We start from the raw sequence: 56,426 nt of genomic DNA, 5'->3' as shown, positions 1-56,426 counted from the left end.
GCTGATCACCGACCGCGGCGTCGGCAACGGCATGTCCGTCCTCATCTTCACCTCGATCGCCGCCCGGCTCCCCAGCGAGGGTTGGAAGATCAAGACCAACGAGGGCTGGGGCAAGTTCTCCCTCGTCCTGGTCCTGGTCCTGCTGGTCATCACCGCGGTCTGCTTCATCGAGCAGGCGCAGCGCCGGATCCCGGTGCAGTACGCCAAGCGGATGATCGGCCGGCGGATGTACGGCGGCACCTCGACCTACATCCCGCTGAAGGTCAACCAGGCGGGTGTCATCCCGGTCATCTTCGGCTCGTCGCTGCTCTACCTGCCGCAGCTGGCGCTGCAGTTCTTCGACCAGAACAACCCGGGCAAGACCCAGGCGTGGATCCAGAACAACCTGGTCGACCCGAGCAGCCCGATCTACATCGCGATCTACTTCCTGTTGATCATCTTCTTCACGTACTTCTACGTGTCGATCACGTTCAACCCGACCGAGGTCGCGGACAACATGAAGAAGTACGGCGGCTTCGTGCCGGGCATCCGCCCCGGCAAGCCGACCGCCGACTACCTGGACTTCATCCTCAGCCGGATCACCCTGCCGGGCGCGCTCTACCTGGGCATCGTCGCAATCCTGCCGAACTTCTTCTTCATCTGGCTGAACAGCCAGCAGTTCCAGAACTTCCCGTTCGGCGGTACCGCTGTGCTCATCATGGTCGGCGTCGGTCTCGAGACCGTGAAGCAGATCGAGAGCCAACTCATGCAGCGGAACTACGAAGGGTTCCTGCGGTAGATGCGACTCGTTCTGGTTGGCCCGCCGGGCGCGGGCAAGGGCACACAGGCGGAGTTCATCGCCGCGCACCTCTCGGTGCCGAAGATCTCGACCGGTGACATCTTCCGGGCGAACGTCTCGCAGGGCACGCCGCTGGGCGTCGAGGCCAAGCGGTACATGGACGCCGGCAAGCTGGTCCCGGACGAGGTGACCATCAACATGGTCCGGGACCGGCTCGCCGAGCCGGACGCCTCCGACGGCTTCCTGCTCGACGGCTTCCCGCGTACGACGCCGCAGGCCTCCGCGCTGGACAAGCTCCTCGCGGACCTCGGCACCGCGCTGGACCTGGTGCTGGAGCTGGTCGTCGACGACGACGAGGTGATCCGGCGGCTCTCCGGCCGGCGCACCTGCCGCGGCTGCGGCAAGATCTGGCACGTCGAGTTCGACGCCACGACGCGCGAGGGCATCTGCGACCGCTGCGGCGCCGAGCTGTTCCAGCGGGACGACGACAAGCCGGAGACGATCGCGGCCCGCCTGCGGGAGTACGCCGAGAAGACCGCGCCGCTGGTCGACTACTACGGCGCCCAGGGCAAGCTGGTCGGGATCGACGCCACCGGGCCGGTGGAGGACGTCACGGTCCGCGCCATCGACGCGCTGCGGTCGTACGGCGGCTGAGGTCCTGCCGGCATCCGGCGGATAGAGTGCGGGCAGCGGGGTACGCGAGACGTGCCCCGCTGTTCGCTGTCCGGCAACGAAAGGTAACCGCTCCATGCGCCGTCCCCAGCTGGACATCCAGCTGAAGACCCCCGACCAGATCGAGAAGATGCGGGCCGCCGGCCTGGTGGTCGCCGAGGCCCTGCGCCGGATGCGGGAGGCCGTCGCCCCCGGGGTCAGCACCGCCGATCTGGACGCGATCGCCGAGTCGACGATCCGCGAGGCCGGGGCCGTTCCCTCGTTCAAGGGCTACCACGGCTTCCCCGCCTCGATTTGCTCGTCGGTCAACGAGCAGGTGGTGCACGCCATCCCGTCGGCGCAGCAGGTGCTCCGCGACGGCGACCTGATCTCCATCGACTGCGGCGCGGTGCTGAACGGCTGGCACGGCGACGCCGCGATCACCGTGGGCGTGGGCGAGGTCGACCCGGCGCTGCTGAAGATGGCCGAGGTTGCCGAGGACGCGATGTGGGCCGGTATCGCCGCCGCCGCCCGGGGCGCCGCCAGCGGCAAGGGCCGGCTGACCGACATCTCGCACGCCGTGGAGAACGCGGTCCGCAAGGGCGGCCGGTACGGCATCGTCGACGGCTACGGCGGGCACGGCATCGGCACCGAGATGCACCAGGACCCGCACGTGCTCAACCACGGCCGGCCGGGCAAGGGCCCGCGCCTGGTGCCGGGCCTGGCGCTGGCGATCGAGCCGATGATCACCATGGGTTCGCCGCGCACCGCCGAACTGGCCGACGGCTGGACCGTCGTCACCCGGGACCGGTCGATGGCGGCGCACGTGGAGCACTCCATGGCGCTGCTGCCCGACGGGGTCTGGGTGCTGACCGCCTTCGACGGCGGGCGGGCCCGACTGGGTGACCTGGTCACCGCCCGGCAGCCGGCCGAGTCCGCCGCGTCCTGATCCGGGGCGGGGTCGATCGCGCCGACCCGGACAAAGGGTGCGGCGGGGCGGGTGAGGGCCTGTCTGGCGCGCTGTGGAGCTGATGACGCAAACGACTCAGGCCGAATGGTGGGCTGTGACCAGCACGGCCAGCCGGGCGGGGCGAGGTCTGCCAGTCGTGGAGCGCCGGGAGCCGGGTCGGCCGGGTAGCTGTCCAGGCCGGGATCGGGTCACCCGGTCGGTGGGGGGCCTTGATTCAGCTGCGACATCAGCTCGACAGCGTCTGGCGGGGTGAGTGCTCCGGGCGCACGCCGACCCGGCCACGCCGTCACCGGCGAACAGGGGGACGGGCGGAGCCGGCGGGGGACACGGCACTCGGTGTCCGTTTTCCTACCTCCGGGTGACGGCCGGGGTGGCCGGTTTGGCGACGGCCCGCACGCGGGCGTACACTTTCAGATCGGCGCACAGCGTCCACTCCGGCATGCCCACTACGCGCTTCGGTGGGAGTCGGAGCCGCGGCTGGCGCGGGCTTTTCGATCTTGGTCGGGTGCCCGTGTAAGACGTTGTGGGCCGTCCGGAGTAACCGACGTCAGGACAGCGGAGGACATGCCGAAAAAAGACGGAGCCATCGAGATCGAGGGTCGGGTCATCGAGCCCCTGCCGAACGCTATGTTCCGGGTGGAGCTCGCGAACGGCCACAAGGTGCTGGCTCACATCAGCGGCAAGATGCGGCAGCACTACATCCGCATCCTGCCGGAGGACCGGGTCGTCGTCGAACTTTCGCCGTACGACCTGACCCGCGGGCGCATCGTCTACCGCTACAAGTAATCCTGACGACGGCCGGGACGTCCCCGTGTCCGTCTTCGACGTCCGGCGTCGCGCACCGTCGCGCCACCGGGCCAGATGGGAAGTAAGGCAACCGTGAAGGTCAAGCCGAGCGTCAAGAGGATCTGCAACAAGTGCCGGGTGATCCGCCGGCACGGCCGGGTCATGGTCATCTGCACCGACCCGCGCCACAAGCAGCGCCAGGGCTGAACCAGTCCCACCGGTCGTGACACGGCCGGTCGGATCGGTCCGGGCCGCAGATCCAGACAGCACATCATCAGCTCGTCCCAGCCGCGAGCGGTACGCAGCGCGTACTCAATCGTGGTTGACCCCCGGTCGGAGGCCGGGGCCCGCTTGGGCACGACCGTTCCCGGTCGCCGGCGCTGACAGCGTCGGAAGGACGGGACGGCCGGTAGCGGGGTGGGACGGGTCCAGACCTCCGCCACAACATCACGAGGAGTACGCCCGCACATGGCACGTCTAGTCGGCGTCGACCTCCCCCGCGAGAAGCGGATGGAGATCGCGCTCACCTACATCTTCGGGGTCGGCCGTACCCGCGCCCTGGAGACGCTCACCGCTACCGGCATCTCGCCGGACAAGCGCGTTCGGGACCTCACGGATGAGGAGCTGGTCCAGCTCCGCAACCACATCGAGGGCAACTACAAGGTTGAAGGCGACCTGCGCCGCGAGGTCGCCGCTGACATCCGCCGCAAGGTCGAGATCGGCTGCTACGCCGGCATCCGGCACCGCCGGGGCCTGCCCGTGCGTGGCCAGCGGACCAAGACCAACGCGCGGACCCGCAAGGGCCCGAAGCGGACCGTCGCCGGCAAGAAGAAGCCCGGCAAGAAGTAACTAGGAGCGCACAGACTTATGCCACCGAAGGCTCGTGCCGGAGCCGCCGTCAAGAAGGTCCGGCGCAAGGAACGCAAGAACGTCGCCCACGGGCAGGCGCACATCAAGAGCACCTTCAACAACACCATCGTGTCCATCACGGACCCGACCGGTGCGGTCATCTCCTGGGCCTCTTCCGGCCAGGTGGGCTTCAAGGGCTCCCGCAAGTCGACCCCGTTCGCCGCGCAGCTCGCCGCCGAGGCCGCCGCGCGTCGGGCGATGGAGCACGGCATGCGCAAGGTCGACGTGTTCGTCAAGGGCCCCGGCTCCGGCCGGGAGACCGCCATCCGTTCGCTGCAGGCCGTGGGCCTCGAGGTCGGGCAGATCTCCGACGTCACCCCGCAGCCGCACAACGGGTGCCGTCCGCCGAAGCGTCGCCGGGTCTGAGAGGTTAGAGAGAGATGGCTCGTTACACCGGTGCTGACTGCCGCCGTTGCCGGCGGGAGAAGATGAAGCTGTTCCTCAAGGGCAGCAAGTGCGATGGTCCGAAGTGCCCGTTCGAGTCCCGGCCGTTCCCGCCCGGGCAGCACGGCCGCGGCCGCACGAAGGAGACGGAGTACCTGCTCCAGCTCCGTGAGAAGCAGAAGGCCCGTCGTGTCTACGGCGTGCTGGAGAAGCAGTTCCGCGGCTACTACGAAGAGGCCGTGAGCAAGAAGGCCAAGACCGGTGAGGTTCTCCTGCAGATCCTCGAGTCGCGGCTGGACAACGTGGTCTACCGGGCCGGCTACGCCAGCTCGCGTGACCAGGCCCGCCAGCTGGTCAAGCACGGCCACTTCACCGTGAACGGCAAGAAGGTCGACATCCCGTCGTACCGCGTCAAGGAGCACGACATCATCGAGGTCCGGGGCAAGAGCAAGGAGCTCACCCCGTTCCTGGTGGCGCAGGCTCAGGCCGGTTCGCGGTCGGTTCCGGCGTGGCTTGAGGCCATCCCGAGCCAGATGAAGATCCTCGTGCACTCGCTCCCGGCCCGCCAGGTGATCGACACCCAGGTCCAGGAGCAGCTGATCGTCGAGCTCTACTCCAAGTAAGGGCTCGTTGCGGTGGCCCGTCCTCCGGGGCGGGCCACCGGAACAGTTTGTGTCGTGGGCGTCAAATAGCGGGCGTCCCGGAAGAGAAGAGAAAAGATGCTCATCAGCCAGCGACCCTCCCTCTCCGAGGAGTCGATCAACGAGACCCGGTCCCGGTTCACCATCGAGCCGCTGGAGCCCGGTTTCGGCTACACCCTGGGCAACTCGCTGCGTCGTACGCTGCTGTCGTCCATCCCGGGTGCGGCGGTCACCTCGATCAAGATCGACGGTGTGCTGCACGAGTTCACCACGATCCCCGGGGTCAAGGAGGACGTGGTCGAGCTCGTCATGAACATCAAGGAGCTGAACGTCAGCTCCGAGCACGACGAGCCGGTCAGCATGTACCTGCGCAAGCAGGGCCCGGGCGACGTGACCGCGGGTGACATCCAGCCCCCGGCCGGCGTCTCGGTGCACAACCCGGACCTGAAGCTCGCCACCCTCAACGGCAAGGGCCGGCTCGACATGGAGCTGACCGTCGAGCGGGGTCGCGGCTACGTCACGGCGGCGCAGAACAAGCAGTCCGGCGCCGAGATCGGCCGGATCCCGGTCGACTCGATCTACTCGCCGGTGCTCAAGGTGACGTACCGCGTCGAGGCGACCCGCGTCGAGCAGCGGACCGACTTCGACCGGCTGATCATCGACGTCGAGACCAAGCCGTCGATGGGCCCGCGCACCGCGCTGGCCTCCGCCGGTTCGACGCTGGTGGAGCTCTTCGGCCTGGCCCGGGAGCTGGACGAGACCGCCGAGGGCATCGACATCGGGCCGTCCCCGCAGGACGCCCAGCTGGCGGCGGACCTGGCCCTGCCGATCGAGGAGCTGGACCTGACCGTCCGCTCCTACAACTGCCTCAAGCGCGAGGGCATCAACTCCGTTGGTGAGCTCATCGGGCGCACCGAGGCCGACCTCCTCGACATCCGGAATTTCGGTCAGAAGTCGATCGACGAGGTCAAGATGAAGCTCGCCGGGATGGGTCTCGGGCTGAAGGACTCGGCTCCGAACTTCGACCCGGCGCACGTCGTGGACGCCTTCGGCGAGGCCGACTACGACACCGACGACTACCGCGAGACCGAGCAGCTCTAGTCCGCGCTGCCGCCACACCTGAGGAGCACCAAGCATGCCCACGCCCACCAAGGGCCCCCGCCTCGGCGGCAGCCCCGCGCACGAGCGGCTGATGCTGGCCAACCTGGCCACCGCGCTGTTCCAGCACGGCAAGATCAAGACCACCGAGACGAAGGCCCGGCGGCTGCGTCCGCTGGCCGAGCAGCTCATCACCAAGGCCAAGCGCGGCGACCTGGCCGCGCGCCGGCGGGTGCTGGGCGTCGTCAAGGACAAGGACGTGGTCTACGCCCTGTTCGACCAGATCGCGCCCCGGTACGCCAACCGCCCCGGCGGCTACACCCGGATCGTGAAGACCGGTCCGCGCAAGGGTGACAACGCTCCGATGGTCGTCATCGAGCTGGTCGAGGAGCTGCAGGTCGCCGAGCCGAAGGCGAACAAGAAGACCGCCGCCCGCAAGGCCGCGCAGCAGGACAAGGTCGAGGCGCTCGCCCCGGCCGAGGAGACCCCGGAGTCGAACTCGGGCGACCAGGACTCCGAGCCGCCGGTGTCGGCGTCCGGTGACACCGACGCCGCCCGCGAGGACAGCGACGAGGCCAGCGAGAACAAGGCCTGAGCACAGGCGTCATCGTCGGGCCCGGCATCCCTTCCTGGGGTGCCGGGCCCGACGGCGTGAACGGGAGGTACGAGGTGGACGAGCGGACCCGGCTGCGGCTGGACGTCTCCTACGACGGCACCGGTTTCTCCGGCTGGGCGGCCCAGCCGACCCGGCGCACCGTCGCCGGGGTGCTGACCGAGACGCTGGACCTGGTCCTCGGCGCGGGCACGGCGACCTGGCTGACCGTCGCCGGCCGTACCGACGCCGGGGTGCACGCCACCGGCCAGGTCTGCCACCTCGACCTGCCCACCGCCGTGTGGCGGGAGCACGACGGCCGGTTGCTGCGCCGGCTGGCCCGGCTGCTCCCGACCGACGTGCGGGTCCGCGCGATGAGCGAGGTGCCCGCCGACTTCGACGCCCGCTTCTCGGCGACCTTCCGCCGCTACGAGTACCGGGTGACCGACGCCCCGTGGGGCGCCGAGCCGCTGCGCCGGCACGACACCCTCGCCTGGCCGAAGCCGCTGGACCTGGCCGCACTGAACGCCGCCGCGGCCGGGCTGGTGGGGGAGCACGACTTCGCCGCGTACTGCCGGCGCAAGGAGAACGCCACCACGCTGCGCGAGGTGACCCGGTTGGACTGGCGGCGCGACCCGGACGGCATCCTCGTGGCCACCGTGCAGGCCGACGCGTTCTGCCAGGCGATGGTGCGCAGCCTGGTCGGGGCGATGCTGGTCGCCGGGGACGGCCGGCGGCCGGTCGCGTGGCCGGCGAGCCTGCTGAGCCGCCGGGAACGTTCCAGCGAGGTGACCGTCGCGGCGGCGCACGGACTGACCCTGGTCGCGGTCGGTTACCCGGACGACCCGGCCGAGTACGCCCGCCGCGCCGACCTCACCCGCCGGCTGCGGGTCGCCAGCGAGGCCTGACCCCCCGGGACTCCGCCGCCCACCGGGTCGACGCCCGGGCACCGTCGCGCATCGGGCCGAGGCCCGAACTCTGCCGCACACCGGGCCGACGCCCGGGCTGTCCGGAGACGCGACGAGACCCGGTCCGCAGAACTCGGACCGGGCCTCGCGTCGCTCGCCGTCGACCGGCGGGGCTCAGTCGCCGGGCAGTTCCTCGGGAGTCGCGTCCCCGCGCTGCGTGCCGGTGCCCTCGGTCGCCTTCGCGGTGGGCTGGACGGCCGTGCCGCCGGCGGCCCGGCGTTCGAGCACGCCCTTGTCGAGGTGCAGCTCGATCATGTCGTAGATGATGTCGCGGACCGCCGTGTCACCGCCCGGCACGGGCCCGCCGTCGGCGCGGACGACCAGGCAGTAGGCGATGTAGTGGCCGCGTACCTGCCAGCCGACCCGGGCCGCGGCGGTGGTGATCGCCTCGGTGCCGTCGCCGGCGGCCAGGCCACGGAAGCGGCCCTGCCGCTCGTCGAGCAGCTGCCGGATCCGGTCCCGGACCCGTTGCGCGCTGGCCTTGTCGGTCAGGTTGAACAGCCCGGCGGTGAGCAGGTGATCGCCGTCGGGGGAGCGCAGCGTGCCCCGGACCACCTGGCTGCACCCGAGCCGGACCAGCAGGTCGGCGATCTCGCCGGTGACGGCGACCGCGCAGCTGCCGCCCGAGTGCGTCTTCAGCACGTCGTAGGCGGGTCGTCCGTCGGTCACCACCAGTTTCCTGCCGGGGAAGACCTCGCGGGCGGTCAGCGGCTGCTGGTCGGTGTCGCGGGAGTCGAGGTCGCCGGCGGCCGGTTCGGTGGCCGGGGCGGCGGTGGTGGGCTGCGGGGCGGAGGCCGTGCGGTCGGCGTCCGGCGAGCGCTCGGCGAGCAGGGCCGCCGCACCGAGGCCGCAGAGCGCGAGCAGCACCAGCACGGCCGCGCCGCCGACGATCACCTGCCAGAGCCGACCACCGCCGCGCCCGGAGTCGGACCGGCTGGACCGGGGCGGGTCCAGCGGCTCGGCCGGGGCGTACTCGCGGGGGAGCGGGGGTGGCGGTGGAGTCTGGACGGACGAGCGGACCGGGATCGGCTCGGCGGCCGGGAGGGCCGGCCGCGTGGTCCGCGGCAGCGACGGAGTGGGGAAGCGGGACGGAGACGGCCCGGCCGGCGCGGGCGGGCCGGGGGTGAACTCCGGCAGGTCCGACCCGGACCGCGGGTACTCCACGAAGGCGTCCTCATCGGACTCGTACCGATACACCATGTCGCCCAGAGTAGGATGCATTGCCCCTTTAGGGGGTAATATCGGGAAATTCCCGCGCGGGCGCGTCGGCGCTGCCCGCCGAGGCGACCGCGACCGGGCTGCGGGGCGATGGGAGAATGCCGGACGTGACCGGCGACCACTACTTCAGCACCGAACCCACCGCGGCGGCGCAGCCGCGGGAGGTCGAGTTCTCCGTCGCCGGGCGCGACTACACACTGGCCTCCGCCGGTGGGGTGTTCTCCGCCGACCGGCTCGACCCCGGCACCGCCGTCCTGCTGCGCAAGGCGGAGCTGCCGGCCGCCACCACCGACGGTGACCTGCTCGACATCGGCTCGGGCTTCGGGCCGATCAGCTGCGTGCTGGCCAGCACCGCGCCCGCCGCCACCGTCTGGGCGGTCGACGTCAACGCGCGGGCCCGCGCCCTCACCACCGAGAACGCCCGCCGGGTCGGCGCCGCCGACCGGGTCCGCGCGGTGGCACCCGACGAGGTGCCGGCCGACGTCACCTTCGCCCAGATCTGGTCCAACCCGCCGATCCGGATCGGCAAGGCGGAACTGCACGAGCTGCTGCGCCGCTGGCTGCCCCGGCTCGCCCCGGACGGCGTCGCCTGGCTGGTGGTGGCCCGCCACCTCGGCGGCGACTCGCTGCACCGCTGGCTGGTCGACTCCGGCTGGCAGGTCGAGCGGCACGCCAGCCAGAAGGGCTACCGGGTGCTGCGGCTCACCCGGTAATCGAGTGTCGCCCGCCCCGCCCGCTCCGGCAGGATGCCGGCGTGGGATACGTGGACGTGGCAGGGGTCGGGCACATCCTGCCCGACGGCCGGGAACTCTTCGCCGACGTGTCGTTCCGGGTCGGTGAGGGCGCCAAGGTCGCCCTGGTCGGCCCGAACGGCGCCGGCAAGACGACGCTGTTGCGGATGGTCGCCGGGGACCTGCCGGTGAAGACCGGCGGCGTCGCCCGGGCCGGCGGCCTCGGCGTGATGCGGCAGTTCATCGGCATGATCGGGGACGACACCACGCTCGCCGACCTGGCGCTCTCGCTCGCCCCGCCGGCGCTGCGCGACGCCGGCCGCCGGCTCGCCGAGACCGAGGCGGCCATGCGGGCGGCCGAGCTGCGCGGCAAGTACAGCACCGCCGCCGGCAGGGCCCAGCTGGCGTACGCGGACGCGCTCGCCGCCTGGGGCGAGACCGGCGGGTACGACGCCGAGGTGCTCTTCGACACCGTCGCCACCATCGTGCTCGACCTGCCCTGGGACGCCGCCCGGGACCGCCCGGTGCGGACCCTCTCCGGCGGCCAGCAGAAACGCTTCGCCCTGGAGCTGCTGCTGCGTGGCACCGACGAGGTGCTGCTCCTCGACGAACCGGACAACTTCCTCGACGTGCCGGGCAAGCGCTGGCTGGAGGCGCGGCTGCGCGAGTCCGGCAAGTCCGTGCTCTACGTCTCGCACGACCGGGAGCTGCTGGCGCAGACCGCCGACCGGGTGGTCGCCGTCGAGGGCGGCAGCGCCTGGGTGCACCCGGGCGGCTTCGCCAGCTGGCACAGCGCCCGGGTGGCCCGGCACGACCGCCTCGACGAGCTGCGCAAACGCTGGGACGAGGAACACGAGAAGCTGCGCGAGCTGATGCTGATGTACAAGCAGAAGGCCGCGTACAACTCGGGGATGGCGTCGCGGTACCAGGCCGCGCAGACCCGGCTGCGCAAGTTCGAGGAGGCCGGGCCGCCGCCCGTACCCCCGAAGGACCAGGACATCCGGATGCGCCTGGCCGGCGGGCGGACCGGCAAGCGCGCGGTCATCTGCGAGCAGCTGGAACTCGACGGCCTGACCTACCCCTTCGACCTGGAGCTCTGGTACGGCGACCGGGTCGCCGTGCTCGGCGCCAACGGGACGGGCAAGTCGCACTTCCTGCGGCTGCTGGCGCGGGGCGGCACCGACCCCGACCCGGCCAACGGCCCGGTCGACGGTGCGGCCGCGCTGGCCCCGGTGGCCCACGACGGCACCGTCCGGCTCGGCGCGCGGGTCCGGCCCGGCCACTTCTCCCAGACCCACGACCGGCCCGAACTGGTGGAGAAGGCGCTGGTCGACATCCTCTGGCGGGGCGACGAGCACCGGGCCGGGATGGACCGGCACGCCGCGATGGCGGCGCTCAGCCGGTACGAGTTGGCCGCGCAGGGCGACCAGCGGTTCGGCACCCTCTCCGGCGGGCAGCAGGCGCGCTTCCTGGTGCTGCTGCTGGAACTGTCCGGGGCGACCCTGCTGCTGCTCGACGAGCCGACGGACAACCTCGACCTCGCCTCCGCCGAGGCGCTGGAGGCCGGGCTGGCCGCGTTCTCCGGGACGGTGGTCGCGGTGACCCACGACCGCTGGTTCACCCGCTCGTTCGACCGGTTCGTGCTCTTCGGCGGCGACGGCGAGGTGGTGGAGACCCCCGAGCCGGTCTGGGACGTGCGCTGACCTTCCCCGCCCCGGGCCGGTGCTCGCCCGGGGCGGGGCGGTCGCCCGTCCGGCGGCTCCCGGTCGGCATAGGGTGGATCTCGTGACTGAGATGACGTACCGCCGGTTGGGCGACTCCGGGCTCGTGGTGTCCGTGGTCGGCATCGGCTGCAACAACTTCGGCCGCAAGCTCGACCTCGACGGCACCCGGGCGGTGGTCGACGCCGCGCTCGACGCCGGGATCAACTTCTTCGACACCGCCGACATCTACGGCGAGCCGCAGGGCGGCTCCGAGGAACTGCTCGGCCAGGCGCTCAAGGGGCGCCGGGACGACGTGGTGGTGGCCACCAAGTTCGGCATGGACATGCACGGCATGAACGGCCCCGACCACGGCGCCCGGGGTGCCCGCCGCTACATCGCCCGCGCGGTGGAGGCGTCGCTGCGCCGACTCGGCACCGACCACATCGACCTGTACCAGATGCACGAGCCCGACCCCGGCACCCCGATCGACGAGACCCTCGCCGCCCTGGACGACCTGGTACACGCCGGCAAGGTCCGCTACCTCGGCAACTCCAACTTCGCCGGCTGGCAGATCGCCGACGCCGACTGGGTCGCCTCCTCCAACGGCCGGGCCCGCTTCATCTCCGCGCAGAACCACTACAGCCTGCTGGAACGCTCCGTCGAGGCCGAGGTCATTCCCGCCTGCGAGCGGTTCGGCCTCGGCATGCTGCCGTTCTTCCCGCTCGCCAACGGCCTGCTCACCGGCAAGTACAAGCGCAACGAGGCGCCGCCCGCGGGCAGCCGGCTCTCCGGCGGCGGCCGGTACGCCCAGCGCCTCGCCGCCGCGGACTGGGACAGGATCGAGGCGATCGAGGCGTACGCCGCCGAGCGCGGACTGTCGATGCTCCAGGTGGCGATCGGCGGGCTGGCCGCCCGCCCGGCGGTGACCTCGGTGATCGCGGGCGCCACCACGCCGGAGCAGGTGCACGCGAACGCCGAGGCCGGCACCTGGCAGCCCACCGACGAGGACCTCGACGCCCTCGACGCCATCCTCTGACCGCCGGGGCACCCGCCGCCCCGCGCGGCCCGACCGCCGCCCAGGCCTCGTCGCCACCTGCAGACAACGCCGAGTGGAACACCATGTGTCTCCGCAGGCCGGTGACACCCATGGTGTTCCGCCGACCGACGGGCCGGGACGCCAGCGGCGTGGGGCGCGCCGTTGGCGTCCCGGCCTGGCCGAGCGCGGCGGTGGGCAGACGGCCTGCCGGAGCGCGCGGCGGTGGGTGGACGGCCTGCCCTAGCGCGGCGGCGGTGAGGGCAGCCGCCCCGCATGCCGGGGGCGACGGTGGTGGGTGGAGCGCCATGGGTGTCACCGTGGGTTGGTGACACCCATGGCGTTCCGCTGAGCCTGGCGTTCGCGTAGCGCCTGGGTGATCAGGGCGATGGTGCGGGTGGCGTGGCGCAGGACGTCGTCGGCGGTGAAGCGGAGGACGATCCAGCCCGCCGCTCGGAGCGCGTTCAGCCGGGCGACGTCCTGGCGGAAGTGCGCGCGCTCGCGGTGGTGGTCGCCGTCGTACTCGACCGCGACACGGAGGGCGGGCCAGGCCAGATCGACCCGGCCGACGAATCGGCCGCGCCCGTCGTGCACGTCGTGCTGGGCGGTGACCGGGCCGAGTCCCGAATCGAGCAGGAGCAGGCGGAGCCTCGTCTCCATCGGCGACTCCGCCAACGGCTCCGCCAGCGCCAGGACCTCCCGCAGCAGCGGCATCCCCCGCCAGCCTGCATGCGCGCCGGCGTACACCCGGAGGGCGGGCAGCTTGACCACCCGACGGTGCAGCAGCGCGTCGACGGCGACCACCGCGTCGGAGAGGCTGCCCTGTCGCCCGAGGTCGAGGGCGGTGCGCAACCCCGTGGTGACCGGCAGCCCGGCGAACCGCGTCCGGTCGGTCTCCGGCACCGCCGACCGGCTGATGTGGATGCGAGGATGTGCCCGCATCCGCGCCGTCCGGGGAAGCAGCACGGTGACCGGCGCGTCCCGGGCGAGGAGATCGGCTCCCCACAGGTAGGCGGCGCTGTGTCCGGCGATGGCCGCGTCCGGTGGCAGCAGCAGCGCGACCGCGTCGCGCCACATCCGATGGTCGTCCACGCGGTACCCGTCGCGGTGCACGTAGACGTCGGGCAGCAGTCGGTGCCACACCCGTCCCCGCAGCTAGGTCCAGCTGAGCAGACCCTCCGCGACGGCCCGGCTGCCCCGGAACGGCAGGAACGCGAGGCGGCGCGGAATCCGGGGCGGCGAGGGCATCAGGACAGCATGGCGTGAGCGGCCGGTCACGCGCTGCCCACACCGTCGAGTTGGGACGGTCCGTGGGAAAAGCGCACCCCCGCCCTTGGCGGATCGGCGGATCCGTCGTACGGTATGGCCGCAAGTGACCCACGGGAGCCCGGTGCACCGGGCTGAGAGGGGGGCTGAAGCCCCCGACCGTCGAACCTGATCCGGGTAATGCCGGCGCAGGGAGGAGTGTTGCCGTGCCGTCCCTGGGACGACTGCATCTGATCACCGACACCCGGCCGGGGCGCGATCCGCTCGCCGTGCTGCGCGCCGCCCTGCCGGTGGCCCGCGCCGAGCTGGTCGTACAGGTCCGGGTGGGCGACGACGCCACCGACCGGCAGGCGTACGACCTGGCCCGCCGGGTGCTCGCGCTCTGCACGCCGTACGGGGCGACGTGCCTGGTCAACGATCGGCTGCACGTGGCGCTCGCGGTCGGTGCCGCCGGCGGCCACGTCGGCGCGGACGACCTGCCGGTCGGGGCGGCCCGTGCGGTGCTCGGCCCGGCCGCCGTGCTCGGCGCCACTGCCCGGGAACCGGTCGCCGCCGCCGAGGCGGTCGCCGCCGGGGCCAGCTACCTGGGCGTGGGCCCCTGCCACGCCACCACCACCAAGATCGGCCTGCCGGCGCCGATCGGCCCCGACGGGGTACGCGCCGTCGCCGAGGCCGTCGCCGTGCCGGTGATCGCGATCGGCGGGGTCACCGCCGCGTCGGTGCCGGCGCTGCGGGCCGCCGGGGCGTACGGGGTGGCGGTGGTCGGAGCGCTGTCCGGGGCCGCCGATCCCGGGCGGGCGACGGCGGAACTGCTCGGGGCCCTGACGTGCTGACCCGACCGGACGTCGCCGTGGTGGGGGCGGGACCGGTCGGGCTGGCGATCGCCTGGCGCTGCGCCGCGCGCGGGCTGCGCGTCGTCGTGCACGATCGGGCCCCCGGCTCCGGCGCGTCCCACGTGGCCGCCGGGATGCTCTCGCCGGTCGCCGAGGCGTACTTCGGGGAGCAGGAGCTGACCGGGCTGCTGGCCGAGTCGGCGGCCCGCTGGCCGGGCTTCGCCGCCGAGCTGGCCGAGGCCGCCGGCACCGACTTCGGGTACCGCACCGACGGCACGCTGGTGGTCGGGCTGACCGCTGACGACCTGGCCGAGGCGCGGCGACTCTGGTCGTACCAGCAGGGGTTGGGACTGCCGATCACGCCGCTGCGCCCCTCGGAGCTGCGGGACCGCGAACCGGCGCTGGCCCCTCGGGTGCGCGGCGGCGCGGTCGCGCCGGGCGACCACCAGGTCGACCCGCGGCGGCTGGTGGCCGCGCTGCGCACGGCGGCCGAGCGGGCCGGTGCCCGGCTGGTGCCCGGTGCGGTGGCCCGCCTCGCCGACGTCGACGCCCGGGTCACCGTGGTCGCCGCCGGCTGCGGCGCCGCCGCGCTCACCGGCCTGCCGGTCCGGCCGGTCAAGGGACAGGTGCTCCGGCTGCGCGCGCCCGGTCGCGGCACGCCGGACTTCCGGCACGTGATCCGGGGGTACGCCGACGGCGAGTCGGTCTACCTGGTGCCCCGCACCGACGGCGAGGTGGTCCTCGGGGCGACCGTCGAGGAGCGCGCCGACACCGAGGTGACCGCCGGTGCGGTGCTGCGGCTGCTCCGCGCCGCCGTCGACCTCGTCCCCGACCTGGCCGAGTACGACCTGGTCGAGGCCGCCGCCGGGCTGCGCCCCGGTACGCCGGACAACGCGCCGATCCTCGGACCGCTGCCGGACCGGCCCGGTGTGCTGGCCGCCACCGGCCACCACCGGCACGGCATCGTGCTCACCCCGGTCACCGCCGACCTGATCACCGAACTGGTGGTCACCGGTGCGCCGGGCCCGCTGCTCGCCCCGTTCGCCCCGGACCGGTTCACCGCCGCCGCCCGGCCGCTCGTCCCGGACCGGACCATGCCTGCCACCGAGGAGGAGACGTGCAACTGATCGTCAACGGCGCCGGCCGCGACCTGCCCGGCGGGTCGACCGTGGCGGACCTGGTCCGCGCGGTCACCGAGCAGCGGCGCGGCCTCGCGGTCGCGGTCAACGGCGAGGTGGTGCCGCGCACCGGCTGGCCGGCGACCGTGCTGCGCGACGGCGACCGGGTCGAGGTTCTCAGCGCCGCCCAGGGCGGGTGAGCGGGATGACGTTCACCATCGGCGGGGTCACCCTCGGGTCCCGGCTCATCCTCGGCACCGGCGGCGCGGCCAACCTGCACGTGCTGGAGGAGGCGGTCCGGGCGTCCGGGACCGAAGTGGTCACCGTGGCGCTGCGCCGCGTGGACACCGCCCCCGGCGCCGCCGGCGGGCTGCTCGACGTGCTGGACCGGTGCGGGGTGCGGCTGCTGCCGAACACCGCCGGCTGCTACACCGCCGGCGAGGCGGTGAAGGTGGCCCACCTGGCCCGGGAGGCGTTCGACACCGACTGGGTGAAGCTGGAGGTGATCGGCGACGAGCGGACTCTGCTGCCCGACGGGGTGGAGCTGCTGCGCGCCGCCGAGGAACTGGTCGCCGACGGGTTCACCGTGCTGCCGTACACCTCCGACGACCCGATCCTGGCCCGCCGGCTGGCCGACGTGGGGTGCGCCGCGGTGATGCCGGCCGGCGCGCCGATCGGCTCCGGGCTGGGCGTGACCAACCCGCATCACATCCGGCTGATCCGGCAGAACGTGGACGTGCCGGTGATCCTCGACGCCGGCATCGGCACCGCCTCCGACGCGGCGCTCGCCATGGAACTGGGCTGCGACGCGGTGCTGCTGGCCAGTGCGGTGACCCGGGCCGCCGACCCGGTGGCGATGGCCACCGCGATGCGGCACGCGGTCGAGGCGGGCCGGCTCGCGTACGGCGCAGGGCGGATCGCCCGCCGCTTCCACGCTCTCGCCTCCACCCCGGACGAGGGAAGGCCCGACCTGTGACGGCGACCCGGGCGGGGCGGCTGACGGTCGACGGGCCGCCCGAGGCGGCCGGAGTGCGTGCGCCACGCCCCGGCGGGTCGCCCACGGACTCGCGGCGAGCCGGTTCGGGGCGGCTCGTCGCGCCGGTGGCGCGTGCGGTGGTGTCGGGTGCAGTGCCGCACGGCGCGGCGGTGCCCTCGGGGCTGGTGGTGCTCACCGATCGCTGGCAGGCCCGGCGGCCGCTGCCCGAGGTGGTGGCGGCGGCCGTGGCCGGGGGAGTGCGCTGGGTGGTGCTGCGGGAAAAGGATCTGCCCCGCGACGAACGCGCCGCCCTCGCCGCCGCGCTGCGCCCCCTCCTCGCCGAGGTGGGCGGCACCCTGATCGTCGCCGGCCCCGATCCCCTCGACGGCGACGCCGTCCACCTGCCGTCGGCCGGCCCCTACCCGCCGCCGGCCCTCGGCCTGGTCGGACGCTCCTGCCACGACCGGTCGGAACTGGCCCGACTCAGTACAGAGGACTACGCCACCCTCTCGCCCGTCTTCCCCAGCAGGACGAAACCCGGCTACGGCCCACCTCTGCACCGGGACGGGCTCGCCGAGCTGATCCAGGCCAGCCCCGTGCCGGTCCTCGCCCTGGGCGGCATCGACACCGCTGACCAGGTGCACGCCTGCGTCGAGGCGGGAGCCGTGGGCGTCGCCGTGCTCGGCGCGATCATGCGAGCCGAAGACCCGGCCGAGGCCGCCGCCCTCCTGACCGAGGCCGTCGAGACGGCGCAGCCCCCCACAGCGACCCCGGGAGATACGCCATGACCCCGACGACCGTCCTCACCATCGCCGGCTCGGACTCCGGTGCCGGTGCCGGCATCCAGGCCGACCTGAAGGTCTTCGCCGCCCTCGGCGCGTACGGGACCAGCGTGCTCACCGCCGTCACCGCGCAGAACACCCGGGGCGTCGACGCCGTCCTGCCACTGCCCCCGCGCACGGTCACCGAGCAGCTCGACAGCGTGCTCGGCGACTTCCGCGTCCGGGCGGTGAAGACCGGGATGCTCGGCACCCCGGCGGTCGCCGACGCCGTGGCCGAGGCGGCGAAGGCCGGACGGCTGCCGCACCTCGTCGTCGACCCGGTGCTGGTCGCCACCAGCGGACACCCGCTCGGCGTGGTGGAGGCGGTCGAGCGACTGCTGCCGTACGCGGAGGTGGCGACGCCGAACTGCGCGGAGGCCGCCGCCCTCACCGGACGTCCGGTGACCACGGTGGAGGAGATGGCGGTCGCCGCCGAGGCGATCGCCGCCGGCGGCCCGGCGCACGTGGTGGTGACCGGCGGTGACGTGGACGCCGGCGGCGAGTCGGTCGACGTGCTCTGCGGCGGCGGGACGACCATCCTGCTGCGCGCGCCCCGGGTGCGGACCCGGCACACCCACGGCACCGGCTGCTCATTCTCGGCGGCGATCGCCGTCCGGCTCGCGGCGGGCGACCCGGTGCCGGTCGCCGTCGCCGCAGCCAAGGAGTACGTCACCCGCGCGCTGACCGGCGGGCGGGACTGGGAACTGGGCGCGGGACGCGGCCCGCTGGACCACTTCGGCTGGTCCGGTTGACCATCAGGGAGGCTGTCATGCAGGCACGTCGCAAGGTCTACGTCGAGGGGTCACGGCCGGACGTCCGGGTGCCGTTCGCCGAGGTGGAGCTGACCGGGGACAACCCACCGCTGCGCCTCTACGACACCTCCGGCCCGGGCTCCGACCCGGAGGTGGGGCTGCCGCCGCTGCGCGGGGAGTGGATCGCCGAACGCGGCGACGTGGCGCCGGCGCGGGGCGCGGGTACGCCACTGGCCGGGACGCACGGCAAGCGGCCGACGCAGCTCGCGTACGCGCGGGCCGGGGTGGTCACGCCGGAGATGGAGTTCGTGGCGATCCGGGAGGGGGTGGCGCCCGAGTTCGTCCGGGACGAGATCGCCGCCGGTCGGGCGGTGCTGCCGCTCAACGTCAACCACCCCGAGTGCGAGCCGGCGATCATCGGCAAGGCGTTCCTGGTCAAGGTGAACGCCAACATCGGCACCTCGGCGGTCACCTCCTCGGTGGCCGAGGAGGTGGAGAAGCTGACCTGGGCGACCCGCTGGGGCGCGGACACCGTGATGGACCTGTCGACGGGCAAGCGGATCCACGAGACCCGCGAGGCGATCGTGCGCAACTCGCCGGTGCCGATCGGGACCGTGCCGATCTACCAGGCGCTGGAGAAGGTCGGCGGCGACCCGGTGAAGCTGAGCTGGGAGGTGTTCCGGGAGACCGTCGTCGAGCAGGCCGAGCAGGGCGTCGACTACATGACCGTGCACGCCGGGGTGCTGCTGCCGTACGTGCCGCTGGCCGTGGACCGGGTCACCGGGATCGTCTCCCGGGGCGGGTCGATCATGGCGGCCTGGTGCCTGGCGCACCACGAGGAGAACTTCCTCTACACCAACTTCCGGGAGCTGTGCGAGATCCTGGCCCGCTACGACGTCACGTTCTCCCTCGGCGACGGGCTGCGGCCCGGGTCGATCGCGGACGCCAACGACGAGGCGCAGTTCGCCGAGCTGCGTACCCTCGGCGAGCTGACGAAGATCGCCTGGGAGTACGACGTGCAGGTGATGATCGAGGGCCCGGGCCACGTGCCGATGCACAAGATCAAGGAGAACGTGGACCTCCAGCAGGAGTGGTGCCACGAGGCCCCGTTCTACACGCTCGGCCCGCTGACCACGGACATCGCCCCCGCGTACGACCACATCACCTCGGCCATCGGCGCGGCGATGATCGGCATGTTCGGCACCGCGATGCTCTGCTACGTCACGCCGAAGGAGCACCTCGGGCTGCCGGACCGGGACGACGTGAAGGCGGGCGTGATCGCGTACAAGATCGCGGCGCACGCGGCCGACCTGGCCAAGGGCCACCCCGGCGCGCAGGCCTGGGACGACGCGCTCTCCAAGGCCCGGTTCGAGTTCCGCTGGGAGGATCAGTTCAACCTCTCGCTGGACCCGGAGACCGCCCGGTCGTACCACGACGCGACGCTGCCCGCCGAGCCAGCGAAGACCGCGCACTTCTGCTCGATGTGCGGACCGAAGTTCTGCTCCATGAAGATCACGCAGGAGCTGAAGGAGTACGCCGCGCGCGGTATGCAGGACAAGTCGGCGGAGTTCGTCTCCTCCGGCGGTCGGGTCTACCTGCCGATGGCCTGACCGGAGAAACCACGCCGGTCGGGCGACGGCGGGCACCGTCGCCGGACCGCTGTGCTTCCTCAGTCCCGGTGGTGGCGACCGCTGGAGCGCAGCGAGCGGCGGCCGCTCTCCGTCTCCGGCTCGTTGTCGGCCAGCGGCCGGCTCAGGCCGGCGACCCAGTCGACGTACTCCTCGTCCTGCGCGGCGAGCGGCTCCGCCTCGGGCGCCTCGGCCGGCGGCTCGGCGGCGCGCGCCTTGTTGCGGCGGAACAGGCTCCGCTTCGGCCGGGACCGGTCTGCCGCCGGCTCCCGCTCGTTCTTCGGCTCCTGCTCGGCTCGTCGGGGCTCGGCCTCGCGGCGTTCGTCGGCGGGGACCTCGGCGGCGGGCAGGTCGGTCGATCGGCTCGCCGTACCGGGGGTGCCGGGCCGGGCGTCGTCCGCGTCCCACCGGAAGGTGACCGGCTTCGGTTCCTCTTCCGGACCGTGGTCCGGGAACGGCAGGTCGGCCCGGGGCGGTGCCGGCGCGGGGCGGGGAGCGGTGAAGGCGTTCCAGCTCACCGCGCTGTTCAGGTCGGGCAGTTGGTGCCGGGGGCGGGGCGCTGGCTCGGCGGCGGGTGTGGCAGCGGCGGTGGGCGGGGTGTGGCGCGCCGAGATGCGGTCCGCGCCCGACGCCCGCATGTCGGGCCGGGGATCCGGCGCGTAGCTGGCGTCGTCCTTCGTGGACGCGGTCGAGGGGTCCTCGGCGCGGGCCGGATCGGGCGTTGCCGGGTCGAACCGTGCCGGGTCGGGCGTGGCCGGTTCGGGTTCGGTGGTGTCATGGCCGGCTTCGCCGAGCCCGGCGGTGTCGAGTTCCGGCCGGTCGAGGCGGTTCCGGTCGAGCGCGCGCTGGGGGTCGGCGGCCGGGGTGCTGTCCGCGCCGGAGAGGGCGACGGGCGCCGGGGTGGGGGAGTCGGCCGGCTCGGGGGCGGCTGTCGGGTCCGTCGCGGGGCAGACTGCCCGCTTCGCCGAGCCCTTGCGGCCGGTGCCCGCAGCGGCGGAGTCGGTGGCAGCGGCAGGAACGGCGGAGCCGGTGGGGGCAGCGGCCGGATCGGCAGGGGCGGTGGTGGCAGCCGTGGGACCGGCGCCGGTGGTCGCCACCGGGTCGTCGGATCCGGCGTCGCTGGTGGTGGCGAAGGTGGCCGCCACCGGGTTGTCCGATCCGGCGTCGCTGCTGGTGGCGGAGGTGGCCGCCACCGGCTCGTCCGGTCCGGCGGAGTGGGACTTGCGGTTCCGCTTCGGCCGGGGCCGGGGGGCGACGGGGGTGGCCTCGGCCGGCTCGGCGGTCGTGGTGGTCGCCTCGGCCGGCTCGGCGGTCGCGGCGCGGTCTGCGGTCACTGCCGTCTGCTCGTGCGGCTGCTCGTCCGTCGCGGTGTGGTCAGTGGTGGCTGCCGGTTCCTCGGTGCGGTGCGGCGCGACCTGCGGTGTGACCGTGACCTTGCCGGCCGCTGCCGGCGCGTCGGCCGGATCGGCGGCCCGAGCAACCCGGACCGGATCGGCCGCACGCGGCCCGTCGGACGCATCGGCAGCCGGTGCGACCTGCACCGACCCGGCAGCCGGTGGAACCTGGACCGGGTCGGAGGTCGGTGGAACCTGGACCGGGCCGGCGGTTTCGGGAACCCGGACCGGGTCGACCGGTCGTGACCCGTCGGACGGGACCGGCGCGGAGGAGTCGCGCACCACCGGCTCTCCGGTTGGCGCCGTCGGCGTGATCCGGCCGGCCGGGCCGTCCCAGTCGGCTCCGTCCCCGACCTCGACCCCGCCGGCCGACTCCGCCGGCGCCTCCCGGTCCGCCGCGGCCTCCCACGCCGTCGGCTCCGCCCGGTGCCCGGCGAGGGACGTCGGCGCGGCCGGGTCAGCCGTCAGCCAGGGCTCCGGGGTACCGCGACGGTCCCGCGGCTGGGGTGCGGCCGGTGTGCTGACGGCGTCGGTCTCCGGCTCGGGGCGCCGGCTCGTCGGCAGGTCGCCGTACGACGGCTCGTCCGGGGTCAGGCCGGACGGCTCCGGCCAGGTCGGCGACACCGGTTCGACGGCCGGGGCGTCGAGGGCGGAACCGCTGTCCGGGCGGGTACCGGGCGGAGTGGGGGTGCCGGGGGTGACCGGCCAGTCCCAGTGCGCCGGGGTCGGCCCGCTCGTCCGGGTCGCGGCCCGGTCCGTGCCGGTCGGCGTGCCGGCGCCGGGCGAGGTGCCCGCGCCGGCGGCGCCGGCCAGGTCCACGGTGGCCATTTCGTCGCCGGAAGCGCTGCTCGGAGCCGGGCTGCCGGGCAGCGGGCGCAGGATGTCGGTCGGCTCGATGGCGCCGGCGGCTGTGGTGGCTCCGGCGGCGCTGTGGGCTCCGGCGGCGTGCTCGGCTCCGGCCGCCGGGAAGAGCGGCCAGCGCAGCAGCGTGGCGGCGGCCGAGCCCAGGGCGCCGGCCGCGACGGCGATCACCGCGCCGTAGTACGGGGCGAGCTGATAGCGGTCGACGGCGTCGCCCGGCCCGGCGGTCAGGTAGGCGAAGGCGAGCAGCACCGGGCCGGCGGCCCCGGCCGCCCCGCTGACCAGCGGGACGTGCCCGCGCCATCGGGCCAGCGCACCGGTCGTCGCGCCGGCCAGCAGCGCCACCGCGGGGAGGACCAGCATGGCCAGCCGCTGCGCCGCGCCCGCGTCCAGCCAGGACGGCTCCAGCACACCGAGCCGTACCGAGCGCAGCGCCCCGGTGGACAGCACCGCCGGCGCGGCGGACACCAGCGCGATCAGCCAGACCGCGCCGGTCAGCAGGGCGACGTTCCAGCCCAGCGGCGGCCGGAGCAGCACGGCCGAGGCCGCGCCCGCGCCGACCACTGCGCCGACGATCGCGCAGATCCCGACCGCCCAGACCGGGTCGATGGTGCTCAGCTCCGCGGCCCGGGCGGGTTGCATGCAGAGCGGCGCGACGACGGTCGCGCCGAGTGCGGCCGCGCCGGAGACGGCGAGCTGCACGCCAGTGCGGTCCGGCAGCCCGAGACGGCGGGCGAGCCGGACGGTGACCACAGCGCCGACCACGGCGGCGGTCACGGCGAACCAGCCGACCCAGGCGAGCTGGGCCGGCCACCTGTTCACATCCGTGAACGCGCCGTTGAGTCGTACGATCCCGAACCCGTACGCGATGCCGAGCTGACCGGCTCCGGCCAGCACGCTCACCCCGAATGCGGTGAGCAGCAGTCTGCCCCACGTCCGAAAGGCCATGTCGCGCACGTTACGGCCCGGTGCGCCCGATCGCCACTGTGGCGCGGCGGGGCGACTGCCTGGGGTTACTTCAACTCGACGAGGCGGGCCAGGTACGTGGTGTCACCGACGTTGGTGAGCATGTGGACCGCACCCGGGTCCCGGTAGACCACCCCGCCGGTGGGCTCGTCCGCGTCGATCCGGGTGCCGTCGATGGTCTGCACCACGTTCTTCGCGCCCTGGACGGCCACCACCAGGTACGGGTGGTCGTGCCGGTGCAGCGGCTGCCGCTCACCCGGCTCCAGGCGGATGTGCCACACCCGGACCCGGTCGTTCTCGAAGACGATCTCCTGGCCCACCGGGCCGAGTTCCGTACCGTCGACCACGTCGGTCATCGCGTTCCGTTCAGCTGGGGGAGCACCTCGCCGGCGATGAGCTCCAGGTGGTCCAGGTCGTCGAGTTCGATCAGGCGCAGGTGCACCCGGGTGGTGCCGATCGCGGCGAACTCGCCGAGCCGGTCGACCAGTTGGGCGGGGGAGCCGACCACCGGGTCCTCCGGCGGCAGGGCGCTCTTGACGTGCAGCGGCTCGGCCCGGCGGCGGGCCTCGGCGTCGGTACGCCCGATCGCCACCACCACCCCGGCGGAGAGCACCAGCGGGGCACGCCCGGAGTCGGCACGCCCGGTCCGGTCGCACGCCTCACGCACCCGCTCGTACGCGCCGGCGGTCTCCTCGACCGACTTGAAGGGCATGTTGAACTCGTCCGCGTACCGGGCGGCCAGCTCGGGGGTGCGCTTCGGGCCGCGTCCGCCGACGATCACGGGCGGGCCGGGCTGCTGCACGGGCTTGGGCAGCGCGGGCGCGTCCACCAGTCGGTAGTGGTCGCCGAGGTGGGTGTAGGTGTCGCCGACCGGGGTCCGCCAGAGACCGGTGATGATCTCCAGCTGCTCGGCCAGCCGGTCGAACCGTTCACCCACCGCGGGGAACGGGATGCCGTACGAGGTGTGCTCGCGCTCGTACCAGCCGGCGCCGATGCCCAGCTCGACCCGGCCGCCGCTCATCTGGTCCACCTGGGCGACCATCACGGCCAGCGGTCCGGGCAGCCGGAAGGTGGCCGAGGTGACCAGCGTGCCGAGCCGGATCCGGGTGGTCTCCCGGGCCAGCGCGGCGAGGGTCAGCCAGGCGTCGGTCGGGCCGGGCAGCCCCGGCTCGTCGCCCATCGCCTGGTAGTGGTCGGCCCGGAGGAAGCCGTCGAAGCCGCCCGCCTCCACCAGCCGCGCGAAGCGGAGCTGGTCGTCGTAGCTGGCGCCGCGGTGCGGCTCGGTGAAGACGGCCACCCGCATGCTCATCGTCCCTCCGCCGCCACGGCCGGCGTCTCGCGTTCCATCAGCAGTTCGTGCAGTTCGGCGCTGACCCGGGCGACGTCGGCCAGGTGGGCGTTGCGGCCGAGGGTGCGCGGTCGGGGGATGGCCACCTCGACGACCTTGCGGATCCGCCCCGGGCGCGGGCTGAGCACGACCACCCGGTCGGCCAGCAGCACCGCCTCGTCGATGGAGTGGGTGACGAAGACGACGGTGGCCCCGGTCTCCATGTGCACCCGTTGCAGCTCGCCGGAAAGTTCCTCGCGGGTGAGCGCGTCGAGGGCGGAGAAGGGCTCGTCCATCAGCATCACCCGGGGCTCGCCGATCAGCGACCGGCAGAGCGAGACCCGTTGCTGCATGCCGCCGGAGAGTTCGTGCGGCAGCCGCTTCTCGAAGCCTCCGAGGCCGGCCATCTCCAGCAGTTGGCGGGCCCGCTCGCGGTGCTTCGCCCGGCTCCAGCCGAAGATCTCCACCGGCAGCAGGACGTTGTCCAGCACCGTGCGCCAGGGGAGCAGGGCGGGCCGCTGGAAGAGCATCGCGATGTCCTGGCGCGGCCGGGTGACCGCCGTGCCGCCCACGGTGATCTCGCCGCTGGTCACCGGCAGCAGCCCGGCGACCATGCGCAGCAGGGTGGACTTCCCGCAACCGGAGCGGCCCAGCACCGCGACGAACTCGCCCTCGGCGACCGCGAGGTCGATGCCGCGCAGCGCCTCGACCTGGCCGGAGCGGCCGTCGAAGGTACGCGACACGTCGGCGAGTCGGATCATCTCCGGCGGGCCTCCCCTGAGTGGGCGGTCAGGAATCCGACAAAGGCTATCCGGCGTGTGGCGCTTGCCAACAGTCCGGGGTGGACTCTCAGTTGTTTCCGTTCCGCAACCCGGTGTGGCTGGTGTCGTGACGGTGGGTCTCTCGTACGCTGTGCCCGCGAAGAGTCCCTTCACGACGGTGGCGTCGGCGTCCCCCCTTCATGCCGGCACCGCTGGACCGACAACCCCTCCGGGTGGCATGACCCGGTCGGAAAGGACATGGTGCACTGATGAGAAGGCTGACCCGTACGGTCGCCGCCGCCGCCCTGGCCACCGCTCTCGCCCTGGTCTCGGCGTGCAGCAGCGGCTCGGACGACTCCGACGCCAAGGGCGGTGACGGCACGGCGCTGGAGAAGGTGACCTACCTCACCTCGTTCGGCAACTTCGGCCGTGACTCGTACGCCTGGGTGGCGAAGGAGAAGGGCTTCTTCAAGGAGGCCGGCTTCGACGTGGAGATCAAGCCGGGCCAGGGCACCGGGTCGGTCATCCAGACCATCGTCGGTGGCCAGGCCGACTTCGGCCCGATCGACCTGACCGGTGGCCTGCTCCAGCTCGGCAACGGCGCCGCCAAGGACTTCGTGGCGGTGGCGGCGATCCAGCAGCGCACGATGGCCGCCGTGGTCAGCGTGGAGGGCAAGAACATCGCTACGCCGAAGGACCTGGAGGGCAAGAAGCTCGCCGACACCCCCACCTCCGTGGTCCGCCAGCTCTTCCCGACGTACGCCCGGCTCGCCGGCGTGGACGCCAGCAAGGTGACCTGGGTCAACGGTGAGGCGCAGACCCTGATGGGCACGCTGGCCTCCGGCACGGTCGACGGCATCGGTCAGTTCGTGGTCGGTCAGCCCACCGTCGAGGCGGTGACCAAGAAGAAGCCGGTCATCCTGCCGTACAGCGAGGTCATGCAGGACCTCTACGGCAACGCCCTGATCACCTCGACCAAGCTGGCCAAGGAGAAGCCGGAGACGGTCAAGCGCTTCACCGCGGCGCTGCTCAAGGGCCTGGAGTACGCCCTGGCGAACCCGCAGGAGGCCGCGGAGCTGCTGAAGAAGAACGTCGACGCGACCAACCCGGCCGCGGCCGCCGCCGAGCTCCAGCTGATGGCCGGGTACGTCCGGTCCAGCAACTCCGGCACCGCCATCGGCACCCTGGACAACGAGCGGGTCGCCAAGAGCATCGCCCTGCTGCAGGGCGCGGGCGCGCTCAAGCAGAACATCACCCCGGACCAGATCATCGACTTCAGCCTGACGCCGAAGGCCTGATCGGCACCGACCGTGCCACGGGGGTGCGGTCACCGGGGAGACCGGTGGCCGCGCCCCCGTGGCCGTGCCGGCCCCTCGCCGGCAGGAGAGGATGGGACACGTGACGCAGATCCGTACCCGCTCGGGAGCGGGGGAGGCGGAGCGCGACGTCACCACGGGCGCCGCGGCCGACGCGCCCGGGGTGGCGACCCCGACCACGCCACCGGCCGCCGGGGCGTCGGGCCGCCCGGGGGTACGTCCGGGGACCGTCGGCCTGCCGCTGCTCGGCCTGCTGATCGCGGTGACCGTCTGGTGGCTGGTCACCTCGGGGTTGGAGCTGGTCCACCCGGCGTCCCTGCCGCCCCCGCAGGACGTGTGGGCGGCGCTCACCGCGGCGGCCGACGTGCTGTTGCCGGCGCTGGGGATCACCACGCTGATGACGCTGCTCGGCTTCGTGCTCTCCGCCGCCGCCGGGGTGCTGATCGGGATGGCCCTGGCCGCCTCCCGGCGGGCCGAGCGGATGTTCGCGCCGCTGCTGGTGGCGGTGAACGCGGTGCCGAAGATCGCCCTGGGGCCGCTGCTGGTGGTCTCGGTCGGCTGGGGCGAGAAGCCGATCCTGACGATGGTCTTCCTGCTCTGCTTCTTCCCGATCGTGCTCTCCACGGCGACCGGGCTCACCACCACCCCGGCGGACCTGGCCGAGCTGGCCCGGTCGCTGAACGCCTCGTGGTGGCAGTCGTTCCGCAAGGTGCGCTTCCCGGCCGCGCTGCCGCAGATCTTCGTCGGGTTGAAGGTGGCGATGCCGCTGGCCGCCATCGGCGCGGTGATCGGCGAGTTCTACTCCGACAAGCCGGGGCTCGGCTACCAGATCCTGCAGTACAACGGCATCGGGGACACCGCGACGGCCTGGGCGGCGATCGTGCTGATCGCCGCGATGAGCATCCTGCTCTACGCCGCCCTGTCCCTGGTCGAACGCCTCGCCCTGCCGTGGGTTCGCGCTACCACCAGCGCCCGCTGACCCGCGACGACGAGCTTCTCCACCAAACTGGCCGGCCCCCACCCGGGGAGCCGGCCAGTGCCGTTCGAGGCGTGGCCTGCCGAACTCAGCCCGCCAGCCGCCAGCGGCCGCCGCGCGCCACGAGGGTGGTCAGCGCCTGGGGCATCAGCCCGGAGTGGTTGTCCGGCGTCATCCGGATCGGCCCGGAGAGCCCGTCCATCTGCGAGGTCTCCAGCACGTCCCGGATGCCGTCCCGGTTGACCTGGTCGGTCGGGCCGCCGGCCCGCAGCGCGGCGTCGGCGATCAGCTGGACCGCGTCGGCGGCGAAGGAGGAGAAGCCGTTGTAGCCGCCGAACCGGGCGGTGTAGTCCTGGAACCACTGGCGGCGGGCCGCCTTCGCCGGGGTGGTGGCGATCACGTCGTCGATCACCATGGTCTGGGTGAAGACCAGCGTGGCCCGCTCGGTGGACCGGGCCGCGTTGCCCAGGAAGAGGTCGCCGGCGGCGGCCGCGTCGAGGAAGAGCGACCCGGAGAAGCGCGCCTCCTGCGCGCTGGTCGCGGCGAGGGAGGCCTGCTCCGGCGGGGTCCAGAGCAGCAGCGCCTGCGCCCCACCGGAGGTGAGCAGGCGGACCGGCTGGCTGACGTCGGTGTCGGTGGCGCGGACCGCCTCGTTGCGGACCAGCCGGATCTTGGCCTTGTTGAACTCGCCGCGCAGGGCGGTCAGGCCCTCCCGGCCGTAGTCGTCGTCGCTGTGCAGCACGGCGACCTTACGGATGCCCTTTCGGCGCAGTTCCGTGGTGAGCGACCCGGCGCTGTCGGCGGCGTTCGGGGCCAGTTTGAAGACGTACCGCCGCTCGGCGACCGGGTTGGAGATCGCGCTGGACGGGGCGAGCGCGATGGTGGGGATCTTCTTCTCGTTGATGGTGCGGACGGCACCGACCGCGCATTCGTTGCAACCGCCCATGATGATCGCGCTGACCTTGGAATTGCCGCTGAAGTCGGTGATGTTCCGCAGCGACTCACTGGCGTCGGAACGGTTGTCCTTCACCTCGAGCCGGATCTTCCGGCTGCCCAGGGCGCCGGAGTTGTTCAGCTGCTCGATCTTCAGTTCCAGCGCCCGCTGGTACGCCTTGCCGACTCCGGCCGCCGCGCCGGAGAGTTCGAGGTCCGCGGCGATGACGATGGGGCTGGTGTCCTCCTGCCCCGTTCCGAACGAACAGCCGGTGAGCGTGGTGGCCAGTACGGCCGATGCGAGCGCCACGATGGTCGCGGAGCGGATGGGGCTCAACTCAGTCCTCCAGGTGCGGCGCGGGCGCTGCCCGGTCACCGCCGCTAGTCCGTCCTCAGTGGAGAAACGGGGATCTCTGCCGTACGGTGTGCGCGAAGCCTGCAAAACCTTGCCAACGCTGGGCCTCGCGGTCAAGCGCGGGAGCCCGGAGTGGTTTCGGGACGGCTTTCCCACATGTTGGGGTCATCAGATATTTACCGATGCTCACTCCGGAGAGGCGATCCGCCACTCTGGAGTGACAATGCCTGTTCAGAGCGTGGGCGAGAATGAGGCCAAAAGGTGACGGGGTCGCCGGTTGACCGTTTCCTGCCTCACTGCGGCTTCCCAAACGCGATCATCTCTGATGAAATCGCGGCCGTGCCGCGCGTGGCGCTCTCCGCTGCACCAGGCACGGGTCGGCGGGTCAGGCGCGGAAGAAACGACGGAGGCGATGTCGTGAGCACCGGACCGACGACCCTGCCCGAAATCGGCGACGCCGCTCACCACGACCGCCGAGGACGGCTGCCCCGACTCCGGGACGCGCGGATCCGCTCCAAACTCGCCCTCATTCTGGTGGTCCCGGTCGCGGCCGTCATCGCTCTGGCAACTATCCGACTCATCTCCACCGGCGAGGGCGCGTACGACGCCACCCGGATCCGGTCGCTGACCGCGCTCTCCGTCGACGTCTCCGCGCTCACCCAGGATCTGCACAAGGAGCGGATGGCGGCGGCCGGTTACCTGGCCACGTCGCAGCAGCGCCCTGACGACTACAACCTGCGGGTCCGGGCCACCGACCAGCGGATCGCCGAGTACCGCGCCGAGCGGGGCAACATCGGCGAGGTCCCGGCGGCCGTCCGCGACCGGCTCAAGGTCATCGACGGCCACCTGGAGACGCTCAACGGCACCCGCCAGGAGGTGCTCGACCGCCGGCAGATGCCGGTGGCCGAGGCCACCCTGCGCTACGGCATCGTCCTGACCGACCTCGTCTCGTACGGCGACACCCTGGCCCAGCTCCCCGGCCAGGAGAGCCTGGCCGACGCCCGCCGCGCGGTGGCCGCGTTCGGCCGGGCCAAGGCGGCCGTCGCCGAGGAGGAGGCGGTCGCCTACACCGCGCTCAGCGCCGGCCGGATCGGCGAGGAGCAGTTCTCCGCCTTCGTGACCACGCTGACCGGCCAGCAGGAGGCGCTGGTCTCCTTCTCCCTGGCCGCCGACCCCGAGCAGCGGGGCCTGGTCGAGCGCACGGTCTCCGGCGACGCGGTCGGGCTCGCCGACCGGGTGTCCAACGACATCACCCGCTCGGTGGGGCAGCAGCCGCTGGTCAGCGCCGTCGACGCGAGCGCCTCGATCGGCGCGGTCAACGACCTGATGCGGTGGGCCGAGATCCAGCTCCAGGACCGCCTGCTGAGCCGGGCCGAGCAGGCCCGCAGCGACGTCATCCGGCAGGCCGTCATCGAGTCGGTGCTGGTGCTGCTCACCCTGATCATCGCCGTCTCGCTCGCCGTGGTGCTGGCCCGCTCGCTCAACCACTCGCTGCGGCGGCTGCGGGAGGGCGCACTCTCGGTGGCCAACCACGACCTGCCGGACGCGGTGCGGCGGCTGCAGAACATGGGCAGCGTCGGTGAGGGCGGCGTGGAGGAGATCGTCCGCCAGGTCCGCGACCCGATCCGGCTGCGCAGCCGCGACGAGGTCGGCCAGGTGGCCCTGGCCTTCAACGTCGTACACAAGGAGGCCGTGCGGGTCGCCGCCGAACAGGCCGCCCTGCGTACCAGCGTCTCGGCGATGTTCCTCAACCTGGCCCGGCGCAGCCAGACGCTGGTCGACCGGATGATCGGCGAGCTGGACGCGATCGAGCGCAGCGAGGAGGACCCGAAGCGCCTCGCCCAGCTCTTCGAGCTCGACCACCTGGCCACCCGGATGCGCCGCAACGACGAGAACCTGCTCGTCCTGGCCGGCGCGGACTCGGCGGTGCCGCGCCGTGACGACGCGCTCCTGGTCGACGTGCTGCGGGCCGCCCAGTCCGAGGTCGAGCTCTACAACCGCATCGAGTTCGGCACCGTCGACACCGACATCTCGGTCGCCGCCCACGCGGTCAACGACGTGGTCCGACTCGTCGCCGAGCTGCTCGACAACGCCACCCGCTTCTCGCCGCCGACCACCACGGTGGTGGCCGACGGCCGCCGGATCCGCGACTACGTGCTGATCCAGATCGAGGACCGGGGCCTGGGCCTCACCGAGGAGCAGCTCGACTCGCTCAACCGCCGGCTGGCCGCGCCGCCGAGCGTGGACGTGGCCGCGTTCCGGCTGATGGGCCTGGCCGTGGTGAGCCGCCTCGCCTCCCGGTACGGCATCCGGGTGGAGCTGCGGCGCAACGTCGAGGGCGGCACGGTCGCCCAGGTGACGCTGCCCAACTCGACCGTGATGCTGCCCGCCCACCGGGGTCGGGACCAGTCGCTGCCCCGGGCGCGCCAGCCGCTGGCGGTCGAGCAGACCCCGCTCGCCTCGGCCGGCCTCGGTGACCCGCTGACCAACGGGCGTACCGGCGCGGCGACGCTGACCGACCAGTGGCGGGCCGCCCCGCCGGCCCCGGCGCCCTGGCAGCCGCCGGTCGACGCGCGGGACACCGCCCCGGCGGTGACCCTCGGCGGCCAGGTGCCGCCGTCCGCGCCCACCTCCGCGGTGCCGGCCTCGTCCGTGCCGACGTCCGCCGTGCCCGCGTCCGCGGTGCCGGCCTCGGCGGCTCCGGCCGAGCCCGCGTACGGGGGCGGGTACTCCGCCGGCGGCCCGACGGCGGCCCAGCCGCTGCTCGACCCGCTGCCGAAGCGGACCCCGGCCGCCGACGCCACCCCGGGGCTGCCCTTCGGCCCGGTCGCGGGCGCGCCGTCGGCACCGGCCGCTGCGGCGCCCGCGCCGTTCAGTCCGTTCGCGGCGGCTCCGGCGGCGCCCTTCGCCCCGACGACCCCGGTCGCCCCGGCGATGCCGTACACCCCGCCGGCCGCTCCGGCGCCGCCCGCCCCGGCACCGGCCGCCCCCGTGGTGGCCCGCCCGGACCGGCCGGCCGACTCGCCGATATTCCGCGAGATGGAGGCGGTCTGGTTCCGGTCCCACGGCGACGACGCCACCGCCATCTTCACCCGGCCCAACTTCGACCAGCCGCCCGCCGACGGCGCCGGTAAGGCCAGCCCGCCGCCGCTGCCGACCCGGGTGCCCGGCTCCCCGAACGCCGCCGGCACCCCGTCCGCGGCGTCGGCCGCCGGGCAGCCGCCGGTCGCGCCGCCACCCCCGTCGTACGCCCCGCCGGCGGTGCCGTCCGCGCCGCCGGCCACCTCCACCGCCCCGCCCCAGGAGCCCGCCGCCCCGCCACCCGCGGAGCCGGGCGCCTGGCGGACGGCGGCCGACGAAGGCTGGACCCGGGCCATCCGGGCCGCCGAGCCGGCCACCGGCGGCACCACCCGCTCCGGCCTGCCGAAGCGGGTGCCCCAGGCCCAGCTCGTTCCCGGCGGCATCGAGCCGAAGGGCGGGCGGGACCGCAGCCGCCGTACCCCCGACGAGGTCCGCGGCCTGCTCTCCGCCTATCACCGCGGGGTGCAGCGCGGCCGCTCGGCCGGTACGGACCAGAACAGCACCTCGACCAAGGAGACGCGCCGATGAACAGGCCAGCTGCCATGCAGGACATGGGTTGGCTGCTCACCAACTTCGCCGACAGCGTGGCGGGCATCGCCCACGTGGTGGCGGTGTCCGCGGACGGGCTGCTGCTCGCCTCCTCGCGGGACCTGCCGGGAGACCGCGCGGACCAGCTCGCCGCCATCACCTCCGGCGTGGTGAGTCTGACCGAGGGGGCCGCCCGGATGTTCAGCGCGGGCGGCGTGCTCCAGACGGTGATCGAGATGGACAGCGGCTACCTGTTCCTGATGTCGATCAGCGACGGGTCGTCGATGGCGGTGCTCGCGGCGCGCAGCTGCGACGTCGGGCAGGTCGGCTACGAGATGGCGCTGCTCGTCGAGCGGGTGGGCGCCGCGCTGGTGCCGCTGCCCCGCGACGCGGTGCGCTCGTAGGCGGGACGTACGACGCCGGGCGCGCTCGCGCCCGGCCAGGGACAGGCGATCCGGTGCCGGTGGGCTCCGGGCGGGAGGAGGTGATGGCGGATGGAACCACGGCGGGACCCACGCGGGGCGTTGGTGCGCCCGTACGCGGTCACCCGGGGCCGTACCGAGCCGAGCCGGGACATCGCCCTGGAGGCGGTGCTCTCGGCCACGCCCACCCAGTGCGCGGAGGCCCGCTTCGCCGGGCACGACAAGTACCGCATCGCCACGGTCTGCGAGGGCCGGGCACAGTCGCTGGCGGAGATCGCCGCGTACACCCGGATGCCGTTGGGCGTCGCCCGGGTGCTGGTCGCCGATCTGGTGGCCGACGGCCTGCTGACGCTACACACTGCCGCTCCGGCCGAGGGCTACGAGGAGCGGATGAACCTGCTGGGAAGGGTGCTAAGTGGACTTCGCGAACTATGACCCCGCCGGGGCGCGCCGCAGCCGGGAGATCATCTCCGCGAAGATCGTGGTCGCGGGCGGCTTCGGCGTGGGCAAGACGACAATGGTCGGCGCCATCTCCGAGATCACGCCGCTGACCACGGAGGCGCTGATGACGGCGGCCGGCGTGGGCATCGACGACCCGTCGAAGGTGCCCGGCAAGGAGACCACCACGGTCGCCATGGACTTCGGCCGGATCACCATGGCGCAGGACCTGATCCTGTACCTCTTCGGCACTCCGGGCCAGACCCGCTTCTGGTTCATGTGGGACGAGATCATCCGGGGGGCGGTGGGTGCCGCCGTCCTGGTGGACACCCGCCGGATCACGGACGCCTTCGCGCCGCTGGACTACTTCGAGAACCGGAACCTGCCGTACGTGGTGGCGCTCAACCGGTTCGACGACGCGCCGCAGTACGAGCCGGAGGAGGTTCGCGAGGCGCTGGCCATCTCGCCGGACGTGCCGCTGGTGATGTGCGACGCCCGCCGGCGGGACTCGGTGAAGCAGGTGCTGGTGACCGTGGTCGAGCACGCCATGCTCCGGCTGGAGACCGAGCACGGCCGGGGCTACGCGCCGGTGGGCTGAACCGCCTCCGGGTCAGTCGACCCGGAGGCGGTAACCCCGCTTGACGACGGTCTGCACCACGCGGGGGGCCTGCAGCCCGACGCGCAGCCGGGCCACCGCCATCTCCACCGCGTGCTCGTCCGCGCCCCGGGGCAGGGTCCGCAGCAGCGCGGTGCGCGACAGCACCCGGCCGGGTGACGCGGCCAGTGCCCGCAGCACCGCCATCGGGGCGGGCGCGAGCGGCCGCAGTTCCCCGTCGACCACGGCCGCGTGCCCGCGCAGGGTCAACAGGTGCCCGGCGGCCTTGACGGTCACCGTACGGCGGGGCAGCTCGTCGACGATCTGCCGGACCAGGGCGCCGAGCCGGGCCCGGGCAGGCGCGCTGACCGGCACCCCCCGGCGGACCAGCGGCTCCGCGGTGACCGCGCCGACGCAGCTGGCCAGCACATCTGAGCGCAGCGCCTCCAGCACCGTGTCGGCCCGGTCACCGGCCGCCCGCAGCAGCGCCTCCGCCGCGGGTGCGGAGGTGAACGTGACGGCGTCGACGAGCCGGCCGGCGACCAGGTCGATGAGCCGGTGCAGGGGGGCCGGGTCGGTGGGCGGCGCCCAGCGGTAGACCGGCACCTCGATCACGGTGGCGCCGGCTGCTTCCAGCGCCTCGGTGCACTCCGGCTGCCGGTCGCCATGCAGCTGCATGGCGATGACCTGACCGGCCACCCCGCGTTCGCGCAGGTGGTCGATCACCTCGTCGCAGCTCTCCGACTCCGGTGACCACTGGTCGTGCAGCCCGGCGGCCCGGATCGCGCCGCGCGCCTTGGGCCCCCGGGCCACCACGTACGACTGGGAGAGCACCGAGCGCAGCGGCTCGGCGAGCCCCCAGCCCTCGGCCGCCTCCAGCCAGCCGCGCATTCCGATGCCGGTGTTCGCCATCAGGATGTCCGGCGGCCGGTCCAGGCAGAGGCGGGTGGCCTCGCGCAGGTCGCTGTCGTCGGCCAGCGGCACGATCCGCAGGGCCGGGGCGAGCACCACCCGCGCGCCGCGCCGTTGCAGCAGCGCGGCGAGCTCGTCGCGCCGCCGGTCGGCGGTGACCCCGATGGTGAAGCCGGCCAGTTCCTCCCGCATCACTGCACCTGTCGCAGCCGCACCTCGACCAGCCCGTCCCGGCAGCGGACCCCGTGCACGGGCAGCGCCACGCCGGGCAGGTCCAGGCAGCGCCCGGTACGCAGGTCGTAGACCTGTTTGTGCAGCGGGGAGGCGAGGGTCGGCACCCCGCCGCGGCTGCCCACGATGCCCCGGGACATCACGTACGCGCCGCCGACCGGGTCGAGGTTGTCGACCGCGAAGAGCTCGCCCGCGGTCCAGAAGAGCGCCACCTGCACGCCGTCGACCAGCGCGGCGACGCCCCGGTCGGGCTCCAGCCGGTCCAGTCGGCAGACGGTGGTCCAGCTCAGGGTCATGGTGTCGGTCATCGCCGTACCTCCGGAATTCCCAGTGCGACGGGCTGGCGGCGCCGGTCGCCGCCGGCCGGTGAATCGCCGCGCGGCGGCACCGGCTGGCCGCGCTCCACGGCGAAGCTGATGGACGGGTCGGGCACGTCCGGGGCGTTGACGAAGGAGGTGAACCGGCGCAGCCGATCCGGGTCCTCCAGGACGTCGCGCCACTCGTCCGAGTAGGACGCCACGTGCCGGGCCATCGCCGCGTCCAGCTCGGCGCAGAGCCCGAGCGAGTCGTCCACGATCACCGACCGCAGGTGGTCGAGGCCGCCCTCCATCGCCTCGATCCAGGCGGCGGTGCGTTGCAGCCGGTCGGCGGTGCGGATATAGAACATCAGGAACCGGTCGATCAGGGTGACCAGCTCGGCGGTGCCCAGGTCGGTGGCGAAGAGGTCGGCGTGCCGGGGCCGGAAGCCCCCGTTGCCGCCGAGGTAGAGGTTCCAGCCGGTGTCGGTGGCGATGATGCCGAAGTCCTTGCTGCGGGCCTCGGCGCACTCCCGGGCGCATCCGGAGACCGCTGACTTGATCTTGTGCGGGGCGCGCAGGCCCCGGTAGCGCAGTTCCAGCGCGATGGCCAGGCCGACCGAGTCCTGCACCCCGTACCGGCACCAGGTCTCGCCGACGCAGGACTTCACCGTCCGCAGCGCCTTGCCGTACGCGTGGCCGGACTCGAAGCCGGCGTCGACCAGCCGGCGCCAGATCTGCGGCAGCTGCTCCACCCGCGCGCCGAACAGGTCGATCCGCTGCCCACCCGTGATCTTCGTGTAGAGCCGGAAGTCGCGCGCCACCTCGCCGATCACGATGAGCTTCTCCGGGGTGATCTCCCCGCCGGGGATCCGGGGCACCACCGAGTAGCTGCCGTCGCGTTGCAGGTTGGCCAGGAAGTGGTCGTTGGTGTCCTGCAACGAGGCCTGCTCACCGTCGAGCACGTGCCCGGTGCCGAGCGAGGCCAGGATCGAGGCCACCACCGGCTTGCAGATGTCGCAGCCGCGCCCCCGCCCGTGCTCGGCGATGAGCGCGGAGAAGGTGCGGACGCCCCGGACCCGGACGATGTCGAACAGTTCCTGCCGGCTGGCGTCGAAGTGCTCGCAGAGCGCGGTGGACTGCTTCACCCCGGCCGCGTCGAGCAGCTGCTTCAGCATCGGCACGCACGACCCGCAGCTGGTGCCGGCCCGGGTGCACGCCTTCAGCGCCGGCACGTCCGTCGCGCCACCGGCGATCGCGGCGTCGATGTCGTCGCGGGTCACCGCGTTGCAGGAGCAGACCTGCGCCGCGCCGGGCAGCGCGGCGGCGCCGGCGCCCGCCCCGCCGGCCGGCGCCAGCAGCGCCAGCGGGGCGGCGGGCAACGGGCCGCCCACGCTGGCCCGCAGCGTGGGGTAGGCGCTCGCGTCCCCGACCAGCACGCCGCCGAGCAGCGTTTGCGCGTCGTCGGAGAGGACCAGCTTCGCGTACGACCGGGTGACCGGGTCGGTGAAGGTGACGTCCAGGCAGCCCGGCGTCGTGCCGTGCGCGTCGCCGAACGAGGCCACGTCCACGCCGAGCAGCTTGAGCTTGGTGGCGGTGTCCGCCCCGGGGAAGGTCGCCGAGCCGCCGAGCAGCCGGTCGGCCACCACCTCGGCCATCGCGTACCCGGGGGCGACCAGGCCGTGGCAGGTGCCGTCGACCGCCGCGCACTCGCCCACCGCCCAGATCCGCTCGTCCGCGCTGCGGCAGGTCGCGTCGACCAGCACCCCGCCGCGCGGGCCCAGCGGCAGCCCGGCGGCCCGGGCCAGCTCGTCGCGGGGGCGGATGCCGGCGGCCACCACGACCAGCTCCGCGTCGACCGTGCTGCCGTCGGAGAGCGCCAGCGCGGCGACGACGCCGTCCGGGCCGGGGCGCAGCGCGGTGGTCGCCACCCCGAGGTGGGTGGTGACCCCCAGCTCCTCGACGTAGCGGCGCAGCATCGCGCCACCGGCCTCGTCCACCTGCACCGGCATCAGCCGGGGCGCGAACTCCACCACGTGGGTGGCCAGGCCGAGCAGCCGCAGGGCGTTGGCCGCCTCCAGCCCGAGCAGGCCACCACCGATCACCGCGCCGGTACGCCTGCCGCGGGCGTGCGCCCGGATCGCCTCCAGGTCGTCCAGGGTGCGGTAGACGAAGACTCCGGGCAGCGCCGTGCCGTCGACCGGCGGCACGAACGGATACGACCCGGTGGCCAGCACCAGCGCGTCGTACGGGTGCTCGCCGGCCGTGGTGGTGACCACCCGCCGCTCCCGGTCGACGCCGGTGACCGCCTCGCCGAGGCGCAGCTCCACCCCGTCGTCGGGGGTGTGCAGGTTCAGCTCGTCGGCACCCACCCCGTCGAAGAACGCCGAGAGCCGCACCCGGTCGTACGCCGGCCGCTGCTCCTCGGCGAGCACCGTCACCCGCCACCGCCGGTCGTGGTCGCGGGCGCGCAGCGCCTCGACGAACCGTTGTCCGACCATGCCGTTGCCGACGACGACCAATCGTCCGCCGGTCATCGCGTCACCTCCTCGCGGTCCGTCGCGTCAGGTCCGTCCATCGCGCCCGGTCCGGGCGTCGTGGCCCGGGCGGGCGTCGCCGTGCGGGCGCTCATCGGGCCGCCCCCACCGAGTCCGCCTCGGAGAGCCAGTCGACGATGCCGGCGACCGCGTCCCGGCAGCCGCCGCAGCCGGTGGCGGCCCGGGTGGTCGCCACCACCTCGTCCACCGTCCGGGCCCCGGCCCGCCAGCAGGCGACCAGCGCGCCCTTGCGCACGTCGTTGCACTGGCAGACGGTGGCCGCGTCCGGCATCAGCGCCGGGGACTCCGCCGGCGCGGCCGCGGTCCCGCCGAGCGCACGGCCCAGCAGCAGCGCCCGCCGGTCGGCCGGCACCGGCGCGCCCCGGTCGAAGAGCTGCACCACCGTGCCGACCGACGGGTTGTCGCCGAGCAGGATGGCGGCGGTCAGCCGCTCCTCGTGGATGCGGAGCCGGGCGTACGTGCCCCGGGCCGGGTCGGCGAAGGTCAGCTCCTCGCCCGGGCCGCCGCCGGGGTCGCCCATCGCGGCGAGGTCGATGCCGGCCGCCTTGAGCCGGGTCACCACCGGCCGGGGCCGGTAGCGGGCGGCCGGGTCGTCGCCGGTGAGCACCTGGGCCAGCACCCGGGCCTGCGCCCAGGCCGGCGCGACCAGCCCGGTCAGCGTGCCGTCGTGCTGGGCGCAGTCACCGATCGCCGAGATCGCGGGATCGCTGGTGCGCAGCCGGTCGTCGACCACCACGCCCCGCTCCACGGCCAGCCCGGCCGCGGTGGCCAGCGCGGTGTCGGGGCGTACCCCGCAGGAGATCACCAGCAGGTCGGCGGTGAGCGACCGGCCGTCGGCCAGGTCGAGGCGCACCCCGTCGGCGTCCGCCGCCACGCCGGTGGCCGCGACGGCCAGGTGGGTGGTCACCCCGAGGTCGGCGAGGGTACCGGCCAGCACGGCGGCGCCGGTCGGGTCGAGCTGGCGTTCCATCAGGTACGGCACCGGGTGCACCACCCCGACGTCGAGCCCCCGGGCGGCCAGCCCGCGCGCCGCCTCCAGGCCGAGCAGCCCGCCGCCGAGCACCAGGGCGCTGCGGGCGCCCTCGGCGGCGGCGAGGATCCGCCGGCAGTCGTCCAGGGTGCGGAACGGCACCACCCGCTCCGGGAGGTCGGCCGGGTCCAGGCCGGGCAGGGGCGGCACCAGGGCCCGGCTGCCGGTGGCGAGCACCAGGTGGTCGTAGGGGATCCGGTCGCCGTCGTCGGTGTGGACCACCCGGGCGTCCCGGTCCAGCGCGGCGACCTGCACCCCGGTCCGCACGTCCACGCCCTGACCGGCGACCTCGGCCAGCTCCACGTCCGGCTCGGCGACCTTCCCCGCGAGCAGCGTGGAGAGCATGATCCGGTTGTACGCCCGGTGCGGCTCCGCCCCCAGCACGGTGACCTTCCGGTCCCCGTCCCGGGCGTGCAGCTCGGCGGCCAGCCGGGACCCGGCCATCCCGTATCCCACGATCACCACGTTCATGCCTTCTCCACCCGTACCGCGCAGATCTTGAATTCGGGCATCCCGGAGACCGGGTCCGTCGCGTCGTTGGTCACGGAGTTGGCCCGGGCCGCACCGCCCCAGTGGAACGGCGCGAAGACGGTGTCCGGCCGGATCGTCGGGCTGAGCCGGGCCGGCGCGCGCAGTTCACCCCGGCGGGAGGCGACCCGGACCTCGTCGCCCTCGGTCACCCCGAGCCGGGCGGCGAGGTCGGGGTGCAGCTCGATGAAGCCGTGCGGGGCCGCCCGGTGCAGCGCGGCGACCCGGCGGGTCTGGGCGCCGGACTGGTACTGGGCGAGCACCCGGCCGGTGGTGAAGTGCAGCGGGTAGTCGGCGCAGACCTGCTCGGCGGCGGGCCGGTGGTGCACCGGTTGGAACCGGGCGCGGCCGTCCGGGGTGGGGAACGAGTCGGCGAAGAGCCGGGGCGTGTCCGGCCCGTCCGGGTCGGGGCAGGGCCAGAAGACGCCCTCGTCGGCCTCGATCCGCTCCCAGCTCACCCCGGCGTAGTCCGCGACGCCGCCGGCCGAGGCACGGCGCAGCTCGGTGAAGACCTCCGCCGGGTCGGTCGGGAAGGACGCCGGGGTGTCCAGGCGGGCGGCCAGCTCGGCGAGGACCGCCAGGTCGGTCCGGACCCCGGCCGGCGGCTCGCGCAGCGCGCGGCGGCGCAGCACCCGGCCCTCCAGGTTGGTCATCGTGCCGTCCTCCTCGGCCCACTGGGCCACGGGCAGCACCACGTCGGCGAGGGCGGCCGTCTCGGAGAGCAGGAAGTCGGCCACCACCAGCAGGTCCAGCCCGCGCAGCCGGGACTCGATCCGGGCGGCCCGGGGCGCGGAGACCACCGGGTTGGAGCCGAAGACCAGCATCGCCCGGGGACCGCCGGGGGTGCCCAGCGACTCCAGCAGCCGGTACGCCGGCACGCCCGGCCCGGGCAGGTCGTCCGGGTCGACGCCCCAGACGCCCGCCACGTGTTCCCGGGCCGCCGGGTCGTCGATCTTCCGGTACCCGGGGAGCTGGTCGGCCTTCTGCCCGTGCTCCCGGCCGCCCTGGCCGTTGCCCTGGCCGGTCAGGCAGCCGTACCCGGAGCCGGGGCGGCCGGGCAGGCCGAGGGCGAGCGCCAGGTTGACGAAGGCGCTGACGGTGTCGACGCCCTTGGCGTGCTGTTCCGCGCCCCGGGCGGTGAGGATGATCGCGCTGCCGGCGGTGCCGAGCGCGTGGGCGGTCGCCTCCAGGTCGGCCACCGGCACCCCGGAGAGCCGTTCCACCTCGGCCGGCCAGTAGCCGGCCACGGTGCGGCGTACCTCGTCGAAGCCGGTGGTCCGGGCGGCCACGTAGTCCCGGTCGACGAGGCCCTCGGTGAGCGCGACGTGCAGCAGCGCGTTGGCCACCGCGAGGTCGGTGCCGGGCAGCGGTTGCAGGTGCAGGTCGGCCTGCCGGGCGGTGGCGGTGACCCGGGGGTCGACGACGATCAGGCGCCCGCCGCGCTCGCGCTGTTCGGCCAGGTGGCGCATCAGCGGCGGCATGGTCTCCGCCGGGTTGGCGCCGACCAGCAGCAGGGTCTCCGCCCGGGCGAGGTCGGCCAGCGGGAAGGGCAGTCCCCGGTCCACGCCGAAGGCGCGGATCCCGGCCGCGGCGGCCGAGGACATGCACCACCGGCCGTTGTAGTCGATGTGCCGGGTGCGCAGCGCCACCCGGGCGAACTTGCCCAGCGCGTACGCCTTCTCGTTGGTGAGCCCGCCGCCGCCGAAGACCGCGACCGCGTCCCGGCCGTGTCCGGCCTGGACGGTACGGATGCCGGCGGCGATCCGGTCGAGCGCCGCCGCCCAGGTCGCCGGGCGCAGCTCGCCGTCGGCCGGGTCGCGCACCAGCGGGGTGGTCAGCCGGTCGGGGTGGTCCAGCAGCTCGGCGGCGGTCCAGCCCTTCTGGCACAGCCCACCCCGGTTGGTGGGGAACTGGCGGGGGAGCACCTCCACCCGCTCGCCGGTCTGGCGCAGGATCATCCCGCACTGCAGGGCGCAGTACGGGCAGTGCGTCTCCGCCTGCCGGGGGTCGCCCCCCGACCCGGTCGCGGAGCGTGCACGGTCTGTCATGCCAGTGAAGCGTGCCGGGGGGCGGTTTCCGGTCCGGGTCCCGTCTGTTTCGGTCCTGTCAAGAGCGGCTCACACCGCACGGGGGCAGCGGGCCGGTCGGTGCGGCCTATGATATGGGACAACCGTCCTGAAATATGGGAGGCGACGATGAGCGTGACGGCGGCGTTCGACGCGGTGGCCGGCAGCTACGACCAGGCCCGGCGGCGCCTGGTGCCGCGCTTCGACGACTTCTACGGCACCGCGGTCGAGGTGGCGGCCGTGCCGCTGCGGGCCGCGCTGGCCGCGGGGCGTACCCCCGAGGTGCTGGACCTGGGCGCGGGCACCGGGCTGCTCTCCCTGCTGCTCACCGCGGCGCTGCCGGGGGTCCGAGTGACCCTGCTCGACGGCGCCCCGCGGATGCTCGCGGTCGCCGCCGACGCGCTGGCCGCCCGGGGCGTGCCGCACCGGACGGTGGTCGCCGACCTCACCGACCCGCTCCCCGCCGGCCGGTACGACGCGGTGGTCTCCGCGCTGGCCGTCCACCACCTCGACGACGACGGCAAGCGGGTCCTCTACCGGCGGGCCGCCGAGGCGCTGACGCCCGGCGGGGTGTTCGTCAACGCCGAGCAGGTGGCCGGCCCCACCCCCGCCCTGGACCGCCGCTACGACGAGGTCTGGGTCGCCCAGGCCACCGCGCTCGGTTCCGGCGACGCGGAGCTGGCCGCCGCCCGGGAGCGGATGCGGCACGACCGGCCGGCGCCGGTGGACGCGCAGTGCCGCTGGCTCGCCGAGGCCGGGCTGGTCGACGTCGACTGCTTCTTCAAGGCGTGGCGCTTCGCCGTCTTCGGCGGCACCCGCCCACCCGTCTGACCCCGCCGTGCCGCCGCCCGGGGTCCCGTTCGACCCTCGTTTGCGGCGTGTCGGGGTGTCCCGGCCGCCAGAGACCTCGACACGCCCCAAACGGGACGGGCGGGGAGACCGGGGCGGACCAGGGCGTTTTGGGTCGTTGGCCGACCGGCGCGAAGCGGGATGACTGCTGGTCATACCAGTGGGTAGTCTCAGCGGCATGACTGCCAAGGTGACACTGTCGTTCTCCGACGAGACGATCGAGGAGGCACGCCGGTTCGCCAAGCGCGAGGGGCTGTCGCTCTCCGCCTGGATGGACCAGGCGGCCCGGGAGAAGGCGCTGCGCGAGGTCTTCACCGCGCACGCCGCCGCGGTCGGCCGAGCCGGGCTCGACCTGGAGGCCGCGGCGCTCGCCGACGCCCGGGAGGTCGGCATGGTGGACGACGCGCTCTTCGGCGGACGTCCACGTGCTGCGTAGGGGCGAGATCTGGCGCATCGAGGGCGCCCGGGAGCGGCTCGGGCTGGTGATCAGCACCGACGTCTACAACTCCACCGACGTGCCGATCGTGATCGTGGTCGAGGTGGTCGAGACCGCGCTGCTGCGGGACTCCCCGCTCGCCGTCCCGATGGGCAGCTACGTGGTGATGCCCGACCGGCTCTCCTCACCGATGAAGAAGTGGTTCACCGAGTGCGTCGACGTCGCCGACACCGAGACCATGCAGCGGGTCGGGCGGGCGCTGCGCATCCTTCAGCAGCTCTGACCGCCTCACCACCGTCCGGTGGCCGACGTGCGATCTCCGTTTCCGGAACGACCCGCGACAGGCACCGCCGGGTAACCGGCCGTTCCTAGCGTCCTCCAGGTCACACCGACCAGGAGGAGCCGCCGTGAGCACGCTCGCCACCACGACAACAGTCCCCGACGACCCCCCGACCGCCGCCGGGCGCCGGCACCGGATCGACGACTGGCGCCCCGAGGACCCCACGTTCTGGCGTACGACGGGGGCGCCGATCGCCCGGCGCAACCTCTGGGTGTCGATCTTCGCCGAGCACGTCGGGTTCTCCGTGTGGAGCCTCTGGTCGGTCACCGTGCTCTTCCTCGGGCCCGCGTACGGCATCGACCCGGCCGGGAAGTTCCTGCTCACCGCCGTGCCGGCCGCGCTGGGGGCGGTGCTGCGGCTGCCCTACACCCTGGCCGTGGCCCGCTTCGGCGGCCGGAACTGGACCATCGTCAGCGCGCTGATGCTGCTGGTGCCGGCGGTGCCGATGACGGTGCTGCTGGAACCGGGGGTGTCGTACACCACGCTGATGGTGCTGGCCTGCCTCACCGGGGTCGGCGGCGGCAACTTCGCCTCCTCGATGGCGAACATCAACCTCTTCTTCCCGGACCGGCTCAAGGGGCGGGCGCTGGGGCTCAACGCCGGCGGCGGCAACCTCGGCGTACCGGCGGTGCAGCTGGTCGGGCTCGCCGTGCTGGCCACCGCCGGGGCGGCGTACCCCCGGCTGGTGCCGGCGGTCTACCTGCCGCTGATCGTGCTGGCCGCGCTGGCCTCGGCGCGCTGGCTGGGCAACCTCCCCGGGGCGCGCAACGAGCCGGGCGCGCTGCGCGAGGCGGCCCGCGAACCGCACACCTGGGTGATGTCGCTGCTCTACATCGGCACCTTCGGCTCCTTCATCGGCTTCGGCTTCGCCTTCGGGCAAGTGCTCCAGCTCCAGTTCGCCGAGCGCTTCCCGACGCCGGTCGACGCCGCCTGGCTGACATTCCTCGGCCCGCTGGTCGGGTCGCTGATCCGGCCCCTCGGCGGGCAGCTGGCCGACCGGCTCGGCGGGGCCCGGGTCACCTTCTGGAACTTCGTGGCCATGGCCGTCGGCGCCGCGCTGGTGCTGTACGCCGCCCGGGAACGGTCCTTCCCGCTCTACCTGACCGGGTTCCTGGCGCTCTTCGTCTTCTCCGGGATCGGCAACGGGTCGACGTACAAGATGATCCCGGCGATCTTCCGGGCCCGGGCGGCGGCGGAGGGGGAGCTGACCGGTGACGTCGAGGCGGCCGAGCGGCGTGCCCGGCGGCTCTCCGGGGCGCTGATCGGCATCGCGGGCGCGGTCGGCGCGTCCGGCGGGGTGCTGGTCAACATCGCCTTCCGGCAGTCGTTCCTGACCTCCGGCAACGCCGAGGCGGCCTACCTGGCCTTCATCGGCTGGTACGCGCTCTGCTTCGCGCTGACCTGGGCGGTCTACCTGCGCCCGGGGCCGCGCCGGCTGGCCGGGGTGTGACCTGTAGCATTGCCACAACGCAAGCCACGCTGGGTGACCCCCCGTTTTGACCTGCCGACGGGGCGGCGGGTATCGTTGCCTGCTGTTGTACGACATCCAGAGGCGTGCCGCATCAGGTACGCTTGGTCGTTCGTGCGCGCCTGGTCACCTCGGCGCGCGACCCCAGACCGACGACGAGACAAGGTAGACCTGTGCGTACGTACAGCCCGAAGCCGGGTGAGATCGAGCGTCAGTGGCACGTTATCGACGCCTCTGATGTCGTGCTGGGCCGCCTGGCCACCCACGCCGCCACGCTGCTGCGCGGCAAGCACAAGCCGACTTTCGCGCCGCACGTCGACACGGGCGACTTCGTCGTCATCGTGAACGCGGGCAAGGTTGCGCTGACCGGCAACAAGCGTCAGACCAAGATTGCCTACCGCCACTCCGGTTACCCGGGTGGTCTGAAGCAGGTCGGCTACGACGAGCTGCTGACCAAGCGTCCCGAGCGGGCCATCGAGCTGGCCGTCAAGGGGATGCTCCCGCACAACAAGCTCGGCCGTCAGCTCATCAAGAAGCTGAAGGTCTACGCCGGTGCCGAGCACCCGCACGGCGCGCAGCAGCCGGTGCCGTTCGAGATCAAGCAGATCGCGCAGTGAGCGCGGGCGAAGGAAACAGCATGACCGACATCACCGAGACCGAGGTCGCCCCCGAGGCCACCGAGGCGCCGGCGCCCGTCGCCCGCGCGCCGCGTGGTGACCGCCCGATCCAGACCGTGGGTCGGCGCAAGGAGGCCATCGTCCGGGTGCGCATCGTCCCCGGCAGCGGCAAGATCACCTGCAACGGCCGCGACCTCGAGGCCTACTTCCCGAGCAAGGTGCACCAGCAGCTCATCAAGGACCCGCTGGTCACCGCCGAGAAGCCCGAGGCGTTCGACGTCATCGCCAACCTGCGCGGCGGCGGCACCACCGGCCAGGCCGGTGCGCTGCGGCTGGCCATCGCCCGGGCGCTGATCGTCAGCGAGCCGGACGACCGCCCGGCCCTGAAGAAGGCCGGCTTCCTGACCCGGGACGCCCGGGTCAAGGAGAGCAAGAAGTACGGCCTCAAGAAGGCCCGTAAGGCTCCTCAGTACTCGAAGCGCTGATCATCAGCGGCACGTTGTACTTCTGACGGACGGCCGGGATCGCCTCCCCACACGGGAGGTGGCCCGGCCGTTCGGTTTTTCCCCTGGGACCGTTTCATCGGAGGTTGGCGGGTATGGGTCGGTTGTTCGGCACGGACGGCGTACGCGGGCGGGCGAACGCGGATCTCACCCCCGAGTTGGCGCTGGCGGTGGCGGTGGCCGCCGCGCACACGCTGGCCGAGTCGGACAAGACACATCCCCCACTGGCGGTGGTCGGGCGGGACACCCGGGCCAGCGGCGAGATGCTGGAGGCGGCCGTGGTCGCCGGCCTCACCAGCGCCGGGGCCAACGTGGTGCGGGTCGGCGTGCTGCCCACCCCGGCGGTCGCCTTCCTCACCGCCGAAGCCAAGGCAGACCTGGGCGTGATGCTCTCCGCATCGCACAACCCGATGCCGGACAACGGGATCAAGCTCTTCGCCGCCGGCGGGCACAAGCTGCCGGACGAAATCGAGATGCAGATCGAGGCGGCCGTCGAGGCGAACGCCACCACCGCGTGGGACCGGCCCGTCGGGGCCGGGGTCGGCCGGGTGCACGACCTGCTCGACGGCGCCGACCACTACGTGCAGCACCTGGTCGGCACTGTGCCGCACCGGCTGGACGGGATCAAGGTGGTGGTGGACTGCGCCAACGGCGCCGCCGCCGAGGTCGCCCCGGTGGCGTACCGGGAGGCGGGCGCCGAGGTGATCGCCATCCACGCCGAGCCGGACGGGCTCAACATCAACGACGACTGCGGCTCCAACCACATCGACGGGCTGCGCGCCGCCGTCGTCGAGCACGGCGCCCACCTGGGCATCGCGCACGACGGCGACGCCGACCGGTGCGTCGCGGTGACCGCCGACGGCGACGAGGTCGACGGGGACCAGGTGATGGCGATCCTCGCCCTCGCCATGCGGGAGGCCGGCACGCTCGCCCAGGACACCCTGGTCGCGACCGTGATGAGCAACCTTGGCCTGCGCCTGGCGATGTCCGCGGAGGGCATCCGGCTGATCGAGACCAAGGTCGGCGACCGGTACGTCCTGGAGGAGCTGCGCGCCTCCGGCCTCGCCCTCGGCGGGGAGCAGAGCGGTCACATCGTCATGCCGGCGTACGCCACCACGGGCGACGGCGTGCTCACCGGACTGCACCTGATGTCGCGGCTCGCTGCCACCGGCAAGTCGCTGGCCGAGCTGGCCTCGGTGGTCACCAAGCTGCCGCAGGTGCTGATCAACGTGCCGGTCGGTGACCGGACCGTCGGCGCCAGCGCGCCCGAGGTGCGGGCCGAGGTGGAGCGCGCCGAGGCCGAGCTGGGCGAGACCGGCCGGGTGCTGCTGCGCCCGTCCGGCACCGAGCCGCTGGTGCGGGTGATGGTGGAGGCCGCCACCGAGGCGACCGCCCGCTCCGTCGCCGAGCGGATCGCCGAGCACGTACGCGCCGCCAGCCCGGCCGCCTGACGGGTCGGCCCGGCCGCGCGCTCAGCGCTCGCAGCCGGGCCCCCACCGTTCAGAGGCGCAGGCGGGTGGCTCGGTCGAAGGTGTCGGCGGGGTCCTCGCCGTCGGTGAGATCGACGTCCTCCACGACCCGTCCGTCGTTGAGCCGGACCAGCCGGTCGCACCGGGCGGCGATGGACCGTTCGTGGGTGGCCAGCAGGATCGTCATGCCGTGCCGGTCGCGCAGGTCCAGCAGCAGGTCGAGGATCTGCGCGCCGGTGGTCGAGTCGAGGTTGCCGGTGGGCTCGTCGGCCAGCAGCAGGCGGGGCGTCCCCATCAGCGCCCGGGCGATGGCGACCCGCTGCTGCTGGCCGCCGGAGAGCTGTGCCGGCAGGGCCCGCTCCCGCCCGGCGAGGCCGACCGCATCGAGCAGCTCCCGAGCCCGGGTGACGTGGTCGCCCCGGCCGCGTCGCGGCAGCACCGGCGCGATCACGTTGTCCAGCACAGTCAGAGTGTCCACGCCGCTGCACCGGGGCCGTAACTCCGCCACCTACGAGATCGTCATCTCCGACGACGCCGGCCGCCGGGTCTGCACCGCCCGGCTGAGCTGCGCGCTCCGCCTGCCCCGGCGCGGCCGGCGGCGGTGAGGCGCGCGCCGGCCCGTCAGGCGGTGCGGACCCGGCGGAGGAAGCGCCCGGCCAGCTCGGCCACCTGGTCGGCGTCCAGCGCGGTCGCCGGCCCGGCCACCGTCACCTCGGCCATCGCCAGCCCCGGCACCTCGATGTCCCGCCAGCCGCCGACGAACCACGCCTTCTCCTCCTCGGCGAGGGCGAGGTTGGCGTCGTTCAACACGGCCGCCGGATGCGGCAGCCAGAGCCGGAACTGGTGGGTGTGCGGCGGCGCCGGGTACACCCGGGCGCCGGGCAGGTCGGCCAGTGCCCGGGCCACGGTCTTCGCGTGCGCGACGTAGCCGGCCAGCCGGGGCAGCTCGCGGTCCAGGCCGGCGAGTGCGGCCAGCGCCGCCGGCCACTGCTGGAACACGGTGCCGCCGTACCGGTGCCGCCAGGCCCGCGCATAGCGGACCAGCTCGGCCGAGCCGGCCAGCGCCGCGCCGCCGTGGCCGCCGAGGGACTTGTAGAACGAGACGTAGACGCTGTCGGCGAGGGCGGCGACCTCGGCCGGCGACCGACCGAGGTGGACGGTGGACTCCCAGAGCCGGGCACCGTCGAAATGCACCCGGGCGCCCCGGTCGCGGGCCGCCTCGACCACCGCCACCAGCTCGTCCCAGGTCGGCAGCACGAAGCCGGCGTCGCGCAGCGGCAGCTCCAGCAGCAGCGTGCCGACCGGCTCGTCGAGCGCGGCGACCTCCTCGGCGGCCGGGTTGCGCGCAGCCGACGTGGTGAGCACCGCCCGCAGCCCGCCGAGCACCGCGTACGCGTCCCGTTCATGCACCAGCGGGTGACTCAGCGGGTGCAGGCCGACCGCGCTGCGCCCGGTCACCTCGGCGCCGTACCGCATCGCGACCTGCTGGGCCATCGTGCCGGTGGGAAAGAAGGCGGCCGCCTCCGTACCGAGCAGGTCGGCCACCCGGTGCTCCACCGCCTCGACCGCGCCGCCCTCGCCGTACACGTCCGGCAGCAGCTCGTCGGGGGCGGCGGCCCGGAGGGTGTCGAGCTGCTCGGCGACCGAGGACGGCCGGTTCCCGGAGAGCACGGTGTCGCAGCCACGCAGCGCGGTGAGCCGGCGGAGCCGCTCGGCGTACCCCTCGGTCATCGGGGCGCCCGCAGCCGGCGCAGGCGGGTGACCGCCTCGGTGAGCACGTCGGGACGCTTGCAGAAGGCGAACCGGATCAGCCGGCGGCCCGCCTCCGGGTCGTCGTAGAACACCTGGGTCGGCACCGCGACCACCCCGCACCGCTCGGGCAGCGACCGGCAGAACTCCACCCCGTCCCGCCCGCCCAGCGCGCCGACGTCGGCCGTGACGAAGTACGTCCCCTCCGGGGTCAGCGCGGCGAAGCCCGCGTCGGTCAGCCCGGCGACGAGCTGGTCCCGGCGCTGTCGCATGCCCTCCTGGAACGCGGTGAAGTACGCGTCCGGCAGGGCCAGCGCCACGGCGACCGCCGGTTGCAGCGGCGCCGCGTTGACGAAGGTGAGGAACTGCTTGACCCGCAGCACCGCCGAGACCAGCCGGGCCGGGCCGCTCACCCAGCCGACCTTCCAGCCGGTGCAGGAGAAGGTCTTGCCCGCCGACGAGATGCGCAACGTCCGCTCCCGCATCCCCGGCAGGGTGGCCAGGGGCACGTGCGGGGCGGCGGCGTCGGGGAAGACCAGGTGCTCGTACACCTCGTCGGTGACCGCGTACGCGCCGTGCTCCTGGCACAGCTCGGCGACCAGGGCCAGCTCGTCGGGGGTGAACACCTTGCCGGTCGGGTTGTGCGGGGAGTTGAGCAGCACCAGCCGGGTCCGGGGGCCGAACGCGGCGCGCAGCGCCGCCGGGTCGAAGGCGTACCGGCCGTCGTCGCCGGGACGCAGCGTCACCGGCCGCCGCACCGCACCGGCCAGGGCGATCGAGGCCGCGTACGAGTCGTAGTACGGCTCGAAGCAGACCACCTCATCGCCCGGCTCGCAGAGGGCGAGGATGCTGGCGGCGATCGCCTCGGTGGCGCCGGCGGTGACGACGACCTCGCCGTCCGGGTCGTACTCCAGGCCGTGGAAGCGGCGCTGGTGCTCGGCGACGGCCCGGCGCAGCGCGGGGATGCCCGGCCCCGGCGGGTACTGGTTCTGCCCGCCGCGCAGCGCCTCGGTCGCCGCGGCCAGCATCTCCGGCGGGCCGTCGCTGTCCGGAAAGCCCTGCCCGAGGTTGACCGCGCCGGTGCGGACGGCCAGCGCGGACATCTCGGCGAAGATCGTGGTGCCGAACGGACGCATCCGGGCCACGAGCGGGTCGACATCCAACGTCGTCACGCCGGCCAGCCTACGACCGAGCCGCCGAACTCACCTGCCCGCGCAGGTCACCTGGTATCCCGGTGCCCCCGCGTCGGTCACCGGCGTGCGGTTGCCGACCCTGGTCGAGCAGGTGACGCTCCCCTCGTCGTCGGTGCTGCTGGCGATGATCAGCACCCGGTTCGGGTCGTCGGTGCGGATCTGCTGACGCCAGGGCAGCGACACGGCCTCCAGGCGGATGAACTCGCCGTTGGCGTCGTAGTACTGGATGTCACCGCGCCCCTTCCCGGTCACCTCGTACGACACGACGATCCGGCCGCGACCGGTCGAGGGCGTGGCGGCTGCCGTCGCGGGCTCGCTGGGGGTGGGCGGCGTCCAGGTGGGGAAGGGGCTCTCCTCGTCGTAGTCGCCGTCGTAGTACGGGTCCGGGTCCTCGTAGTACGGATCGCCGGCGGCCGGACCCGGCGCGTACCGCCCGACCAGCGCGCTGCCCACGCCCAGGCACCCGCAGATGCCGAGGACGAGCACCGCGACGACGGCGATGACGATGCCCACGACCCGGCGTCCCTGCGCCGGGGCCGGCCGGTACCCGGGATAGGCGTAGGGCGGGGGATAGCCGGACGGCGCGTAGGGCGACGGGTACCCGGCCGGGGGCCAGCCGGCGGGCGGCGTACCCGGCCCGGCCGGAGCACCGGCGGGCGTGGCGAAGGGCCCGCCGGGGGCGGCGGCGGGCCCGGCGAACGGTCCGGCCGGCGCGGCGTGGGGTTGCGGGAAATGCGGTCCGGCGGGCGCGGCGGGTCGGGGCGCGGTCGGCGGCCGGCCGGTGGCGTCCGCGCTGGAGCCGTCGGGTGCCGACGTGCCCTCCGGTGCGGCAGGGCCGTCGGGTGCCGATGTGCCTCCCGATGCGCCGGAGCCCTCCGGCGCCGGCGTGCCCTCCGGTCCGGCCGCACCTTCGGGAGCGGCGGGCGACGGGGCCGCCCAGGGGTCCGGCGCCGTCCAGGGCCGTGGCGCGGCCAGCGGGTCCGGCGGGGTCCAGTCGAACGGCGAGGGAGCCGGTGGCGCGGTCGGGTCGGCGGGGGCCGGTCCGGCGCCCGGGGCCGGCGTCGGCGACGCGGTGCTGGTCGGCTCGGGTGCCTGCGGAGCGGTCGGGGACGGGTCGGGAGAGGACGGCTCGGACATGGCTGCTCCGGACGGGCGAGGGGAACGGGACGAACGGGCCGTCCCAGGGACGCGCCGGATCCGCCGAGAGACTGTCGTACCGGGGGCGGGGCCGCAACCCCGTCGGGTCGTGCGGCGCCGGTGGACGGCGTGCCCTGATGTCCAGGTGACGCCCGTTGCTGGCCGATCGCTCAAATTCAGTGATTGTTTACCCGACTTCCGCGCACGCGCGGTGAGCGAAACTGGGTTAGGCTGCGGACCATGTGTGGAATCGTGGGTTACGCCGGCTCGCGCCCGGCGCTCGGCATCGTGCTCGACGGACTGCGGCGGCTGGAGTACCGCGGCTACGACTCTGCCGGCGTGGCGATCGTTTGCGACGACGAACTGCTGACCGAGAAGAAGGCCGGCAAGCTGGCCAACCTGGAGAAGGTCCTCTCCGAGCGCGCCGCCAACAACCCCGACGACTGCGCGGCCAGCCCGATCGGCATCGGGGACGGCACCACCGGCATCGGGCACACCCGCTGGGCCACCCACGGCGGCCCCACCGACCGCAACGCCCACCCGCACCTGGCCCCCGACGGCCGGGTCGCCGTGATCCACAACGGCATCATCGAGAACTTCGCGAAGCTCCGGGCCGAGCTGGAGGCCGACGGCGTCCAGTTCACCAGCGACACCGACACCGAGTGCGCCGCCCACCTGCTGGCGGCCGCCCTGGCCGACCTGCGCGCGGCCGGCGAGGCCGACAGCCCGCAGTTGCTGGCCTCGGCCATGCGGGTCGTCTGCCAGCGGCTGGAGGGCGCCTTCACCCTGCTGGCCGTCGACGCCGGCATCCCCGGCGCGGTGGTGGGCGCCCGGCGCAACTCGCCGCTGGTGGTGGGCCGCGGTGAGGGGGAGAACTACCTGGCCAGCGACGTGGCCGCGTTCATCGAGCACACCCGCGAGGCGGTCGAGCTGGGCCAGGACCAGATCGTCCTGATCACCGGCGACAGCATCGAGATCACCGACTTCGCCGGCCAGCCCGCCGCCGGCAAGGACTTCCACATCGACTGGGACTCCTCGGCCGCCGAGAAGGGTGGCTACGACTGGTTCATGCTCAAGGAGATCGAGGAGCAGCCGCAGGCGATCGCCGACACGCTGCTCGGCCGGCTCACCGAGACCGGCGAGATCGCCCTCGACGAGGTCCGCCTCAGCGACCAGGACCTGCGCGACGTCGACAAGATCTTCATCGTGGCCTGCGGCACCTCCTACCACGCCGGCCTGGTCGCCAAGTACGCCATCGAGCACTGGACCCGGATCCCCTGCGAGGTGGAGCTGGCCAGCGAGTTCCGCTACCGCGACCCGGTCCTCGACCGGTCCACGCTGATCGTGGTGATCTCGCAGTCCGGCGAGACCATGGACACCCTGATGGCGCTGCGGCACGCCAAGGAGCAGAAGGCCCGCGTGCTGGCCATCTGCAACACCAACGGCTCGACCATCCCGCGCGAGTCCGACGCGGTGCTCTACACCCACGGCGGGCCGGAGATCGCGGTCGCCTCCACCAAGGCGTTCCTCACCCAGGTGGTCGCCTGCTACCTGATCGGCCTGCACCTGGCCCAGGTGCGCGGGATCAAGTTCGCCGACGAGGTCGGCGCGGTGGTCGCGCAGCTCCAGGAGATGCCGGGCAAGCTGCGCGAGCTGCTCGACCGGATCGAGCCGGTCCGCGAGCTGGCCCGCGAGCTGAAGTCCGAGCCGACCGTGCTCTTCATCGGCCGGCACGTCGGCTACCCGGTGGCCCTGGAGGGCGCCCTCAAGCTCAAGGAGTTGGCGTACATGCACGCCGAGGGCTTCGCCGCCGGCGAGCTGAAGCACGGCCCGATCTCGCTGATCGACAAGGGCACCCCGGTGATCTGCGTGGTGCCCTCGCCGGTCGGCCGGGGCATGCTGCACGACAAGGTCGTCTCCAACATCCAGGAGGTCCGCGCCCGGGGCGCCCGGACCATCGTGATCGCCGAGGAGGGCGACCAGGCGGTCGTCCGCTACGCCGACCACCTGATCTACGTGCCGCGGACGCCGACCCTGCTGGCCCCGCTGGTGACCACCGTGCCGCTCCAGGTGCTCGCCGCCGAGATCGCCGCGGCCCGGGGCCACGACGTGGACCAGCCGCGCAACCTGGCCAAGTCGGTCACCGTGGAGTGACCTGACCGAACCGTTCACCGGACCCCGCCCGCCGTCACCACGGCCGGCGGGGTCCGCTCGTTCCGCTCGCCCGGCCGTTGCCCGGACGGCACGAACGACCGGCACTACCCGCCTGAGCCCGGCGGATCGGCCGACGGCACGGCTGGCGGCGGTCACCGGCCGAGCACGATCCGGGCCATCCCGTCCAGCGCCGGGTTGCCGGCCTCCCAGTAACCGGTGTGGCCGTACCGGCCGCTGGGGAAGGTGCGCCCGCCGAAGCCCGGGTCGGTGGGATCGTGGCCGAACCACAGCTCGTGGTCGTCGGGGCGGAGCAGCGAGACCGCCGTGGCCAGCGGCGACCCGGCCAGCACCGCCCGGCCGGTCAGCTGCCCGGGCGGCTCGACCAGCCGGATCACGTCGTCGGGCGCGGTGCTCGCCCAGACCCGCTCCGGCGGCAGGCGCAGCACCTCGGCCCGGTCCACGCCGACCCCGGGCGAGCCGACGAAGACCAGGGCGTCCGCGTCGAGACCGTGGTCCCGGGCGGCGGTGCCCACCACCACCGACCCGTAGCTGTGCCCGAGCACCGTCTGCCGGGCCGGCGGGCCCTCGTGGGTCTCGCGCAACCCCTCCTGGAAGCGGTGCAGCGCCGGCCCGGCGTCCCGGGCCTGGTCGGACCGGGCCGCCTCGGGCAGGAAGTCCGGCGCGTCGTAGTCCAGCCAGAGCACCACCGCCGTCTCCCGTCCGGGCGCCAGGCCGGCGCACCGGGACAGCACCCGCCCGGCCCGGCCCAGCTCCCCCGGGGCGTCGGCGAGGTCGGCGGTCATCCCCGGCACGTAGGTCAGCACCTGCTCGGCGCGGTCAGGGTTGCCCAGCGCCACGATCGCCCGCCCGTCACCGGCCGGGTCCAGCCCCAGCAGGTACGCCCGGGGCGGCTCCCCCGACGCCAGCCGCGCGGCGAGCCCGTCGAGCCCGGCCAGCTCCGCCTCGACGCGGCGCAGCCCGGCCCGCGCGGTCGACCGGCCGACCAGCTCCCGCCGCGCGGCGAGCAGCGCCTCCCGCCGGTCGGCGAGCAGCAACCGGTTGGCCTGGTCCCGGACGGCGGCCGGCACCCCGTCGAGCCGCCCGACCCGGCCCGGCTCGTGCAGCACCAGCCAGCGCCGCTGGGCCGGGCTGAGCGCCGCCCACCAGGCCCGGACGGTCGCCGGGTCGGCGTCGGCCGGTGGACGGCCCGGTGGCGGCGGCTCGGCCCAGCCGGCGCGGGCCGCCGCGCTCAGCTCGTCCAGTCGGGTGGCGGCCTGCCGGTCCGCCGCGTCGGCCAGCGCCAGCGCGTCCCGCAACGCGGCGGCCACCTGGTCGAGCGCCAGCGGCCCGGCCTGCCCGCCTGCCGCGCCGACGTCCGCGCCCGGCGTCGCCGCCGGGCCCGAACCGGTCCGCCGGCCGGGCAGGGACCGACCGGCCGACGGTGGGCCGGAGCGGAGCCCGGCGCCGGGCAGGACCCCGGCCTCGGGGCCGACCCAGGTCGGCGCGCTGGGCGGAGCCGCGCTTACCCCGCCGTGGCGGTCGACGAGCACACCGCTGCGCTCGGCCAGCGCCACCGCCTCCGCCAGCCGGGCCTTCGCCGCCCGGAGCCGGCCGGCGAACTCGGCGAGCACCTGGTCCGCCTCGATCAGGGCGGGCAGCAGCCCGGCCAGCTCGCCCCGGAGCGCATGGAGCCGCCCGTCGGCCGCGCCGGCGGCCCCACCCGACCAGCCGGCGCGCAGGGCCGCCGCCCGTTCGGCCAGCGCCGCGCGGCGGCGCCGGACCGGGTCGGCCAGCCCGCGCCAGGCCGCCCCGGCCTCGCCCCACCGGCCCGGGGCGGCCCGCCAGAGCTGCGCGTACCCGGTCACCGGGGCAGCCCGGTCAGCCGGCCGACCGCCCGTTCGTCGGCCGCGTCGTACCCGTCCGCCGCCGCGCGCAGCGCCGAGCCGGCCTCCGCCACCCGGGCACCGAGCGCGCCGTGCCAGTCGTGCACCGCCGACTCCAGCCGCGCAAGCGCCGCCGCCGCCCGCCACTCGGCCGCCGCCACCACCAGCCCCGGCACGCCGACCAGCCCCTGCGCCAGCGCGTACGCCTCGTCGGCGAGCCCGCCCGCCACCTCGCGCAGCACCCCGGCCCGCACCTCCACCGGCTCCCCGTCCACCGCACGCCCCCTCCGCAACCGCCGAACCCGGTCGACGCTAGGCAGCGCCACGGGTCGCCGGGAGGGCCTGTGGACGGCGGGCGGTGGTCGTACCGGAGGGTTTTCCACAGGCGTTGCCCACAGCGCGGCAGGCAGCTAATCTGCCGCCCCCGCCGCCGGTAGGGTGAGCGTCGTGATCGTCGCGGTCGGCATCGACGTCGTGCTGGTGGACCGGTTCGCCCGGGCGCTGGCCCGTACGCCGCTGCTCGCCGACCGGCTCTTCACCGAGGCGGAGCGGTACACCCGCTCCGGGAATCCGCGCTCCCCGGAGTCGATGGCCGCCCGGTTCGCCGCCAAGGAGGCGGTCGCCAAGGCGCTGGGCGCTCCGGCCGGTCTGAGCTGGCACGACTGCGAGATCGTGCCAGATCCGGACGGCCGGCCGTGGCTGACCGTCTCCGGCACGGTGGCCGCCGCCGCCGTCGAGCGCGGGATCAACCGCTGGCATCTGTCGCTGTCCCACGACGGCGGGATCGCCTCGGCCATGGTGGTCGCGGAACGCTGATCGACCGGGCGGGCCGTCCGGGCCCGCCCGCGGCTGACGGATGGGACTCAGGTGGCATGAGACCGGTGTGGCGGGTGGCGGACGTACGCGCGGCGGAGGGCGGCCTGATGGCCACCCTCCCGCCCGGGACGCTGATGAAGCGGGCCGCGGCCGGCCTGGCCCGCCGCTGCGCGCTGCTCCTCGCCGACCGGGGCGGGGTGTACGGCGGGCGGGTCCTGCTGCTGGTCGGCACCGGTGACAACGGCGGCGACGCGCTCTACGCCGGGGCGCTGCTGGCCCGGCGCGGCGCCGCCGTGTCGGCGCTGCTGGTGACCCCCGGCCGGGCGCACGCCGAGGGGCTGGCGGCACTGCGTGCCGCGGGCGGCCGGCTGGTCGACCGGCC

55 protein-coding genes, 1 pseudogene and 1 riboswitch (2 of these 57 running past the window's edge) are annotated in these 56,426 nt (G+C 74.0%); of the genes and pseudogenes, 38 read left to right on the top strand and 18 right to left on the bottom strand.

Features of this window, described 5'->3' with window-relative positions; genetic code table 11:
• The 11 genes from secY to truA all read left to right on the top strand — a co-directional run.
• On the top strand, positions 1–778 hold the 3' portion of the coding sequence (gene secY, locus V6U88_RS02390; RefSeq protein WP_334449444.1) for a preprotein translocase subunit SecY. The gene continues 554 nt to the left of window position 1, outside the view; only the last 778 of its 1,332 coding nucleotides appear in the window; its start codon lies off the left edge, out of view; it ends in the stop codon at positions 776–778.
• Positions 779–1,432 (top strand): adenylate kinase, encoded by a 654-nt coding sequence (locus V6U88_RS02385; RefSeq protein ID WP_334449442.1) that lies wholly within the window; start codon positions 779–781, stop codon positions 1,430–1,432. It abuts the gene before it with no gap.
• Between the two features lie 94 nt (positions 1,433–1,526).
• Positions 1,527–2,378: a type I methionyl aminopeptidase gene (map, locus tag V6U88_RS02380; RefSeq protein WP_334449440.1), complete on the top strand. Its 852-nt coding sequence runs from the start codon at positions 1,527–1,529 to the stop codon at positions 2,376–2,378.
• 585 nt (positions 2,379–2,963) lie between these two features.
• Entirely contained in the window at positions 2,964–3,185 is a 222-nt protein-coding gene (infA, locus tag V6U88_RS02375; RefSeq protein WP_007073013.1) for a translation initiation factor IF-1, read from the top strand.
• Between the two features lie 93 nt (positions 3,186–3,278).
• Positions 3,279–3,392, top strand: coding sequence for a 50S ribosomal protein L36 (rpmJ, locus tag V6U88_RS02370; protein WP_012184307.1), 114 nt, complete (start codon positions 3,279–3,281; stop codon positions 3,390–3,392).
• A 261-nt stretch (positions 3,393–3,653) separates the two neighbouring features.
• Positions 3,654–4,034, top strand: a complete 381-nt coding sequence (gene rpsM, locus V6U88_RS02365) for a 30S ribosomal protein S13 (RefSeq protein ID WP_091079342.1) — start codon at positions 3,654–3,656, stop codon at positions 4,032–4,034.
• Between the two features lie 18 nt (positions 4,035–4,052).
• Positions 4,053–4,460: a 30S ribosomal protein S11 gene (gene rpsK, locus V6U88_RS02360; RefSeq protein WP_013288613.1), complete on the top strand. Its 408-nt coding sequence runs from the start codon at positions 4,053–4,055 to the stop codon at positions 4,458–4,460.
• A 14-nt stretch (positions 4,461–4,474) separates the two neighbouring features.
• Positions 4,475–5,101: a 30S ribosomal protein S4 gene (gene rpsD / locus V6U88_RS02355; RefSeq protein ID WP_154941830.1), complete on the top strand. Its 627-nt coding sequence runs from the start codon at positions 4,475–4,477 to the stop codon at positions 5,099–5,101.
• Between the two features lie 96 nt (positions 5,102–5,197).
• Positions 5,198–6,220 (top strand): DNA-directed RNA polymerase subunit alpha, encoded by a 1,023-nt coding sequence (locus V6U88_RS02350; protein ID WP_334449429.1) that lies wholly within the window; start codon positions 5,198–5,200, stop codon positions 6,218–6,220.
• A 34-nt stretch (positions 6,221–6,254) separates the two neighbouring features.
• Entirely contained in the window at positions 6,255–6,812 is a 558-nt protein-coding gene (rplQ, locus tag V6U88_RS02345) for a 50S ribosomal protein L17 (protein WP_334449427.1), read from the top strand.
• A gap of 74 nt (positions 6,813–6,886) precedes the next feature.
• Positions 6,887–7,717: a tRNA pseudouridine(38-40) synthase TruA gene (gene truA, locus V6U88_RS02340; RefSeq protein WP_334449426.1), complete on the top strand. Its 831-nt coding sequence runs from the start codon at positions 6,887–6,889 to the stop codon at positions 7,715–7,717.
• Positions 7,718–7,891: 174 nt separating this feature from the next.
• On the opposite strand, the gene V6U88_RS02335 is transcribed toward truA, so the two are convergent.
• Complete coding sequence (locus V6U88_RS02335) at positions 7,892–8,977, bottom strand: hypothetical protein (RefSeq protein WP_334449425.1); 1,086 nt, start codon at positions 8,975–8,977, stop codon at positions 7,892–7,894.
• Between the two features lie 125 nt (positions 8,978–9,102).
• Between V6U88_RS02335 and V6U88_RS02330 the strand changes: the two genes are divergently transcribed.
• The 3 genes from V6U88_RS02330 to V6U88_RS02320 all read left to right on the top strand — a co-directional run bounded on the left by V6U88_RS02330 (position 9,103) and on the right by V6U88_RS02320 (position 12,465).
• Positions 9,103–9,708 (top strand): class I SAM-dependent methyltransferase, encoded by a 606-nt coding sequence (locus tag V6U88_RS02330; RefSeq protein WP_334449423.1) that lies wholly within the window; start codon positions 9,103–9,105, stop codon positions 9,706–9,708.
• Between the two features lie 41 nt (positions 9,709–9,749).
• Positions 9,750–11,429, top strand: coding sequence for an ATP-binding cassette domain-containing protein (locus V6U88_RS02325; RefSeq protein WP_334449422.1), 1,680 nt, complete (start codon positions 9,750–9,752; stop codon positions 11,427–11,429).
• 73 nt (positions 11,430–11,502) lie between these two features.
• The gene (locus tag V6U88_RS02320; protein WP_334449421.1) at positions 11,503–12,465 is read left to right on the top strand and encodes an aldo/keto reductase; all 963 of its coding nucleotides are present in this window, start codon (positions 11,503–11,505) and stop codon (positions 12,463–12,465) included.
• A 312-nt stretch (positions 12,466–12,777) separates the two neighbouring features.
• Here V6U88_RS02320 and V6U88_RS02315 read toward each other — a convergent pair whose 3' ends face one another.
• Positions 12,778–13,605, bottom strand: coding sequence for an endonuclease domain-containing protein (locus V6U88_RS02315; protein ID WP_334449420.1), 828 nt, complete (start codon positions 13,603–13,605; stop codon positions 12,778–12,780).
• Between the two features lie 227 nt (positions 13,606–13,832).
• A riboswitch (TPP riboswitch) is annotated at positions 13,833–13,940 on the top strand.
• Between V6U88_RS02315 and thiE the strand changes: the two genes are divergently transcribed.
• The 7 genes from thiE to thiC all read left to right on the top strand — a co-directional run bounded on the left by thiE (position 13,935) and on the right by thiC (position 19,838).
• Positions 13,935–14,561 (top strand): thiamine phosphate synthase, encoded by a 627-nt coding sequence (gene thiE, locus V6U88_RS02310; protein ID WP_334449418.1) that lies wholly within the window; start codon positions 13,935–13,937, stop codon positions 14,559–14,561. (Overlaps the previous riboswitch by 6 nt.)
• Positions 14,555–15,688: a glycine oxidase ThiO gene (thiO, locus tag V6U88_RS02305; protein WP_334449417.1), complete on the top strand. Its 1,134-nt coding sequence runs from the start codon at positions 14,555–14,557 to the stop codon at positions 15,686–15,688. Before thiE ends, thiO begins: the two co-directional genes overlap by 7 nt.
• Positions 15,679–15,879: a sulfur carrier protein ThiS gene (gene thiS / locus V6U88_RS02300; RefSeq protein WP_088960276.1), complete on the top strand. Its 201-nt coding sequence runs from the start codon at positions 15,679–15,681 to the stop codon at positions 15,877–15,879. The genes thiO and thiS overlap by 10 nt, the downstream gene beginning before the upstream one ends.
• Entirely contained in the window at positions 15,876–16,655 is a 780-nt protein-coding gene (locus V6U88_RS02295) for a thiazole synthase (RefSeq protein WP_334449416.1), read from the top strand. Before thiS ends, V6U88_RS02295 begins: the two co-directional genes overlap by 4 nt.
• Positions 16,656–16,795: 140 nt before the next feature.
• The gene (locus tag V6U88_RS02290) at positions 16,796–17,443 is read left to right on the top strand and encodes a thiamine phosphate synthase (RefSeq protein ID WP_334449415.1); all 648 of its coding nucleotides are present in this window, start codon (positions 16,796–16,798) and stop codon (positions 17,441–17,443) included.
• A complete protein-coding gene (gene thiD / locus V6U88_RS02285; RefSeq protein ID WP_334449413.1) occupies positions 17,440–18,228 on the top strand; it encodes a bifunctional hydroxymethylpyrimidine kinase/phosphomethylpyrimidine kinase in 789 nt (262 codons plus the stop codon). Before V6U88_RS02290 ends, thiD begins: the two co-directional genes overlap by 4 nt.
• Positions 18,229–18,245: 17 nt before the next feature.
• A complete protein-coding gene (thiC, locus tag V6U88_RS02280) occupies positions 18,246–19,838 on the top strand; it encodes a phosphomethylpyrimidine synthase ThiC (protein WP_334449412.1) in 1,593 nt (530 codons plus the stop codon).
• Positions 19,839–19,897: 59 nt separating this feature from the next.
• Here the strand turns inward: thiC and V6U88_RS02275 are convergent, their stop codons facing one another.
• The 4 genes from V6U88_RS02275 to V6U88_RS02260 all read right to left on the bottom strand — a co-directional run bounded on the left by V6U88_RS02275 (position 19,898) and on the right by V6U88_RS02260 (position 25,165).
• Positions 19,898–23,059, bottom strand: a complete 3,162-nt coding sequence (locus tag V6U88_RS02275; RefSeq protein ID WP_334449411.1) for a hypothetical protein — start codon at positions 23,057–23,059, stop codon at positions 19,898–19,900.
• 65 nt (positions 23,060–23,124) lie between these two features.
• Positions 23,125–23,433 carry a cupin gene (locus tag V6U88_RS02270; RefSeq protein ID WP_334449410.1) on the bottom strand — a complete coding sequence of 103 codons (309 nt, stop codon included), beginning with the start codon at positions 23,431–23,433 and terminating at the stop codon, positions 23,125–23,127.
• Positions 23,430–24,380, bottom strand: coding sequence for an LLM class F420-dependent oxidoreductase (locus tag V6U88_RS02265; protein ID WP_334449885.1), 951 nt, complete (start codon positions 24,378–24,380; stop codon positions 23,430–23,432). The genes V6U88_RS02270 and V6U88_RS02265 overlap by 4 nt, the downstream gene beginning before the upstream one ends.
• Positions 24,381–24,382: 2 nt before the next feature.
• Positions 24,383–25,165 carry an ABC transporter ATP-binding protein gene (locus V6U88_RS02260; protein ID WP_334449409.1) on the bottom strand — a complete coding sequence of 261 codons (783 nt, stop codon included), beginning with the start codon at positions 25,163–25,165 and terminating at the stop codon, positions 24,383–24,385.
• A 269-nt stretch (positions 25,166–25,434) separates the two neighbouring features.
• On the opposite strand from V6U88_RS02260, the gene V6U88_RS02255 reads away from it, so the two are divergent.
• Both V6U88_RS02255 and V6U88_RS02250 read left to right on the top strand, forming a co-directional pair.
• Positions 25,435–26,463, top strand: a complete 1,029-nt coding sequence (locus tag V6U88_RS02255) for an ABC transporter substrate-binding protein (RefSeq protein ID WP_334449408.1) — start codon at positions 25,435–25,437, stop codon at positions 26,461–26,463.
• A 100-nt stretch (positions 26,464–26,563) separates the two neighbouring features.
• Entirely contained in the window at positions 26,564–27,460 is an 897-nt protein-coding gene (locus V6U88_RS02250; protein ID WP_442934552.1) for an ABC transporter permease, read from the top strand.
• Positions 27,461–27,545: 85 nt separating this feature from the next.
• Here the strand turns inward: V6U88_RS02250 and V6U88_RS02245 are convergent, their stop codons facing one another.
• Positions 27,546–28,727: an ABC transporter substrate-binding protein gene (locus V6U88_RS02245; RefSeq protein WP_334449406.1), complete on the bottom strand. Its 1,182-nt coding sequence runs from the start codon at positions 28,725–28,727 to the stop codon at positions 27,546–27,548.
• A gap of 435 nt (positions 28,728–29,162) precedes the next feature.
• Between V6U88_RS02245 and V6U88_RS02240 the strand changes: the two genes are divergently transcribed.
• From V6U88_RS02240 to V6U88_RS02225, 4 genes are all read left to right on the top strand, one after another.
• Positions 29,163–32,354 (top strand): sensor histidine kinase, encoded by a 3,192-nt coding sequence (locus V6U88_RS02240; RefSeq protein ID WP_334449404.1) that lies wholly within the window; start codon positions 29,163–29,165, stop codon positions 32,352–32,354.
• Positions 32,351–32,758, top strand: coding sequence for a roadblock/LC7 domain-containing protein (locus V6U88_RS02235; RefSeq protein WP_007465177.1), 408 nt, complete (start codon positions 32,351–32,353; stop codon positions 32,756–32,758). The genes V6U88_RS02240 and V6U88_RS02235 overlap by 4 nt, the downstream gene beginning before the upstream one ends.
• A 90-nt stretch (positions 32,759–32,848) precedes the next feature.
• Positions 32,849–33,211 carry a DUF742 domain-containing protein gene (locus V6U88_RS02230; protein ID WP_334449402.1) on the top strand — a complete coding sequence of 121 codons (363 nt, stop codon included), beginning with the start codon at positions 32,849–32,851 and terminating at the stop codon, positions 33,209–33,211.
• Complete coding sequence (locus V6U88_RS02225) at positions 33,192–33,812, top strand: GTP-binding protein (protein WP_334449401.1); 621 nt, start codon at positions 33,192–33,194, stop codon at positions 33,810–33,812. The genes V6U88_RS02230 and V6U88_RS02225 overlap by 20 nt, the downstream gene beginning before the upstream one ends.
• 12 nt (positions 33,813–33,824) lie before the next feature.
• On the opposite strand, the gene V6U88_RS02220 is transcribed toward V6U88_RS02225, so the two are convergent.
• The 5 genes from V6U88_RS02220 to V6U88_RS02200 form a co-directional block, all read right to left on the bottom strand.
• Positions 33,825–34,913, bottom strand: a complete 1,089-nt coding sequence (locus V6U88_RS02220) for a uroporphyrinogen-III synthase (RefSeq protein ID WP_334449400.1) — start codon at positions 34,911–34,913, stop codon at positions 33,825–33,827.
• A complete protein-coding gene (gene nirD, locus V6U88_RS02215) occupies positions 34,913–35,260 on the bottom strand; it encodes a nitrite reductase small subunit NirD (protein ID WP_334449398.1) in 348 nt (115 codons plus the stop codon). Before nirD ends, V6U88_RS02220 begins: the two co-directional genes overlap by 1 nt.
• Positions 35,257–37,785: a nitrite reductase large subunit NirB gene (gene nirB / locus V6U88_RS02210; protein ID WP_334449397.1), complete on the bottom strand. Its 2,529-nt coding sequence runs from the start codon at positions 37,783–37,785 to the stop codon at positions 35,257–35,259. The genes nirD and nirB overlap by 4 nt, the downstream gene beginning before the upstream one ends.
• Before the next feature lie 91 nt (positions 37,786–37,876).
• Complete coding sequence (locus tag V6U88_RS02205) at positions 37,877–39,307, bottom strand: FAD-dependent oxidoreductase (RefSeq protein ID WP_334449396.1); 1,431 nt, start codon at positions 39,305–39,307, stop codon at positions 37,877–37,879.
• The gene (locus V6U88_RS02200) at positions 39,304–41,412 is read right to left on the bottom strand and encodes a molybdopterin oxidoreductase family protein (RefSeq protein ID WP_334449395.1); all 2,109 of its coding nucleotides are present in this window, start codon (positions 41,410–41,412) and stop codon (positions 39,304–39,306) included. Before V6U88_RS02200 ends, V6U88_RS02205 begins: the two co-directional genes overlap by 4 nt.
• A 147-nt stretch (positions 41,413–41,559) precedes the next feature.
• On the opposite strand from V6U88_RS02200, the gene V6U88_RS02195 reads away from it, so the two are divergent.
• The 7 genes from V6U88_RS02195 (at position 41,560) to glmM (ending at position 47,094) form a co-directional block, all read left to right on the top strand.
• Positions 41,560–42,261, top strand: coding sequence for a class I SAM-dependent methyltransferase (locus V6U88_RS02195; protein ID WP_334449394.1), 702 nt, complete (start codon positions 41,560–41,562; stop codon positions 42,259–42,261).
• Positions 42,262–42,457: 196 nt separating this feature from the next.
• Positions 42,458–42,715, top strand: a complete 258-nt coding sequence (locus V6U88_RS02190; RefSeq protein WP_132230932.1) for a DUF6364 family protein — start codon at positions 42,458–42,460, stop codon at positions 42,713–42,715.
• Positions 42,705–42,998: a type II toxin-antitoxin system PemK/MazF family toxin gene (locus tag V6U88_RS02185; RefSeq protein ID WP_334449393.1), complete on the top strand. Its 294-nt coding sequence runs from the start codon at positions 42,705–42,707 to the stop codon at positions 42,996–42,998. The genes V6U88_RS02190 and V6U88_RS02185 overlap by 11 nt, the downstream gene beginning before the upstream one ends.
• Positions 42,999–43,122: 124 nt before the next feature.
• Positions 43,123–44,505 (top strand): nitrate/nitrite transporter, encoded by a 1,383-nt coding sequence (locus V6U88_RS02180; RefSeq protein WP_334449392.1) that lies wholly within the window; start codon positions 43,123–43,125, stop codon positions 44,503–44,505.
• Between the two features lie 191 nt (positions 44,506–44,696).
• Positions 44,697–45,140 carry a 50S ribosomal protein L13 gene (gene rplM, locus V6U88_RS02175; protein ID WP_154941857.1) on the top strand — a complete coding sequence of 148 codons (444 nt, stop codon included), beginning with the start codon at positions 44,697–44,699 and terminating at the stop codon, positions 45,138–45,140.
• Positions 45,141–45,160: 20 nt separating this feature from the next.
• Positions 45,161–45,625, top strand: a complete 465-nt coding sequence (gene rpsI / locus V6U88_RS02170) for a 30S ribosomal protein S9 (protein ID WP_088647409.1) — start codon at positions 45,161–45,163, stop codon at positions 45,623–45,625.
• 113 nt (positions 45,626–45,738) lie between these two features.
• Positions 45,739–47,094, top strand: coding sequence for a phosphoglucosamine mutase (gene glmM / locus V6U88_RS02165; protein WP_334449389.1), 1,356 nt, complete (start codon positions 45,739–45,741; stop codon positions 47,092–47,094).
• 49 nt (positions 47,095–47,143) lie between these two features.
• Here the strand turns inward: glmM and V6U88_RS02160 are convergent.
• A pseudogene (locus tag V6U88_RS02160) lies at positions 47,144–47,584 on the bottom strand (ABC transporter ATP-binding protein); the annotation flags it as partial.
• Between V6U88_RS02160 and V6U88_RS02155 the strand changes: the two are divergent.
• Positions 47,583–47,717: a hypothetical protein gene (locus V6U88_RS02155; protein WP_334449387.1), complete on the top strand. Its 135-nt coding sequence runs from the start codon at positions 47,583–47,585 to the stop codon at positions 47,715–47,717. The pseudogene V6U88_RS02160 and the gene V6U88_RS02155 sit on opposite strands and share 2 nt — an antisense overlap.
• A 16-nt stretch (positions 47,718–47,733) precedes the next feature.
• Here V6U88_RS02155 and V6U88_RS02150 read toward each other — a convergent pair whose 3' ends face one another.
• From V6U88_RS02150 to V6U88_RS02140, 3 genes are read right to left on the bottom strand one after another with little or no spacing between them, the layout of a single operon-like run.
• A complete protein-coding gene (locus tag V6U88_RS02150) occupies positions 47,734–48,843 on the bottom strand; it encodes a threonine aldolase family protein (protein WP_334449386.1) in 1,110 nt (369 codons plus the stop codon).
• Positions 48,840–50,033, bottom strand: coding sequence for a pyridoxal phosphate-dependent aminotransferase (locus tag V6U88_RS02145; protein WP_334449383.1), 1,194 nt, complete (start codon positions 50,031–50,033; stop codon positions 48,840–48,842). Before V6U88_RS02145 ends, V6U88_RS02150 begins: the two co-directional genes overlap by 4 nt.
• Positions 50,034–50,063: 30 nt before the next feature.
• Positions 50,064–51,191, bottom strand: coding sequence for an MmpS family transport accessory protein (locus V6U88_RS02140; protein WP_334449381.1), 1,128 nt, complete (start codon positions 51,189–51,191; stop codon positions 50,064–50,066).
• A gap of 240 nt (positions 51,192–51,431) precedes the next feature.
• Between V6U88_RS02140 and glmS the strand changes: the two genes are divergently transcribed.
• Positions 51,432–53,345, top strand: coding sequence for a glutamine--fructose-6-phosphate transaminase (isomerizing) (gene glmS, locus V6U88_RS02135; protein WP_334449380.1), 1,914 nt, complete (start codon positions 51,432–51,434; stop codon positions 53,343–53,345).
• Positions 53,346–53,497: 152 nt separating this feature from the next.
• On the opposite strand, the gene V6U88_RS02130 is transcribed toward glmS, so the two are convergent.
• Entirely contained in the window at positions 53,498–55,210 is a 1,713-nt protein-coding gene (locus V6U88_RS02130) for an alpha/beta hydrolase (protein WP_334449379.1), read from the bottom strand.
• Positions 55,207–55,503 (bottom strand): hypothetical protein, encoded by a 297-nt coding sequence (locus tag V6U88_RS02125; protein ID WP_334449378.1) that lies wholly within the window; start codon positions 55,501–55,503, stop codon positions 55,207–55,209. The genes V6U88_RS02130 and V6U88_RS02125 overlap by 4 nt, the downstream gene beginning before the upstream one ends.
• Before the next feature lie 172 nt (positions 55,504–55,675).
• On the opposite strand from V6U88_RS02125, the gene V6U88_RS02120 reads away from it, so the two are divergent.
• Both V6U88_RS02120 and V6U88_RS02115 read left to right on the top strand, forming a co-directional pair.
• Complete coding sequence (locus V6U88_RS02120) at positions 55,676–56,044, top strand: holo-ACP synthase (protein WP_088960309.1); 369 nt, start codon at positions 55,676–55,678, stop codon at positions 56,042–56,044.
• 56 nt (positions 56,045–56,100) lie between these two features.
• Positions 56,101–56,426, top strand: partial view of an NAD(P)H-hydrate dehydratase gene (locus tag V6U88_RS02115; RefSeq protein ID WP_334449377.1) — the 5' end (the start) only. It continues 1,147 nt past the right edge of the window; 326 of the gene's 1,473 nt are visible here — the first part of the coding sequence; it begins with the start codon at positions 56,101–56,103; the stop codon falls past the right edge of the window.

The sequence above is a fragment of the Micromonospora sp. CPCC 205739 genome, from assembly GCF_036906795.1.
Lineage (GTDB): Bacteria > Actinomycetota > Actinomycetes > Mycobacteriales > Micromonosporaceae > Micromonospora.
Note: the sequence above shows the minus strand (reverse complement) of the source record. Positions and strands in the feature narration are given on the sequence as shown.

Excerpts from the sequence above, each read along its gene's own strand:
- V6U88_RS02205 (WP_334449396.1), bottom strand. The coding sequence starts at position 39,307 with ATGAACGTGGTGATCGTGGGATACGGGATGGCCGGGTCCCGGCTGGCC.
- V6U88_RS02260 (WP_334449409.1), bottom strand. The coding sequence starts at position 25,165 with ATGATCCGACTCGCCGACGTGTCGCGTACCTTCGACGGCCGCTCCGGC.
- V6U88_RS02255 (WP_334449408.1), top strand. The coding sequence starts at position 25,435 with ATGAGAAGGCTGACCCGTACGGTCGCCGCCGCCGCCCTGGCCACCGCT.
- V6U88_RS02230 (WP_334449402.1), top strand. The coding sequence starts at position 32,849 with ATGGAACCACGGCGGGACCCACGCGGGGCGTTGGTGCGCCCGTACGCG.
- rpsM (WP_091079342.1), top strand. The coding sequence starts at position 3,654 with ATGGCACGTCTAGTCGGCGTCGACCTCCCCCGCGAGAAGCGGATGGAG.
- nirD (WP_334449398.1), bottom strand. The coding sequence starts at position 35,260 with ATGACCGACACCATGACCCTGAGCTGGACCACCGTCTGCCGACTGGAC.
- rpsI (WP_088647409.1), top strand. The coding sequence starts at position 45,161 with ATGACCGACATCACCGAGACCGAGGTCGCCCCCGAGGCCACCGAGGCG.
- glmS (WP_334449380.1), top strand. The coding sequence starts at position 51,432 with ATGTGTGGAATCGTGGGTTACGCCGGCTCGCGCCCGGCGCTCGGCATC.
- rpsD (WP_154941830.1), top strand. The coding sequence starts at position 4,475 with ATGGCTCGTTACACCGGTGCTGACTGCCGCCGTTGCCGGCGGGAGAAG.
- infA (WP_007073013.1), top strand. The coding sequence starts at position 2,964 with ATGCCGAAAAAAGACGGAGCCATCGAGATCGAGGGTCGGGTCATCGAG.
- V6U88_RS02150 (WP_334449386.1), bottom strand. The coding sequence starts at position 48,843 with ATGACCGAGGGGTACGCCGAGCGGCTCCGCCGGCTCACCGCGCTGCGT.
- V6U88_RS02270 (WP_334449410.1), bottom strand. The coding sequence starts at position 23,433 with ATGACCGACGTGGTCGACGGTACGGAACTCGGCCCGGTGGGCCAGGAG.
- nirB (WP_334449397.1), bottom strand. The coding sequence starts at position 37,785 with ATGACCGGCGGACGATTGGTCGTCGTCGGCAACGGCATGGTCGGACAA.
- V6U88_RS02350 (WP_334449429.1), top strand. The coding sequence starts at position 5,198 with ATGCTCATCAGCCAGCGACCCTCCCTCTCCGAGGAGTCGATCAACGAG.
- V6U88_RS02385 (WP_334449442.1), top strand. The coding sequence starts at position 779 with ATGCGACTCGTTCTGGTTGGCCCGCCGGGCGCGGGCAAGGGCACACAG.
- thiC (WP_334449412.1), top strand. The coding sequence starts at position 18,246 with ATGCAGGCACGTCGCAAGGTCTACGTCGAGGGGTCACGGCCGGACGTC.
- V6U88_RS02275 (WP_334449411.1), bottom strand. The coding sequence starts at position 23,059 with ATGGCCTTTCGGACGTGGGGCAGACTGCTGCTCACCGCATTCGGGGTG.
- V6U88_RS02200 (WP_334449395.1), bottom strand. The coding sequence starts at position 41,412 with ATGACAGACCGTGCACGCTCCGCGACCGGGTCGGGGGGCGACCCCCGG.
- V6U88_RS02195 (WP_334449394.1), top strand. The coding sequence starts at position 41,560 with ATGAGCGTGACGGCGGCGTTCGACGCGGTGGCCGGCAGCTACGACCAG.
- V6U88_RS02140 (WP_334449381.1), bottom strand. The coding sequence starts at position 51,191 with ATGTCCGAGCCGTCCTCTCCCGACCCGTCCCCGACCGCTCCGCAGGCA.
- rplQ (WP_334449427.1), top strand. The coding sequence starts at position 6,255 with ATGCCCACGCCCACCAAGGGCCCCCGCCTCGGCGGCAGCCCCGCGCAC.
- V6U88_RS02190 (WP_132230932.1), top strand. The coding sequence starts at position 42,458 with ATGACTGCCAAGGTGACACTGTCGTTCTCCGACGAGACGATCGAGGAG.
- rpsK (WP_013288613.1), top strand. The coding sequence starts at position 4,053 with ATGCCACCGAAGGCTCGTGCCGGAGCCGCCGTCAAGAAGGTCCGGCGC.
- glmM (WP_334449389.1), top strand. The coding sequence starts at position 45,739 with ATGGGTCGGTTGTTCGGCACGGACGGCGTACGCGGGCGGGCGAACGCG.
- thiD (WP_334449413.1), top strand. The coding sequence starts at position 17,440 with ATGACCCCGACGACCGTCCTCACCATCGCCGGCTCGGACTCCGGTGCC.
- V6U88_RS02235 (WP_007465177.1), top strand. The coding sequence starts at position 32,351 with ATGAACAGGCCAGCTGCCATGCAGGACATGGGTTGGCTGCTCACCAAC.
- V6U88_RS02335 (WP_334449425.1), bottom strand. The coding sequence starts at position 8,977 with ATGGTGTATCGGTACGAGTCCGATGAGGACGCCTTCGTGGAGTACCCG.
- V6U88_RS02220 (WP_334449400.1), bottom strand. The coding sequence starts at position 34,913 with ATGCGGGAGGAACTGGCCGGCTTCACCATCGGGGTCACCGCCGACCGG.
- map (WP_334449440.1), top strand. The coding sequence starts at position 1,527 with ATGCGCCGTCCCCAGCTGGACATCCAGCTGAAGACCCCCGACCAGATC.
- V6U88_RS02265 (WP_334449885.1), bottom strand. The coding sequence starts at position 24,380 with ATGCGGGTGGCCGTCTTCACCGAGCCGCACCGCGGCGCCAGCTACGAC.